The sequence below is a fragment of the Mesorhizobium loti genome (genome assembly GCF_013170705.1).
In the GTDB taxonomy this organism is placed as follows: domain Bacteria; phylum Pseudomonadota; class Alphaproteobacteria; order Rhizobiales; family Rhizobiaceae; genus Mesorhizobium; species Mesorhizobium loti_D.
This window is the reverse complement of the sequence record NZ_CP033334.1, coordinates 1,139,375-1,194,306: the sequence shown is the minus strand read 5'-3', so window position 1 is coordinate 1,194,306 and position 54,932 is coordinate 1,139,375. Positions and strand designations below refer to the sequence as shown.

At 63.8% G+C, this 54,932-nt stretch carries 59 protein-coding genes (2 of these 59 running past the window's edge); 13 read left to right on the top strand and 46 right to left on the bottom strand.

All coding sequences use genetic code 11. From position 1 onward, the window contains the following. On the top strand, positions 1-132 hold the end of the coding sequence (locus tag EB815_RS05745) for a cyclic nucleotide-binding domain-containing protein (RefSeq protein WP_056574730.1). 324 nt of this gene lie to the left of the window's left edge; the window shows 132 of its 456 coding nt (coding positions 325-456); the start codon falls outside the window, past its left edge; its stop codon occupies positions 130-132. 2 nt (positions 133-134) lie between these two features. On the opposite strand, the gene EB815_RS05740 is transcribed toward EB815_RS05745, so the two are convergent. The 8 genes from EB815_RS05740 to tesB all read right to left on the bottom strand — a co-directional run bounded on the left by EB815_RS05740 (position 135) and on the right by tesB (position 9,037). After that, positions 135-752 carry a GNAT family N-acetyltransferase gene (locus EB815_RS05740; protein WP_056574728.1) on the bottom strand — a complete coding sequence of 206 codons (618 nt, stop codon included), beginning with the start codon at positions 750-752 and terminating at the stop codon, positions 135-137. Positions 753-776: 24 nt separating this feature from the next. Continuing rightward, positions 777-1,583: an exodeoxyribonuclease III gene (locus tag EB815_RS05735; RefSeq protein WP_056574724.1), complete on the bottom strand. Its 807-nt coding sequence runs from the start codon at positions 1,581-1,583 to the stop codon at positions 777-779. A gap of 264 nt (positions 1,584-1,847) precedes the next feature. After that, complete coding sequence (locus EB815_RS05730) at positions 1,848-2,528, bottom strand: outer-membrane lipoprotein carrier protein LolA (RefSeq protein WP_056574722.1); 681 nt, start codon at positions 2,526-2,528, stop codon at positions 1,848-1,850. Positions 2,529-2,658: 130 nt separating this feature from the next. After that, positions 2,659-5,307 (bottom strand): DNA translocase FtsK, encoded by a 2,649-nt coding sequence (locus EB815_RS05725; RefSeq protein WP_056574719.1) that lies wholly within the window; start codon positions 5,305-5,307, stop codon positions 2,659-2,661. A 208-nt stretch (positions 5,308-5,515) separates the two neighbouring features. Then, positions 5,516-5,791 carry a hypothetical protein gene (locus EB815_RS05720; RefSeq protein WP_056574716.1) on the bottom strand — a complete coding sequence of 92 codons (276 nt, stop codon included), beginning with the start codon at positions 5,789-5,791 and terminating at the stop codon, positions 5,516-5,518. 337 nt (positions 5,792-6,128) lie between these two features. Further along, positions 6,129-7,484, bottom strand: coding sequence for an ammonium transporter (locus EB815_RS05715; RefSeq protein ID WP_056574714.1), 1,356 nt, complete (start codon positions 7,482-7,484; stop codon positions 6,129-6,131). A gap of 31 nt (positions 7,485-7,515) precedes the next feature. Next, entirely contained in the window at positions 7,516-7,854 is a 339-nt protein-coding gene (locus EB815_RS05710; protein WP_056574711.1) for a P-II family nitrogen regulator, read from the bottom strand. A 322-nt stretch (positions 7,855-8,176) separates the two neighbouring features. Then, on the bottom strand, positions 8,177-9,037 hold the full coding sequence (gene tesB / locus EB815_RS05705) for an acyl-CoA thioesterase II (protein WP_056574708.1): 861 nt from the start codon (positions 9,035-9,037) through the stop codon (positions 8,177-8,179). A gap of 98 nt (positions 9,038-9,135) precedes the next feature. Between tesB and EB815_RS05700 the strand changes: the two genes are divergently transcribed. Next, positions 9,136-10,395 carry a ubiquinone biosynthesis hydroxylase gene (locus EB815_RS05700; protein ID WP_056574705.1) on the top strand — a complete coding sequence of 420 codons (1,260 nt, stop codon included), beginning with the start codon at positions 9,136-9,138 and terminating at the stop codon, positions 10,393-10,395. A gap of 157 nt (positions 10,396-10,552) precedes the next feature. On the opposite strand, the gene EB815_RS05695 is transcribed toward EB815_RS05700, so the two are convergent. The 3 genes from EB815_RS05695 to EB815_RS05685 all read right to left on the bottom strand — a co-directional run bounded on the left by EB815_RS05695 (position 10,553) and on the right by EB815_RS05685 (position 11,819). Continuing rightward, entirely contained in the window at positions 10,553-11,080 is a 528-nt protein-coding gene (locus EB815_RS05695; RefSeq protein ID WP_056574702.1) for a hypothetical protein, read from the bottom strand. A gap of 158 nt (positions 11,081-11,238) precedes the next feature. Beyond that, positions 11,239-11,595 carry a YciI family protein gene (locus tag EB815_RS05690; protein ID WP_056574699.1) on the bottom strand — a complete coding sequence of 119 codons (357 nt, stop codon included), beginning with the start codon at positions 11,593-11,595 and terminating at the stop codon, positions 11,239-11,241. After that, positions 11,592-11,819 carry a hypothetical protein gene (locus EB815_RS05685; RefSeq protein WP_056574696.1) on the bottom strand — a complete coding sequence of 76 codons (228 nt, stop codon included), beginning with the start codon at positions 11,817-11,819 and terminating at the stop codon, positions 11,592-11,594. Before EB815_RS05685 ends, EB815_RS05690 begins: the two co-directional genes overlap by 4 nt. A gap of 220 nt (positions 11,820-12,039) precedes the next feature. Here EB815_RS05685 and EB815_RS05680 point away from each other — a divergent pair, with 220 nt between their 5' ends. Further along, on the top strand, positions 12,040-12,465 hold the full coding sequence (locus tag EB815_RS05680; protein WP_010912297.1) for an OsmC family protein: 426 nt from the start codon (positions 12,040-12,042) through the stop codon (positions 12,463-12,465). 141 nt (positions 12,466-12,606) lie between these two features. On the opposite strand, the gene EB815_RS05675 is transcribed toward EB815_RS05680, so the two are convergent. Next, complete coding sequence (locus EB815_RS05675; protein WP_056574693.1) at positions 12,607-13,578, bottom strand: helix-turn-helix transcriptional regulator; 972 nt, start codon at positions 13,576-13,578, stop codon at positions 12,607-12,609. Between the two features lie 173 nt (positions 13,579-13,751). On the opposite strand from EB815_RS05675, the gene EB815_RS05670 reads away from it, so the two are divergent. Further along, entirely contained in the window at positions 13,752-13,904 is a 153-nt protein-coding gene (locus EB815_RS05670) for a hypothetical protein (protein ID WP_081295004.1), read from the top strand. Then, positions 13,901-14,134 carry a hypothetical protein gene (locus EB815_RS05665; protein ID WP_056574690.1) on the top strand — a complete coding sequence of 78 codons (234 nt, stop codon included), beginning with the start codon at positions 13,901-13,903 and terminating at the stop codon, positions 14,132-14,134. The genes EB815_RS05670 and EB815_RS05665 overlap by 4 nt, the downstream gene beginning before the upstream one ends. 57 nt (positions 14,135-14,191) lie before the next feature. On the opposite strand, the gene EB815_RS05660 is transcribed toward EB815_RS05665, so the two are convergent. The 10 genes from EB815_RS05660 to EB815_RS05615 form a co-directional block, all read right to left on the bottom strand. Next, a complete protein-coding gene (locus EB815_RS05660; protein WP_056574687.1) occupies positions 14,192-14,821 on the bottom strand; it encodes a YceH family protein in 630 nt (209 codons plus the stop codon). A 249-nt stretch (positions 14,822-15,070) separates the two neighbouring features. Then, entirely contained in the window at positions 15,071-16,714 is a 1,644-nt protein-coding gene (locus tag EB815_RS05655) for an LTA synthase family protein (protein ID WP_056574681.1), read from the bottom strand. A 409-nt stretch (positions 16,715-17,123) separates the two neighbouring features. Next, positions 17,124-17,570 (bottom strand): DUF983 domain-containing protein, encoded by a 447-nt coding sequence (locus EB815_RS05650; protein WP_081295003.1) that lies wholly within the window; start codon positions 17,568-17,570, stop codon positions 17,124-17,126. Positions 17,571-17,724: 154 nt separating this feature from the next. Then, entirely contained in the window at positions 17,725-19,116 is a 1,392-nt protein-coding gene (locus EB815_RS05645; protein ID WP_056574679.1) for a PLP-dependent aminotransferase family protein, read from the bottom strand. Between the two features lie 159 nt (positions 19,117-19,275). Continuing rightward, positions 19,276-20,055, bottom strand: coding sequence for a succinate dehydrogenase iron-sulfur subunit (locus EB815_RS05640; RefSeq protein ID WP_010912301.1), 780 nt, complete (start codon positions 20,053-20,055; stop codon positions 19,276-19,278). Next, the gene (locus tag EB815_RS05635) at positions 20,055-20,492 is read right to left on the bottom strand and encodes a DUF3052 family protein (RefSeq protein ID WP_056574676.1); all 438 of its coding nucleotides are present in this window, start codon (positions 20,490-20,492) and stop codon (positions 20,055-20,057) included. The genes EB815_RS05640 and EB815_RS05635 overlap by 1 nt, the downstream gene beginning before the upstream one ends. 2 nt (positions 20,493-20,494) lie before the next feature. After that, positions 20,495-22,330, bottom strand: a complete 1,836-nt coding sequence (gene sdhA / locus EB815_RS05630; protein WP_056574672.1) for a succinate dehydrogenase flavoprotein subunit — start codon at positions 22,328-22,330, stop codon at positions 20,495-20,497. A gap of 1 nt (position 22,331) precedes the next feature. Beyond that, a complete protein-coding gene (sdhD, locus tag EB815_RS05625) occupies positions 22,332-22,727 on the bottom strand; it encodes a succinate dehydrogenase, hydrophobic membrane anchor protein (RefSeq protein ID WP_056574669.1) in 396 nt (131 codons plus the stop codon). A 2-nt stretch (positions 22,728-22,729) separates the two neighbouring features. After that, the gene (gene sdhC, locus EB815_RS05620; protein WP_056574665.1) at positions 22,730-23,149 is read right to left on the bottom strand and encodes a succinate dehydrogenase, cytochrome b556 subunit; all 420 of its coding nucleotides are present in this window, start codon (positions 23,147-23,149) and stop codon (positions 22,730-22,732) included. A 232-nt stretch (positions 23,150-23,381) separates the two neighbouring features. Next, a complete protein-coding gene (locus tag EB815_RS05615; RefSeq protein ID WP_056574661.1) occupies positions 23,382-23,807 on the bottom strand; it encodes a hypothetical protein in 426 nt (141 codons plus the stop codon). Between the two features lie 315 nt (positions 23,808-24,122). Here EB815_RS05615 and EB815_RS05610 point away from each other — a divergent pair, with 315 nt between their 5' ends. Further along, positions 24,123-24,485, top strand: coding sequence for a hypothetical protein (locus tag EB815_RS05610; RefSeq protein ID WP_056574659.1), 363 nt, complete (start codon positions 24,123-24,125; stop codon positions 24,483-24,485). On the opposite strand, the gene EB815_RS05605 is transcribed toward EB815_RS05610, so the two are convergent. The 9 genes from EB815_RS05605 to rplS form a co-directional block, all read right to left on the bottom strand. Further along, positions 24,469-25,683, bottom strand: a complete 1,215-nt coding sequence (locus tag EB815_RS05605; RefSeq protein WP_056576408.1) for a GGDEF domain-containing protein — start codon at positions 25,681-25,683, stop codon at positions 24,469-24,471. The genes EB815_RS05610 and EB815_RS05605 overlap by 17 nt on opposite strands. Positions 25,684-25,788: 105 nt before the next feature. Then, positions 25,789-26,985, bottom strand: coding sequence for a GGDEF domain-containing protein (locus EB815_RS05600; RefSeq protein ID WP_056574657.1), 1,197 nt, complete (start codon positions 26,983-26,985; stop codon positions 25,789-25,791). 277 nt (positions 26,986-27,262) lie between these two features. Next, on the bottom strand, positions 27,263-28,672 hold the full coding sequence (gene leuC, locus EB815_RS05595; protein WP_056574655.1) for a 3-isopropylmalate dehydratase large subunit: 1,410 nt from the start codon (positions 28,670-28,672) through the stop codon (positions 27,263-27,265). A 379-nt stretch (positions 28,673-29,051) separates the two neighbouring features. Beyond that, positions 29,052-29,687: a class I SAM-dependent DNA methyltransferase gene (locus EB815_RS05590; RefSeq protein ID WP_056574652.1), complete on the bottom strand. Its 636-nt coding sequence runs from the start codon at positions 29,685-29,687 to the stop codon at positions 29,052-29,054. Between the two features lie 55 nt (positions 29,688-29,742). Next, complete coding sequence (locus tag EB815_RS05585) at positions 29,743-30,555, bottom strand: amino acid ABC transporter permease (protein WP_056574650.1); 813 nt, start codon at positions 30,553-30,555, stop codon at positions 29,743-29,745. A gap of 84 nt (positions 30,556-30,639) precedes the next feature. After that, positions 30,640-31,437: a transporter substrate-binding domain-containing protein gene (locus EB815_RS05580; protein WP_056574648.1), complete on the bottom strand. Its 798-nt coding sequence runs from the start codon at positions 31,435-31,437 to the stop codon at positions 30,640-30,642. A 157-nt stretch (positions 31,438-31,594) separates the two neighbouring features. Then, on the bottom strand, positions 31,595-32,131 hold the full coding sequence (locus EB815_RS05575; protein WP_081295002.1) for a MarR family winged helix-turn-helix transcriptional regulator: 537 nt from the start codon (positions 32,129-32,131) through the stop codon (positions 31,595-31,597). Then, entirely contained in the window at positions 32,128-32,541 is a 414-nt protein-coding gene (locus tag EB815_RS05570; RefSeq protein WP_056574646.1) for an organic hydroperoxide resistance protein, read from the bottom strand. The genes EB815_RS05575 and EB815_RS05570 overlap by 4 nt, the downstream gene beginning before the upstream one ends. 155 nt (positions 32,542-32,696) lie before the next feature. Continuing rightward, entirely contained in the window at positions 32,697-33,242 is a 546-nt protein-coding gene (gene rplS, locus EB815_RS05565; protein WP_027042867.1) for a 50S ribosomal protein L19, read from the bottom strand. A 328-nt stretch (positions 33,243-33,570) separates the two neighbouring features. Between rplS and EB815_RS05560 the strand changes: the two genes are divergently transcribed. After that, entirely contained in the window at positions 33,571-34,323 is a 753-nt protein-coding gene (locus EB815_RS05560; RefSeq protein ID WP_056574644.1) for a sulfite exporter TauE/SafE family protein, read from the top strand. Here the strand turns inward: EB815_RS05560 and trmD are convergent. Further along, positions 34,305-35,003 (bottom strand): tRNA (guanosine(37)-N1)-methyltransferase TrmD, encoded by a 699-nt coding sequence (gene trmD, locus EB815_RS05555; protein ID WP_056574642.1) that lies wholly within the window; start codon positions 35,001-35,003, stop codon positions 34,305-34,307. The genes EB815_RS05560 and trmD overlap by 19 nt on opposite strands. Beyond that, a complete protein-coding gene (gene rimM, locus EB815_RS05550; protein ID WP_056574639.1) occupies positions 35,000-35,599 on the bottom strand; it encodes a ribosome maturation factor RimM in 600 nt (199 codons plus the stop codon). Before rimM ends, trmD begins: the two co-directional genes overlap by 4 nt. Before the next feature lie 147 nt (positions 35,600-35,746). Between rimM and EB815_RS05545 the strand changes: the two genes are divergently transcribed. Beyond that, positions 35,747-36,685 (top strand): tyrosine recombinase XerC, encoded by a 939-nt coding sequence (locus tag EB815_RS05545; RefSeq protein ID WP_056574636.1) that lies wholly within the window; start codon positions 35,747-35,749, stop codon positions 36,683-36,685. Positions 36,686-36,985: 300 nt separating this feature from the next. Further along, a complete protein-coding gene (locus EB815_RS05540; protein ID WP_056574634.1) occupies positions 36,986-38,053 on the top strand; it encodes a TraB/GumN family protein in 1,068 nt (355 codons plus the stop codon). Positions 38,054-38,256: 203 nt separating this feature from the next. Here EB815_RS05540 and EB815_RS05535 read toward each other — a convergent pair whose 3' ends face one another. The 13 genes from EB815_RS05535 to EB815_RS05475 form a co-directional block, all read right to left on the bottom strand. Beyond that, a complete protein-coding gene (locus tag EB815_RS05535; RefSeq protein ID WP_171883265.1) occupies positions 38,257-38,568 on the bottom strand; it encodes a hypothetical protein in 312 nt (103 codons plus the stop codon). A 164-nt stretch (positions 38,569-38,732) separates the two neighbouring features. Continuing rightward, positions 38,733-40,139 carry a dihydrolipoyl dehydrogenase gene (gene lpdA, locus EB815_RS05530; RefSeq protein ID WP_056574629.1) on the bottom strand — a complete coding sequence of 469 codons (1,407 nt, stop codon included), beginning with the start codon at positions 40,137-40,139 and terminating at the stop codon, positions 38,733-38,735. Between the two features lie 85 nt (positions 40,140-40,224). Continuing rightward, complete coding sequence (locus EB815_RS05525) at positions 40,225-40,980, bottom strand: SDR family oxidoreductase (RefSeq protein ID WP_056574627.1); 756 nt, start codon at positions 40,978-40,980, stop codon at positions 40,225-40,227. After that, entirely contained in the window at positions 40,977-41,495 is a 519-nt protein-coding gene (locus tag EB815_RS05520; RefSeq protein WP_056574624.1) for a hypothetical protein, read from the bottom strand. Before EB815_RS05520 ends, EB815_RS05525 begins: the two co-directional genes overlap by 4 nt. A 58-nt stretch (positions 41,496-41,553) precedes the next feature. Continuing rightward, positions 41,554-42,834, bottom strand: a complete 1,281-nt coding sequence (gene odhB, locus EB815_RS05515; protein ID WP_056574621.1) for a 2-oxoglutarate dehydrogenase complex dihydrolipoyllysine-residue succinyltransferase — start codon at positions 42,832-42,834, stop codon at positions 41,554-41,556. A 42-nt stretch (positions 42,835-42,876) separates the two neighbouring features. Continuing rightward, positions 42,877-45,864, bottom strand: coding sequence for a 2-oxoglutarate dehydrogenase E1 component (locus EB815_RS05510; RefSeq protein ID WP_056574618.1), 2,988 nt, complete (start codon positions 45,862-45,864; stop codon positions 42,877-42,879). Positions 45,865-45,999: 135 nt separating this feature from the next. Next, entirely contained in the window at positions 46,000-46,902 is a 903-nt protein-coding gene (gene sucD / locus EB815_RS05505; RefSeq protein ID WP_056574616.1) for a succinate--CoA ligase subunit alpha, read from the bottom strand. A gap of 12 nt (positions 46,903-46,914) precedes the next feature. Then, on the bottom strand, positions 46,915-47,412 hold the full coding sequence (locus tag EB815_RS05500; protein ID WP_056574613.1) for a DUF1579 family protein: 498 nt from the start codon (positions 47,410-47,412) through the stop codon (positions 46,915-46,917). A 3-nt stretch (positions 47,413-47,415) separates the two neighbouring features. Then, complete coding sequence (locus EB815_RS05495; protein WP_056574609.1) at positions 47,416-47,787, bottom strand: cupin domain-containing protein; 372 nt, start codon at positions 47,785-47,787, stop codon at positions 47,416-47,418. A gap of 4 nt (positions 47,788-47,791) precedes the next feature. Beyond that, entirely contained in the window at positions 47,792-48,985 is a 1,194-nt protein-coding gene (gene sucC / locus EB815_RS05490) for an ADP-forming succinate--CoA ligase subunit beta (RefSeq protein ID WP_056574606.1), read from the bottom strand. 45 nt (positions 48,986-49,030) lie between these two features. Then, complete coding sequence (gene mdh, locus EB815_RS05485; RefSeq protein WP_056574603.1) at positions 49,031-49,999, bottom strand: malate dehydrogenase; 969 nt, start codon at positions 49,997-49,999, stop codon at positions 49,031-49,033. A gap of 365 nt (positions 50,000-50,364) precedes the next feature. Beyond that, complete coding sequence (zapE, locus tag EB815_RS05480) at positions 50,365-51,564, bottom strand: cell division protein ZapE (protein ID WP_056574601.1); 1,200 nt, start codon at positions 51,562-51,564, stop codon at positions 50,365-50,367. Between the two features lie 137 nt (positions 51,565-51,701). After that, positions 51,702-52,241 carry a protease inhibitor Inh/omp19 family protein gene (locus EB815_RS05475; protein ID WP_056574595.1) on the bottom strand — a complete coding sequence of 180 codons (540 nt, stop codon included), beginning with the start codon at positions 52,239-52,241 and terminating at the stop codon, positions 51,702-51,704. A gap of 270 nt (positions 52,242-52,511) precedes the next feature. Between EB815_RS05475 and EB815_RS05470 the strand changes: the two genes are divergently transcribed. The 4 genes from EB815_RS05470 to EB815_RS05455 form a co-directional block, all read left to right on the top strand. After that, positions 52,512-53,516 (top strand): MBL fold metallo-hydrolase, encoded by a 1,005-nt coding sequence (locus EB815_RS05470; protein WP_056574592.1) that lies wholly within the window; start codon positions 52,512-52,514, stop codon positions 53,514-53,516. Positions 53,517-53,586: 70 nt separating this feature from the next. After that, positions 53,587-54,153 (top strand): hypothetical protein, encoded by a 567-nt coding sequence (locus EB815_RS05465; protein WP_056574589.1) that lies wholly within the window; start codon positions 53,587-53,589, stop codon positions 54,151-54,153. A gap of 198 nt (positions 54,154-54,351) precedes the next feature. Continuing rightward, the gene (locus EB815_RS05460) at positions 54,352-54,513 is read left to right on the top strand and encodes a DUF1328 family protein (protein ID WP_032932257.1); all 162 of its coding nucleotides are present in this window, start codon (positions 54,352-54,354) and stop codon (positions 54,511-54,513) included. A 123-nt stretch (positions 54,514-54,636) separates the two neighbouring features. Further along, on the top strand, positions 54,637-54,932 hold the 5' portion of the coding sequence (locus EB815_RS05455) for a VOC family protein (protein ID WP_056576401.1). The gene runs 142 nt beyond the window's last position; only the first 296 of its 438 coding nucleotides appear in the window; it begins with the start codon at positions 54,637-54,639; the stop codon falls past the right edge of the window.

Here is a 54,932-nt window from a genome sequence, read left to right as displayed (position 1 = left end):
AGCCGCAAGATGTTCCGCCGCATCCTGGAGGAGTATCCCGAGGTGGCGGTGAAACTGCACCAGCGCATCCTCGACGATTTCCAAGCCTTGATCGCCCGCATCGAGGAGCTGGGGCCGCGGTTTGACGGGTAGGTCTAATTGCCGTCTCGAACGGCTTTTGGCCGGAACAGGCACCAGAATGGCTTCCCGGGCCCAAGTTCACCTTGGCCGAGGAGTTGAAACCCGCAACGTTCATAGAAAGCCAAATTCCTGCGTCGTGCGGTTTCGAGAAACGTCCCTGCCGAGACAGGATCTCTTTCGGCAAGATCGCAATAAGCCTTGATGAGCGCGCCGCCAGCCCCCTTTCCCTGCATTGAGGGGTGAACGCCAAGGACGCCAAGGTAGAAATGCGGTTTCCGCGGCTTGTATTCTTCACTGATGGCGTCAGCCCTCTCGAAGCGCGAAGCCATCGATTCCTGCCTTTGCTGAAGCAGAGCCCATCTCTGTTGGTGAGCTGGAAGCCATTCAGGCCGCCGCGTATCATAGCCCATCACCGCACCAAGGATGCGACCCTCGCTCTTTAACAGCAGCACAGGCATTCCAAGCGCCAGGCGCGCCGCCATCAGGATCGAGAAGAACTCCGTCACCAGCGCCTGACGCTGCGCAGGATCGCCCAAGAAGAAAAAAGCCATCTGCGGATCATCGGCAAAGGCAGCCGCCAGGCAGTCGGCCGCCGATGTCACATCCGGCTCTCGTGCTGCCACTATCTCCATTCAACGACCCCTTTGGCCTCCGGTCTAATCCAGGTCGAACCGTGCAATGACAGGCACATGGTCCGAGGGGCGGTCCCAGCCGCGTGCCGCCCTCAGGATTTCGTAACCGGCGAAATCCGGCACCAGGTTGGGCGACGACCAGACATGGTCGAGCCGCCGGCCCCGGTTCGACGCTTCCCAGTCCTGAGCGCGATAACTCCACCAGGTGTAGAGCTTCTGGTCCGATGGCACGTTGAGCCGCATCAGGTCGACCCAGTTGCCGGCCAGCCGCATCGCCTCGAAGTTTTCGGTCTCGACCGGCGTATGGCTGACCACATTGAGCAATTGCTTGTGCGACCAGACGTCGTGCTCGAGCGGCGCGATGTTGAGGTCGCCGACCAGCACCGAAGCGGACACCTCGTTGTGCTCGGCGCGGATGGCGTTCATCTCCGCGACGAAATCGAGCTTGTGCTTGAATTTCTTGTTGATTTCGGGATCCGGTTCGTCGCCGCCCGCCGGGACGTAGAAATTGTGCAGCAGGATCGTCTTGCCGCCGGCGCGCACAGTCACCGACAAATGCCGGCTATCCTCGATCTCGCAGAAACGGCGCTTTTCGACCACCTCGATCGGCCGCCGCGCCACGGTGGCGACGCCGTGATAGCCCTTCTGTCCATGGAAGGCGATGTGCCCGTAGCCGAGCTTGCGGAATGCCTTTTCCGGGAACAGTTCGTCCGGAACCTTGGTCTCTTGCAGGCACAGCACATCGGGGGCGTACTCATCGAGCAGGCGTTCGACGATCGGCATGCGCAGGCGCACGGAGTTGATGTTCCAGGTGGCGATGGAAAAGGGCATTTGGCAATCCGGGACAGCGTACTTCCAGCCAGGACCGATGAATCCTGACGGAGAAGACGCCTTTTGAGGGAGTCAGCCCCGAAACTGCCAGCCGGGCGCCACAAAGACAAGCCGGGCCATGTTGCATACCCTTCGAGATCGGCCAAAGCCTTCCCAACTTCGTCATCTTGGGGCGAAGCAGGCGCGCAGCGCCGTCGCGGAGACCCTGGGATCCATTCCGTAACGTCCGCCCAAAAACGCAACGGCGCAGAATAGAGTTGGCGATCAGCGCGTCTTGGTGTTCAGCTCGCGGTTGGCCGTATAGTCGATGGCAAAGGTGTCGGCGGCGAAGCTGACGCCTTCCTTGGTGTTGAAGATCATCACCGTGGTGTCCTTGCCTTGCGCGTCGGTGATCGTCCACTGGCGCAGATCATAGGTTTTCGGATCGAACATCATGGTGATCATCGCATTGCCGAATACCGACTTGTCGGCGAGCTTGATGGTGGTGAGGTCGTCCTCTTCCTTGACGCTCTTGACGCGATCGCCGGAGAGGTCGATGCGGTCGTCGAGCAGCAGCTTCAGCGGCGTCTTGGATAGCGGATAGAGATCCGACGTGTTCAGCTTCTTGTTGAGGATGACCACCGACTTGCCGTCGGAAATCACCCGGAAATTCGACGCTCCGTCATAGTTGAAGCGGATCTTGCCCGGCCGTTCCAGGAAGAACTTGCCGCCGGTCTGCTCGCCCTTGGGGCCGAACTGGACGAATTCGCCGCTCATCGATTTGACCGAGGAAAAATGGTCGGCGATCTTCTGCGCGGCTGCGGGCACGGCGGCCTGCGCCGAGGCCAGCAATTCGAAGCCAGGTATCACATTGAGGGCGGCTGCACCCGCAGCGACAAGGCCGAGGCCAAGCAGCTGGCGGCGGGTCGGGGCGAAATTTCCGAGTGCTGAAAGATCGTTTTTCATGGCGGTCACTCTCGTGGTGATTCCTGTATCTGTCGTTGTCCTGAGCCCCCAGTTTGGCTGAAGTTTGGCGGACGGACGGTGCTGCTCGTTTCAACGCGCCGCAAGGTTCAAGGTTGCGGCCGGCTTCTCATCAGAACTTGTCGTCTTCGGTTGGCACCAGGATTTCGCGTTTTCCCGCATGGTTGGCCGGGCCAACAATGCCTTCCTTTTCCATCTTCTCGATAATCGAGGCGGCGCGGTTGTAGCCGATGCCGAGACGGCGCTGGATGTAGCTGGTCGATGCCTTGCCGTCGCGCAGCACCACGGCGACCGCCTGGTCGTAAGGGTCGTCGGAATCCTCGAAATTGCCGCTGCCGCCGCCGGAACCGCCCTTGCCGGATGGCTCGTCGTCGTCCTCGTCGTCATCCTCGGTGATGGCGTCGAGATATTCGGGCACGCCCTGCAGCTTCAGGTGCCCGACGATCTTCTCCACCTCGTCGTCGGAGACGAAAGGACCGTGCACGCGCTGGATGCGGCCGCCGCCGGCCATGTAGAGCATGTCTCCCATGCCGAGCAGCTGCTCGGCGCCCTGCTCGCCCAGGATGGTGCGGCTGTCGATCTTCGACGTGACCTGGAAGGAGATGCGGGTCGGGAAGTTGGCCTTGATCGTGCCGGTGATGACGTCGACCGAGGGACGTTGCGTCGCCATGATGACATGGATGCCGGCGGCACGCGCCATCTGCGCCAGGCGCTGCACGGCACCTTCGATGTCCTTGCCGGCGACCATCATCAGGTCGGCCATCTCGTCGATGATGACGACGATGTAGGGCATCGGCTCGAGGTCGAGATTCTCGGTCTCGTAGATCGCCTCGCCGGTCTGGCGGTCGAAGCCGGTCTGCACCGTGCGCGATATCTTCTCGCCTTTTTTCTCGGCCTGCTGAACGCGGGCGTTGAAACCGTCGATGTTGCGCACGCCGACCTTGGACATCTTGCGGTAGCGGTCCTCCATCTCCCGCACGGTCCATTTCAGCGCCACCACCGCCTTTTTCGGATCGGTGACGACGGGCGTCAAAAGATGCGGGATGCCGTCATAGACGGAGAGTTCGAGCATCTTCGGGTCGATCATGATCAGCCGGCATTCCTGCGGCGTGAGCCGGTAGAGCAGCGACAGGATCATGGTGTTGATGGCGACCGACTTGCCCGAGCCGGTGGTGCCGGCGACCAGCACGTGCGGCATCTTGGCGATGTCGACGATGACGGCCTCGCCATTGATGGTCTTGCCCAGCGCCAGCGCCAGCTTGGCCTTGGTTGTCTCGAAGTCGCGGCTGGCCATGATCTCGCGCAGGTACACGGTCTCGCGCTTGGCATTCGGCAGTTCGATGCCGATTGCGTTGCGGCCGGGCACCACGGCGACGCGGCAGGCGATCGCGCTCATCGAGCGGGCAATGTCGTCGGAAAGGCCGATGACGCGAGACGATTTGATGCCGGGCGCCGGTTCCAGCTCATAGAGGGTGACCACGGGACCGGGGCGTACGGCGATGATCTCGCCCTTGACTCCGAAATCTTCCAGCACGCCTTCGAGCAGGCGCGCGTTCTGCTCCAGCGCGTCCTTCGACAGGCTCGGGTCCTTCGCCACGTTCTTCGGTTCGGACAGGAAATGCAGCGACGGCATCTCGAACTTGTCCGAGCCGATCAGCGAGGTCTGCGCCTCACGCTGGACGCGCGCGCCGGGAGCCGGGCGTGGTGCCGGCGCCTCGACGCGGGTGGCGGCGTCGGAGCGGAACTGCTGCACCTTGGCGGTGGAGCCAGCGCGACGCTGGACGACAGGCCCCTCGTCGTCCATGTCGTCGTCGCGGTCGAAGATATCGTCATCATCCGGATCGACGGAAACGCTGCGGTCATTGACCATGGCGGCGAAGAATTCCGGCTCGACGCGGGCGCGCCCATCCTGGCTCATGCGCTGCTCGGCGAACTCGGCCGACTCGACCCGTTCGGCGGCGCGGCGCCAGGCGCTGGCGCGCGGCTCCAGCTCCGGCTCGTATTCGTCCCGCTCCTGCCTGCGGCGCACCGCGCGCCGATGCATCCACGCGCGCAACGACAGCCACCAATGGGTAATGGCACCGAGCGCCAATATGCCCTCGTCGCCCTCATCCTCGTCATTGTCGAACAGAAGATCGTCCTCGCGCGGGTCCGCGACCGGTTCCTCCATCACGGCGAAGCCGTTCTTGCGCCCGATCAGCGCCGAGCCATAGGCGAACAGCCAGAGCGCGGGTGCCGCCAGCAGAACGGCGAGCACGCTGGCGATCAGTCCGGTCGGATAGCCGCCGATGAGGACGCCGGGAATCTTGAGCACCATGTCGCCGAACACGCCGCCGAGGCCGGTGGGCAGCGGCCAGGTCTTGGGCGGAACGATGCAACCGGCGATGGCGGCGGCGAGCAGCGCGAAGCCGAACCAGAACAGCCCGCGCTTGGGCAGCCTGTCGACACCACGCGCCGAAAACAGGAGGTAACCCCAGATCACGGCCGGAACCAGCGCGGCAACCGCGGCAAGGCCGAAGAACTGCATGGCAAGATCGGAGAACACAGCGCCGGCATAGCCCATGGCGTTGGTGACGGTGTTGTTGGTGGCGTGCGAGAAGCTTGGATCGGCAACGTTCCAGGTGGCGAGGCTGGCAACCCCGAAGGCCACCGCCAGGAACATGCCGGCACCGACCAGACGGCCGACCTGGCGCCGCGCGAAAGCCTGGATGCCGTGCCCCGTATCGGCCAGCGCGAGCGGTGCTGAAGCCCCTGAACGCATGCTCTTCCCCGTCAGATTGCCTGGCCAGAGCGCATGACGCACTCCGGCAGATTCGGAAGTCAGACTAGCTGTGGGAAGGTTAAGGCCGCATTAACCATGGCTTTTTACCGATGCCGTCCCGCGGACGAGAGTGGCGGGCCGCGAAGCCCGCCATTCTTGTCTTCAAACGCCGATGCGATCAGGGCCCTCCGGACCCGATCCCGCGCGATCATTTGTGACCGGCGTACATCATCAGGTTGGCGCAGAATTCGGCATGAGGCTTGCTCATCGCCGCGTCCTGGCACTCCTTCATCATCGCATCCTGCTTGTCCTTGGCCGTCGCGGCCCAGGCCGCCTTGAAGTCCGCTTCCGACTTCATCGTCTTCATGCCGGAATCGGTGAAGAACGGCGCCATGTTGTCGGGCTCGTCGAGCGCGCCAGCAAGTGCAACACCGCTGAGCATCGACAGAGCCAGCGCTCCCAGGAACATGTTCTTAATGTTCATCAGTTGGTTCCTTCCCTGTTGGTAGCGAGCGTCGGAACGGCGCTCGCTACCCCAGTACGGAGCCGGAAGGCCCTATGTTTCTTCCCTTTGGCCGATCACGCGAACGTGATCCTTCCGAAAAACGATTCCTCATTCATCTTTTCGAAGCGTACGATTTTCCAAAAAAAGAGGCCCGAATTGCTTCGGGCCTCAATGCGTGAGCCTCTTTCGAGAACGTCACGACGGGATCTCTGGAGCAACTCCGGTGAAAACCGAACCGCGGTCTTCAGTTGGAAAGTTGCGTGAAAATATGGGGCCGGCGGGAGGAGGATCCGCCGGCCCCTTGGCGAGGCTGGCCTTACGGCACCACTTCGCCATGCTGGGAGATGTCGAGGCCTTCGACCTCTTCCTGGGTCGTCGGACGCAGGCCGACCAGCGCCTTGACGATGTAGAGGATCACGAAGGTGGCGATCGCCGTCCACAGGATGGTGAAGACGATGCCGTAGAGCTGCTTGCCGACGGAGGCGCCCGACGACAGGCTGTTGATCGCCGGGTCGGCGAGCAGGCCGGTCAGCAACGCACCAACCACGCCGCCGACGCCATGGACGCCGAAGGCATCGAGCGAGTCGTCATAGCCGAACATGTGCTTCACCTTGACCGCCGAGATGTAGCAGACCACGCCAGCGACGATGCCGACGATGAAGGCGCCGGTCGGGTTGACGAAGCCGGAAGCCGGCGTCACCGCGACCAGGCCGGCAACGGCACCCGAGATGATGCCGAGCACCGAAGGCTTCTTGGCGACGATCCATTCGGCGAACATCCAGGCAAGGGCCGCCGCGGCGGTGGCGACCTGGGTGTTGAGCATGGCGGCACCGGCAAGGCCGTCGGCCGCCAGTTCCGAACCGGCGTTGAAGCCGAACCAGCCGACCCACAGCAGCGAAGCGCCGATCACCGAATAGACCAGGTTATGCGGCGCCATGTTGGTGGTGCCATAGCCTTCGCGCTTGCCCAGAACCAGGGCGCAGACGAGACCGGCGACACCGGCATTGATGTGGACGACCGTGCCGCCGGCGAAGTCGAGCACGCCGGCCGCGCCAAGGAAGCCGCCGCCCCAGACCCAATGCGCGATCGGCGCATAGACGACCAGCAGCCACAGCGCCATGAAGATCAGCAGCGCCGAGAATTTCATGCGCTCGGCGAAGGCACCGGCGATGAGGGCAGGCGTGATGATGGCGAAGGTCATCTGGAACATCGAGAAGACGAATTCAGGAATGTTCGCGACCCCGGGCGCCCACAGCGTCGAGGTGGTGATGCCGTGATGGAAGAATTTCGAGAAGCCGCCGAGATAGGCATTCATGCCGCCGCCGTCGGAGAAGGCCAGCGAATAGCCGAACATGAACCACAGGATCGTCACCAGGCAGGTGATGGCGAAGCTCTGCATGATGGTGGCGAGCACGTTCTTCTTGCGCACCATGCCGCCGTAGAACAGCGCCAGGCCGGGGATGGTCATCATCAGCACCAACGCCGTCGAGGTCAGCATCCAGGCGGTATTGCCGGTATCGAGCACCGGTGTCGGGGCGGCGGCCGGTGCGGCGGCGGCAGCGGCCGGAGCTGCTTCCTGCGCGAAGGCGGCGACGCTGCCCAATGCTGCGAGAGCAAGCGAGCCCAGAAGGGCCGCCCGTCCCGTCGTCTTCAAGGTGGAAGAAATATTCATTGAACTCTCCATTGGAATACGTGTTCGCCGCTTAGAGCGCGTCGGTGTCTGTTTCGCCGGTGCGGATACGCACCGCCTGGTCGATGCCGAAAACGAAGATCTTGCCGTCGCCGATCTGGCCGGTCTTGGCCGCGGCGGTGATGGCTTCGACGGCCTTGTCGACCGTGTCGCCACTGACCGCGACCTCGATCTTGATCTTCGGCAGGAAACTGACCGCGTATTCCGCCCCGCGATAGATTTCCGTATGCCCCTTCTGACGCCCGTAGCCTTTGACTTCGGTGACGGTCAGGCCCTGGATGCCGACGGCGGTAAGCGCTTCGCGCACCTCGTCCAGCTTGAACGGCTTGATGATTGCCATCACGATTTTCATAAGGTTTCACCCTTTGCTGTTGCGGTCCCCCGCGTTTGCACGACTTCACCGATCCCAAGGAGCCGGAGAGTGCCCCCAAGGATTCAAGCTCCGTGCCAAGTGCCAAAGCAGCGTGTTAACCTGTTGTAAACAAAGGGAATGGAGTGACCGAAGTCAGCAGGCGCAGATCCCTGCGGCGTGCTGCATGCTTAAAATTTATGCAATTTTTCCATTTTGCCTATTTTGCCGGCTTTGGGCATGGCGCCGAAAAGGAGGAGCCGGTTTTCTCGGACAAACGGTTTTCGTTTGTCCGGTCATCCTGCTCAAACAAGACTCGCAATGCTCAACGCTTGAGCCGGATCAAGCCTTCCTGGGCCATCGAGGCGATCAGCGTGCCGTCACGGGCATAGAGGGTGCCACGGCTGAAGCCGCGCGATCCCGAACTCGAAGGGCTGTCCTGCGCATAGAGCAGCCAGCCGTCAAGCGAATGCGGCCGGTGGAACCACATGGAATGGTCGAGACTCGCCGCCTGGATATCGGGATCGAACAGGCCGCGCCCATGCGCGAAGGTCGAGGTGTCGAGCAGTGTCATGTCCGAGAGATAGGCGAGCAGCACCGATTGCAGCGCGCGGTCGTCGGGAACCGGCCCGGCAAGACGGATCCAGACATTCTGCCGGGGCGGCAGCTTGTCGCGGCTCTCATAGTGCTGGAGATTGACCGGCCTGAGCTCCAGCGGCCGCTCACGCGCCCAGAAACGGCGCACCGCTTCCGGTACACGTTCGGCCTTCTCGAGCAGCTGCCGCTGGGTCTGCAGGCCCTCCGGAGGCGGCACGTCGTCGGGCAGCGCGAATTGATGCTCGAGCCCCTTTTCATCGACCTGGAACGAGGCTTCCAGCGAAAAGATCGCCTGTCCGTGCTGGATTGCCAGCACGCGTCGGGTGGTGAAGGAGCCGCCGTCGCGGATGCGGTCGACCTCGTAGACGATCGGCACCTTGATATCGCCCGGCCGCATGAAATAGCCGTGCAGCGAATGCACGAAGCGGTCCGGCTCGACCGTGCGCTGCGCCGCCACCAGCGCCTGGGCGATGGTCTGGCCGCCGAACACGCGCTGCCACTCCACCTGGGGGCTGCGACCACGATACAGATTGTGTTCGAGCCTCTCGAGGTCGAGAATGCGCAGAAGCTCGTCCATGGCCGCCGTCATGTTTTGTGACCTTACCGCAAAATTGCTATGGCGGTTTCCGACAGGAAGGACGAGCCGTCAAGGGCGCAAGCCCGGTCGGTGCGCAAGGAGCCAGGACAATGGAACGCAAGGCGGACGCCAAGACCAGACCCGGGCTCGATGTCCTCGTTGCCGGCGCCGGCTATGTCGGGCTGGCCGCCGCCGTCTCGCTGAAGCAGGCGCGGCCGGGTCTTGCCGTGGCGTTGGTCGATGCCGCGCCGGCCGGCGTCTGGCAACGCGATGGCCGCGCCTCGGCCATTGCCGCCGCCGCCTGCCGCATGCTCGACCAGCTCGGCGTCTGGGCCGAGATCGCGCCGCAGGCGCAGGCCATCACCGAAATGATCATCACCGATTCGCGCAGCTCCGATCCGGTGCGCCCCGTCTTCCTGACCTTCGGCGGGGAAGTGGCGCCGGGCGAGCCCTTCGCGCACATGGTCGCCAACAAGGCGTTGAACGGCGCCTTGCGCGGCAGGGCCGAGAAGCTCGGCATCGACATCATCGAAGGCGTCGCGGTGCAGGGTTTTGAGACCGGCGGTGCCGGCATATCGGTGCACCTGGCCGACGGAGCCGCGCTGACGGCGCGGCTGCTGGTCGCCGCGGACGGCGTCAATTCGAAGCTGCGCGACATGGCCGGCATCAAGACGGTGAAATGGGAATACGGCCAGTCCGGCATCGTCTGCACGGTGGCGCATGAGCGGCCTCACAATGGCCGCGCCGAAGAGCATTTCCTGCCCGCCGGACCCTTTGCCACGCTGCCGCTGAAACCCGACGAGGACGGCACCAACCGTTCGTCGATCGTCTGGGTCGAACGCACGGAGGATGCCAAGGCGCTCGTGGAAGGCGACGATCTCGTCTTCGAACATGAGCTCGAACAGCGCTTTGGCCTGAAGCTCGGCGAGATCCGTGTCGCCGACAAGCCGCGCGCCTGGCCGCTCGGCCTCACCATTGCACGCGCCTTCGTCGCGCCGCGTGTGGCCCTTGCCGGCGACGCCGCCCACGGCATCCATCCGATCGCCGGACAGGGCCTCAACCTCGGCTTCAAGGATGTGGCGGCACTTGCCGAGGTGATCGTCGAGGCGGACCGGCTCGGCCAGGACATCGGCGCGCTCGACGTGCTCGAGCGCTACCAGCAATGGCGCCGTTTCGACACGGTGCAGATGGGCGTCACCACGGATGTGCTGAACCGGCTGTTTTCAAACGACATCACCCCACTGCGCACCGTTCGCGACATCGGCCTCGGCCTCGTCGAGCGCATGCCGCGCCTGAAGGAATTCTTTATCCGGCAGGCGTCAGGGCTGTCCGCCGGTACGCCGAGGCTTTTGAAGGGCGAAGCAATCTAGTCGTCTTGGTGGCGCCGGGGTGTGTTGAGATTCAGGTCAGGCCGAGTCGAGAACGGTAGCTTTCGAGAACCGGAGCGGAGCGTACTTAAGTACGTGAGCACCGGAAGCGCAGAAAGCTGCCGTTCGCAGACCGGCCTCACCTGAATATCAGCACACCCTAGTTCACCTCGAAACCCAGCTTCTGCCGCAGCCTCAGCATGCGCTGGTCGGCGATTTCGAGCCGCTTCTCGCCGCCTTGGGCCGCACGGTTCACCATCTGCAGCAGATCGTTTCGTTCCGATACGTCAAGGCGCTCGCGCAGGAACGGCGCCAGCTTGTCGATGACGACAGTGGTGTCGTCGATCTGTGAGGCCGCCCACTTGGCGTAGATGATCGCCTCGTCGGTCTTCTTCTTGTCGGCGATCTCGGAGATCACCGCGCGGATGACGGCTTCTCGCCGCGGCAGGATAGGCCCGTTCTCGGAGACCATCGATGTGATCAGCGTCGCGGCGGCCACCACCGGATCGTCGATCGCCGTCAGCGGCGACAGGGCCGCCTGGTTGCGCAGCTTCTTGCGCCTGATGTTGCCTCGCACTCGCCCGACGACATCGGCGACCTCGCGCGCGGCGTCGTTCATGGCCTTCATCCGGTACCACCAGAGCGCCGCCGCCCCGAGCACGCCAAGGACAGCAATCAGGAAAGGCATGTCGAAATCCCCAGGAGCCGAGGGACGATAGGAGAACTGCCGCGTTGCTTCAACACGCAAGAATTGCCGCCGGCGAAGAAAAAGCAATTTGCGGCTGGTATAGCCTGGGCGACTGGATAAGCCGATTTGCAGGCCCAACCGCCAAAGCCAGGCGCCGCCTATGACCCGGGTATGTCATAGATCGCCCTGACCTCGATCGTACCGAGTTCGGCCAGCGGAATGTCGGCGGCGATGTCCAGCGCTTCCTCGAGAGTGTCCGCCTCGACCATGACGAAGCCAAGCAACTGCTCCTTGGTTTCGGCGAAAGGGCCGTCGGTGACAAGGCGCTTGCCCCTGCGCCGTCGCACCGACTTCGAGGTCTTCACCGACTGCAGCGCCTGCGCGATGATCAGCTTGCCCTGTTGGTCCAAGGACCTGTCATAGGCCAGCGAATCGGCGTCGAGCTTGGCCCCACGCTCCACGGTCAATGCATGGAGGTCTTTTTCCTCACCATAGACCAGGCAGACATATTTCATTGCGCGCTCCCGTGCCGCGATGAACCATAGGATGCGGCGATGGGCGTGTCAGCCTTGCCGTCGACCGCGGCCGTGCGGTCGAGAAGGCATGCCGCGGCGCCGATGATGGCAACAGCCGCCAGCAGCCTGCCGAGGCCGGGCGCGGGCGGATCGCGCCAGAAGTCTTCCTGTCGCACGGCCTTTTGGCCTGGCCGCGCCCATAGCGCGAAAAACAGATTGTCCATGTGAACCTCCATCCGGCCACAAATCCCATGGCCGCCCCCAGGACGGCCGGGCCGGATGGAAGTCGACATTTTCGCACGCGCTTTTTTCAGAAAAAATTTCGGCGCGACACCAATGTCGCGGTTTCCGCGGCCATCGCGCGGTGGCCTTCGCCGGCGCCCGCGCTATAGTTGGCAGGAACGCTGGCGCCGGGCCGGCGCAATCGAGGCCAAGGAGGACTTCATGGACCGCACCGCCACCGCCGTCTGGAAAGGCAATCTGAAAGAAGGCAAGGGCACGCTCGACAGCCAGAGCGGAACCTTGAAAGGCACGCCCTATTCGTTCAAGGCGCGCTTCGAGGATGAAAGCGGCAAATCCGGCACCAATCCGGAAGAGCTGATCGCGGCCGCCCATGCCGGTTGCTACGCCATGCAGCTTTCGCATTTCCTGGCCGAGAACGGCACGCCCGCCGCCGAACTCGACGCCAAGGCCGTGGTGACGCTGGTCCCGGGCACCGGCATCACCGGCAGCGCGATCACGCTGGTCGGCAAGGTGCCCGGCATCGATGCGGCGAAATTCAAGGAATTGGCCGAGAAGGCCAAGGCCGAATGCCCGGTCTCCAAGGCTCTTGGCGCCATAAAAGTGTCGCTCGACGCCAGGCTTGGCTAGACCAATTCCTGGATAAATATGAAACGGTTTTCCCGGGAAAGCGCGTAGCGCTTTCCCTTGGGGATGCGTCAGGACAAGAGTCGGAGCAACACGACCTTGATTGCGGGCGCCAGCTTCCCGGCTGGCGTTCGCGGTTGAGAATCAACTCTTCGACGCCCCCGCCCGCACATCGGACGGCGTTGCATCGTAGCGGCGCCGGAACGCCCGGTTGAAATAGGACAGGTCGTTGAAGCCGGCCTCGAAGGCGATCGCGGTGATGCTGCGGCCTGAGTGGCGCGGATCTGAAAGCATGCGATGCGCACGCAGCAGGCGCTGGCCGAGCATGAAGTCCGATAGCGACGTCCCCTCACCCTCGAACAGCTTCCGGATATAACGGGCCGAAAGGCGGTGACGACGGGCGATGTCCTCGGCCGACAGGCCGCCGTGCCCGCCATGGGTCGCAATATCGGCCTTGATGGCACGCAGCCGCGCCACGCGCACGCCGCGCCCGCGCGCGATTTCGGCCGCCTCCCGGGTCGCCCCCATGGCCAGCGCCACGAGATCGAACATATGCGCCGTCGCCAGACGCCAGGTCTCCGGCGTCAGCGCGTCGCCGGAATCCTGGAGCGACTGGACATAGTCGAGCAGCAACCGCATCGGCCCGCTGCCGGTCGCCAGGGGCTGCATCAGGGCCCGGGCCGGATCGCCGATCAGCGGTGAAAGCTCTCTAAGCGAAAAGCTCATATTGACGAAGCGAAAGCCGCCGGGCTGGATGACGTTGAGGCCGACCTCTTCTCCGCTCATCATCAGCGCTTGGCCGTTGCCGACCGCCTCTTCGCGACCGCGATGCTTCATGACGCTCGCGCCGTCGAGAGCCGCCAGTAGGATGAGATCGTCGCTTTCGATCAGCGATGTCGAGTGATGGACGCGGAATTCCGAGGAGGTGCCGGTGGCGATGCCAAGACCCGGCAGCGCGCGCACCTTCATGTCGACCTGGGTGGGACCGAGCGGATCGAGGTCGACCTTGAGCACCGTGCGGCCATAGACCTCGCGCATGACCTCGATACGGTCCCGCTCGGGAACCATGTCGGTAATCAGTCGAAACGAGGCGGTTGGCCCCATCGTCGCCGTCATCGGCCCCCCCATGCCAGAGCGCGCATATGCGCTGTGACCCCGAAAACGTCAATACAGGGCCGTTTGGGCCGTTTTTAGGGCCGCTGCGTCCAAGCTGGCCTCATTCCCCGGACCTAGTTTGCGGCGCGCTTCCGACCCGGAGCCGCAAGCCGAAACAACCATAAGGGGGTTCGATGTATCATTTGCAACTGTTCAAGACCCTGTCGGGTCTCGCGTCGGCGGGCTTCAATCCACGCGTCTATCTGCTGTCCATCGCTCTCGGTGGAACCGTTGCCGACCACCGCGACCTGAAGCGGCCGCCGCGCCCTGGGGAGCGTCAGCCATGAGGCTTACCCTGAAGACCGGCAAGACCGTGGTACGGGGTTCGACCCTGGTCTTCACGCCAACGGCTGGAAGCTACAAATCCGTCAATGGCTGCCTGCCCGATTTGACAGGCCTGTGGAAATTCAAGCCGGGCGATTTGAAGCCGGTTTCGCTGCGCTGGCGACTGGAGGGCGGGCAGCTGCGGCTGATCGCCCCTGACGGGGAAATGAGCGGCGTTTATGGCAGGAAGTGAGGCGCCTGGCCGGCTCCGCCGGTCAGCGGCTCGATGCCGGCACGCAGCCTCGCGGCTTCAACCGCCCAGCGCGTCAAGCCGGGCGCGGAGTGCGGCGACTTCCTGCTCCAGCGCCTCCAGCCTCGCTTCCAGGTCGGAATGAGGCTGGGCCGGCGCATTGCGCTGCGCCGATAGCACCGCGACGTCCACCGGGCCGGCGAGAAGATGCACGTAACGGTCCTCGCGCTGTCCCGGCCCCCGCGGTATTTCCTGGACCAGCGGCGGCCGGCGGCCGATTAGCATGTCGAGTTCGCCGCGCAGGTCTTCGATCGACGCAAACCGCGCCATGCGCTCGGCTCGCGCCAGGAGCTCATGCGCCGTCTGCGGTCCGCGCAGCAACAGCAGGCCAAGCAACGCGCTCTGCGGCGTGGTCAGCGAGAAGCGCTGCGCCATCTGATGTTCGTAGCGCTCGACGCGCGAGCCGAACATCTGCCGCACCAGCCCCTTCTGCTCGAGCAGCTTCAGTGCCCGGTGCACCTCTGTCTGCTCCAGCGCCATCACCGGCTCGCGCGCCGTCTTCTGGTTGGCGGCGGCAAGTGCACTGTTGAGCGTCAGCGGGTAGACATCAGGCGTGAGTTCCTTCTTCTCGATCAGGCAACCGAGCACGCGCGCTTCGACGGGATTGAGGATGGGAAGGTCTTCGCTCATGAAAGTTGTTCAGCCTCCCGGCGGTAAAATTCGGTTGCAACGGCATATTTGCGCGCTTGGCGGGCCTCATCCCTGACCGTGGCGGCAAGGTTCATTTCGTGGTGACCATAGCGTGCTTCGAAATAGTGCGCGATTGCGGGCGATGAGACCGGACCCCATCTCCCGCGCCCGGCTTTCCGCTCGACCAGGCGGCGGACTTCAAGGCGCGATTTGGCGTCCAACACATATGCACGTAGCGCGCCTTGGCATCTAGTCCAACTCGACTTCGGACGCCACGTCAGCCCGTGACGGTTTCAACTGCCAGAACGATCTGACGAGCACATCCTCGGCATAGATCGCATCGTCGAACTGGGCTTGTCCAAACACCTGGGTCAGCGTCGGTCGGTCCCCGAGCAGCGAAACGCCAAAGCCAGCCTGGTCATTCGTCAGCGGCACCTCCAGTGCATCCAGAATGGTCGGAAATATGTCGATCGTGCCCGAAAGCCCAGCATACACTTTGGCAGGAATGCCTGTGCCCGAGAGAGAGAAAAAGTTGCGCCGTTCATATTTGTTCAAACGATCCGTCACAGTGCTTGGAGCACTAAGATGGTCGCTTTGCAGCACCAGAACGGTGTTTGCCATCAGGCCTTCGGCCTCGGCTTTATGGATGAAGTCCGCGATAAGCATGTTCGTGCATTTCACGGCATGGAGAATGTTGGGGGCCTGCGAGGAAAGTCCCGTCTTGCCGATACATTTGTCGGTCAGATAGCCATCCATCGCATGGCCGCCGCTGACGGCGATCGTCAGCGAGAACGGTTTGCCGCCTTGCTGCGCGCGCCGCAAGACGTCGAGGCTCATATCCAGAACCTGGGCGTCGTCGGCGCCGAATGAGCTGCCAGGCCCGCCGACGGCGGCCACCACATCGGCTCCCCCGAGAAGCGAAGAGTAGCCATGGGAAGCGTAGAATGCCCCCTGACCGGTAAAGCCGAGCGGCCAACCGGAAATGAAGTTCTGCCGATAGCCTCGTGCCCTTAGAACATCGCCCAGGCATGTCAGGCCCGGCAGGAATTGCGAATTCTCCTCCAGATATTGGCGCGTTGTGAAATAGGTCATCAGTAACGGCGTTCCGCAGTTCGCTGCCACCATTCCGGCCATGGAGTTGTTGGTGTAGGCGAGTTGCACCATGTTCGTCGCCGAAAGACCGCGCTTGTCGAATTCGAGCAACGGATCCATGACGTCTCCGAACTCCGCCTTGTTCACGTAAGTGCGCTCGGCGCTCTCGATGAAGATGTGGACCAGGTTCCTTGGCGCGGCCGCCACGGACGCCATGCCTGATTCTGGCTCTGTCAACGAAGTGATGTCTACGAACCGCGTGATCAGAAAATCATGCAACGGATTGGGATGGATCGCCGCCGAGATCGGACGCATCAGCATCGGGTTCGCCGCCAGGAAGAACGCCATCAGGGCAACGTCCAATCCTCTTGTCAGCGTGCCACGCGCCTTCAATGCGCCAAGGCCGAAGAGAACGACTGCAATGACCAGTATCGTACTGCCGGTATGCATCAGATATTCAAAGACGACACCGGGCGTGAGGATACCCGCATCGACATGCATCAACATCGCACCCCAATCAAAATAGCCGAAGGCGCTTTCGAGATAGATATAGACAAGGAATAGAAAGCCGGGGAAAAGCGCGAAATAGAGCCTGAACCACCCGGTTTTCTTCTGGCCTGCCTTTTTGTCCCGGAATCTTTCCATCGAAACAAGCGCGATTAAGATCCCTAGGCCGGCAGCAGCAAGCAGCCCCTTCTCCTGAAGATAGATCAGCGAGACAAGCCAAGTGAGCGATCCCACTGTTGCTGCGCTTATCAACGGCCCGGATACTGAGTACCGATTCAAGATGAAGCCGCGCATAACTTTGCTCTCGATCGACGATGCCAAAAATGGATATCGCGAACCGCTTAAAACTATACTAAGTCGATGCTGCAAGGCTCCGCGCATCAAGAGTCAATTACTTGCGTCACTTCTAATATAAGTTCGCCAAAAAACCTTGCCTTGGCGGGGAGCGTGCCTGGAAACAACGATCAGGCGCGGTCGGCCACTCATCAAGCAGGAGCAGCCCAGACAGGCGGGCCGCTGCGCAATCAGCCAGAACCGCCGAGCCATCTGAACTGACAGCGTTCGACACGCGAGCCGAACAAAGGCTACAACAGCCTTCTACTCAAGCCCTGGGTGAAAAATCCGCGGGCAGCGGCCATTTGATCCAATGCCTATAGCCGCCACCGATCGCGCCGTTCAACCGTCATTTTCGCGGTTGCTGTCGTCACCGCCTGTCGTCGCCAGGCAAGGTCGCGGACGAACCAGCCCCCACGGCGGACGCCGGCGGGATCAGCGGCGTCACCATCCGGCCCTCCTCCGCCTTGTAGAAATACTGGCTGGCCACCAGCCATCCCTTCAGCGGTCGCAGCGGCGGGATGCAGGTCAGGAGCATGAACGGCAAGGTGGTGAAGAGATGCACCCAGTAGGGCGCTTCGAAGCGCACCTCGATCCAGAGCGCCAGCACTACGCTCGGCACGCATGCGAAGCAGATCACGAAGAAAGCCGGGCCATCGGCGGGGTCGGCGAACGAATAGTCGAGCCCGCAGACCTCGCAGCCTTTGCGCAGCTTCAGGAAGCCCTCGAACAGATGTCCCTCGCCACAGCGCGGACACCGCCCCCTTATGCCCGTCTCAATCGGTGAGAGGGGAGGCCATTCGCGATCCTGAACCATTTGTTTTGCCCTTGTCTGCGGCGCGTGGAAACCCTGCCCTTTCGCGGTCACTCGCCCGCGTGCGGCGGCAGAACTTGCTGGTCCCCATGGCGTCATTGATTGCACAATGTATGTGGTATGTATGCATACATTGTCAAGAGCAATCCCTACAAGATCAAACCACCATCGACGACATGGCCGGCGACTGCGACAGAAGGTCCGCAACGATCCGCAGGCTGTCACGCAGATCGTCTTCATTGGCGGCCGCGCCAAGCCCAAGGCGGACAGCCTCGGGCGGCGAGGCGATGGCGAAGGCGTCGCTCGCCACCACGCCGATGCCGGCCGAGCGCAGGCGCGCGGTGAACTCGCCCCGCGTCCAGGGACCGGCCAGCCGCAGCCATGCGTGGAAACCCTGCGGGTCGGCCTGTCCGAAGCCGGGCGGCAGGATGGCGGCGGCGATCGCCTGCCGGCGACGCGACTCCTCGCGGATCGCGGCAAGGACCGCGTCGGCGGTGCCCTCCTCGATCCAGCGGGTCGCGATCGCGGCCGTCAGGGGAGAGGCCATGGAGGCGGTCGCCCTTATGGCGCTCGCCACCCTGGCGGCGGAGCGGCCATCCGGCGGCACGAGATAGGCGATCCGCAAGGCTGGGGACAGGCATTTCGCCAGGCCCGCGACATGATAGACGAGATCCGGCGCGAGCGCGGCCAGCGGCGGCACGGCGTCGGCCGGCAAGGCACCGTAGGCATCGTCCTCGATGATGGGCACCTGATGGCGGCGGGCAATCTCGATCAGGGCCTCGCGACGGCCGAGAGGCAGGGTCGCGGTCGTCGGATTGTGCAGGGTCGGCGTGCAGTAGAGTGCTTTTGGCCGATGTTCCGCGCACACGGCCTCGAATGCTTCGGGAATTAGTCCATGCTCGTCGATCGTCACGCCGACGAGATTGATCCTGAGATGCGCGGCAAGCGACCGGAAGCCGGGATAGGTCAGGGCCTCGACGCAGATCGTCTCCCCGGGTCCGGCGAGCACGCCGGCCAGCGCCAGCAGCGCGCCCTGTGCTCCGGGGCAGACCAGAAGCCGCTCCGCGGGAATGGCGCCGAGCCTCGGTGAAAGCCAGCGCGCGCCCGCGGCGCGGTCGCGCGCGGTTCCCCCGGCCTCCTGGTAGCGCAGAAGCAGGCCCAGCCCGTCATCCGCCCGCAGATCGGCAATTCGATCCCACATTCGCGCGACCAGCCCGGCATCCTCGAACCGGGGTGGCAGGTTCATGCTCATGTCGACAAGGCCGGTCGAGACACCTCGTCCCTCGCTCGGTCGCCGAGCCCGGACATAGGTGCCCTGCCCGACCCGCCCGTCGATCAGGCCCCGCTTGCGCGCCTCGGCATAGGCGCGGCTGACCGTGGTGAAATCGATGCCGAGCGCATCCGCCAGCGCGCGCTGCGGCGGCAGCCTGAAACCGCCGGCCAGCCGGCCCGAGACGATATCAGCCGACAGGGCATCGGCAATGGCGAGGTAGACCGGCCCGTCGCCCTTGCGGATGACCGGCGTCCATGAAGCCTGATTGTCGTCCATTGCCTTCGCCTCGCGATCCAGATGTATGGATATTGTATGTCACGGCAGGCGAATGCAAGGCCCCGACAACTGGCTGGCGAAGGGAACACTGCCGGCGACCGGACGATCCGACCTTGCCGACACCACAGCCCGCCCCAAGGGCGGGCAAGATAGTCGGCGTCAGACGCGCCGTTCGACCATCATCTTCTTGATCTCGGCGATCGCCTTGGCCGGGTTGAGGCCCTTGGGGCAGGTCTGCGCGCAGTTCATGATGGTATGGCAGCGGTAGAGCCGGAACGGGTCTTCGAGATTGTCGAGCCGCTCGCCCTTGGCCTCGTCGCGGCTGTCGATCAGCCAGCGATAGGCCTGCAGCAACGTCGCCGGGCCGAGATAGCGATCGCCGTTCCACCAGTAGCTCGGGCACGAGGTCGAGCAGCAGGCGCACAGGATGCATTCGTAGAGCCCGTCGAGCTTCTCGCGGTCCTCATGGCTCTGCAGCCATTCCTTGGCCGGCTGCGGCGACACCGTCTTCAGCCACGGCTCGATCGAGGCGTGCTGGGCGTAGAAATTGGTGAGATCGGGCACCAGGTCCTTGACCACCTGCATATGCGGCAGCGGATAGACTTTCACGGCGCCGGAAATGTCGTCGCAGCCCTTGGTGCAGGCCAGCGTGTTGGAGCCGTCGATGTTCATGGCGCAGGAGCCGCAAATGCCTTCGCGGCAGGAGCGGCGCAAGGTCAGCGTCGGGTCGATCTTGTTCTTGATCCAGAGCAGCGCGTCGAGCACCATCGGCCCGCAATCGTCCATGTCGACGAAATAGGTGTCGATGCGCGGATTCTCGTCATCGTCCGGCGACCAGCGGTAGATGCGGTATTCCCGCAGATTGGTGGCGCCCTCCGGCTTCGGCCAGGTCTTGCCCTGCTGGATCTTCGAGTTCTTGGGAAGCGTGAGTTCGACCATTACCTCAGGTCCTTTCGGATGACGAGCTTCAGCCCGGACCAGATTTCATTCACTGCGGCGACCTTGACGTCGACAAGGTCGCGCTTCAGCGCTTCAGTGCGCACGACCCCTTCGGTGACATCGGTCGGCACTTTCGATGCCTTTTTCGGCCAGGACACCCAGACCATGCCATCGCGCTTGATCGCCGCCTCGACATCGCCCAAGCGATTCTCGATCTCGGCGCGCTGCCTGGTGAAGGCGTGGACAGCGTCGTATTTGAGAGCAACACCGGAAATGCCGGACCAATCGGCCAGCCGGTCGACTTCGGCAAAGGCGACGGCGTCCGTCAGGCCGTCGAGTTCCGGCGGCAGCGCGATAAAGGCCGCGGTCATGCCGTCCTTCAGGCCGAGCTTGGCCGGAAGAGGCGTGCCGGAATATCCCGTCGCCGCCAGCGCCATCGTCAGTACACCCTGGCCTTGGGCGCGATCTTGGCGAGGCTGATGCCGCCGTCCTTTTCGGCCAGCAGCGGCTCGGTGTGCACCGGCCGGTAGCTGAGCGTCACCTTGCCGTCCTCACTCACCCTCGCCAGCGTGTGCTTGCGCCAGGCGGCATCGTCGCGCGCGGAAAAGTCTTCCCGCGCATGCGCGCCGCGGCTCTCCTTGCGCGCCTCGGCGCTGTAGACCGTGGTGATGGCATTGGCCATCAGGTTCTCCAGTTCCAGTGTCTCGACCAGGTCGGAATTCCAGATCATCGAGCGGTCGAAGACCTTGATGTCCTTGAGCTCGCCCCAGATTTCCGAAATGCGCTTGCAGCCGTTCTCCAGCGAGTCCTGCGTGCGGAACACGGCGGCGTCTTCCTGCATCGCCTTCTGCATCTTCTCGCGCAGCACCGCCGTCGGCGTCGAGCCATTGGCGTGGCGCAGCCCGTCGAAGCGATCCATGATCTTCTCGACCGAGGCTTCGTTGGGCGAAGGGATCGCCGCCTTGCGGTCGATGACCTGGCCGGCGCGGATCGCCGCGGCGCGGCCGAACACCACCAGATCGATCAGCGAGTTCGAGCCCAGCCGGTTGGCGCCGTGCACCGAGGCACAGCCGGCCTCGCCGACCGCCATCAGCCCGGGCGACACCCGGTCCGGGTTCTCCGCGGTTGGGTTCAGCACCTCGCCCCAGTAATTGGTTGGCACGCCGCCCATATTGTAGTGCACCGTCGGCAGAACCGGGATCGGCTCCTTGGTCAGGTCGACGCCGGCGAAGATCTTTGCCGATTCCGAGATGCCGGGCAGCCGCTCATGCAGCACGGCCGGATCGAGATGGTCGAGATGCAGGAAGATGTGATCCTTCTTCTTGCCGACGCCACGGCCCTCGCGGATCTCCAGCGTCATGCAGCGTGAGACGACGTCGCGCGAGGCAAGGTCCTTGGCCGACGGCGCGTAGCGCTCCATGAAGCGCTCGCCTTCGGAATTGACGAGGTAGCCGCCCTCGCCGCGCGCGCCTTCGGTGATCAGGCAGCCGGCGCCATAGATGCCGGTCGGGTGGAACTGCACGAACTCCATGTCCTGCAGCGGGAAGCCGGCCCGCGATGCCATGCCGCCGCCGTCGCCCGTGCAGGTGTGGGCCGAGGTGGCCGAGAAATAGGCGCGGCCGTAGCCGCCGGTCGCCAGCACCACCATCTTGGCCGAGAAGCGGTGGATGGTGCCGTCATCGAGATTCCAGGCGACGACGCCGGTGCAGGTGCCGTCCGGCTCCATGATCAGGTCGAGCGCGAAATACTCGATGAAGAACTGCGCGTTGTTCTTCAGCGACTGGCCGTAAAGCGTGTGCAGGATGGCGTGGCCGGTGCGGTCGGCGGCGGCGCAGGTGCGCTGCACCGGCGGGCCTTCACCGTAGTTCATCATGTGGCCGCCGAACGGCCGCTGGTAGATCTTGCCCTCTTCGGTGCGCGAGAACGGCACGCCATAGTGCTCGAGTTCGTAGACCGCCGCCGGTGCCTCGCGCACCAGATATTCCATGGCGTCGACATCGCCGAGCCAGTCCGACCCCTTGACGGTGTCGTACATGTGCCATTGCCAGGAATCCGGGCCCATATTGGACAGCGAGGCGGCAATGCCGCCTTGCGCCGCCACCGTGTGCGAGCGGGTTGGGAACACCTTGGTTATGCAGGCGGTGCGCAGGCCCTGCTCGGCCATGCCGAGCGTGGCGCGCAGGCCGGCACCGCCGGCCCCGACCACCACCACGTCGAACTTGTGATCGACAAAGGTGTAGCCTGCCGTGTTGGCTGATTTCGCGTCCTTGGCCAACTCAGCCTCCGAATGCCAGTTTGAGCAGGGCGAAGATCGAGGCGACGCCAACCGCTACAGTGAAAAATGTATTGAGCGCGATGAGCGCCAGCTTCATGCCTTCGCCATGCACGTAGTCCTCGATGATCACCTGCATGCCGAGCCGCATATGGATAAGGCCGGAGACCAGCACCAGGGCCAGCACAAGGGCGACGAACGGATTGGCAAGTGCCGCGCGCACCTCCGCATAGCCGGCGCCGTTGAGCGCGATGAGGAACCCGACGAAGAACAGTGTCAGCGGGATGTTGGCGATGGCCGTGAGACGCTGGCGCCAGAAGTGGCCGGTGCCCTCACGGGCGGAGCCGAGGCCGCGGACTTTCGCCAGCGGCGTGCGCATGTCGGTCTTGCCAGTACTCATGGTCAGGCTCCTCGCGCCATATAGCCGGCGACCCAGATCAGCAATGTGAGCAGGATCGAGCCCGCGAGCGTTGCCCAGGCGATCCTGGAGGCCGTGTGCTTTTCGAGGCCGGTGCCGGTATCCCAGACCAGGTGGCGCACGCCGCCCAGCATGTGATGCATCAGCGCCCAGGTGTAGCCGAACAGGATGAGCCGGCCGAGCCATGTGCCGAAGGCCCAGTTGACCCAGTCGAAAACCGGTTGCGAGCTTGCCGCCGCCATCAGCCAGGCCGCGACCAGCAGCGTGCCGAAATAAAGCGCGCCACCGGTGATGCGATGGATGATCGACATCGTCATGGTGATCGGCGGCCGGTACACGCTCAGGTGCGGCGAAAGTGGCCGTTCACGCCGGGCGAATTCGCGGGTGGCTGGTGATTTGCTCATGGCTCCCCCAGTTCGGCGTCTCTGGAGCCCCAGGTGGAAATGCGGCATTGCCGCTTTCGGTTGCGACTTCGGACAGCCGGTTTCTAATGCTCTTTTTGCACCGCGTCAAAGCCAGAAAATCGTTTTGGAAACGTCATTTAGTCTGACAAACCGGCGGCCGTTCGCCTCAATCGATTAGAAGCCGGCACAGCGTTCGCTGCAGTGCGATAGGCCGCCGCGGTTTACGCAGGCCTTATCGCCTGCAGGTCTGTGGCGTCGAGCCCCTCTTCATCACCAGCGCCTCGCGCCCGTCGATCACGATTGCGTCATGCGTCGCTGCCTCCTGGTAGCGGCTGGACTGATTGGCGGGCGACGCCGCGAACTCCTCGGTCGCGCCATCGGGTCCGACCACATGCAATGACGAGCCGAGATTCTGGATGGTGATCATGCCGTTGTTGCCGCATCTGTAGGTGGCCGTGCCGATGCCGGATCGCGGCGCGGTCAGGTCGGTGGTGATCTTGGTCGCCGGTGCCGAGGGCGGCGGGGCCGCGACGGACTGCAGAGCCGGCGGGGGCGGGACGGTGTTGGCCGCCTTCGGCGCGCCATCCTGAGGCACGCACGCGGCAACGATGGCGAGCAACGGGAAAACGGACACCCAAACCGTCCCGCGTAACGCCATATGCTGTCCTCCCGCGCGGCAGACTAGCCACGATGCCGCGCCAAGATCAAGGTTGCCCCAGCGTTACCCTCGGATCGCTTCGATGCCGGCCGCGATGGTGCGGCCAAGCATGGCCGAATGATGGCCGCCCGGTTTTTGTCCAGACGGATATTAACCATGTTTGTCGAGACATCGCCGACAAACGCGCTGGCCTCTTAACAAAGGTTAAGAAAAGGTTAATTTCTGATTCGAGGAGGCTGTGCATGTCGCTCCAAAGTGCGTCGGCGGTTTGGGCAACGACATGCATCCCATCAAACCTCGAACACGGAGGACGCCATGCGTTCGAACTCTGGCAGATCGCGCCTTGCGGCGATCATCATGGCGGCTTCGGTTGCCGGCCTGGCTGTGCCGGCGCTCGCCGGGACCCGTCATCAGGACCGCGTCTACGCCGATTCCTTCGGCAATCTCGTCATCGACAGCGCCGCCGGCTACAAGCGCATCCTCGTCGGTGAGGGCAGACTGGCCAAGCAACTGTCCGACTACACCAGTGCCGGCCAGCCCAAGGTGATCTACCAGAACGAATCCGACGAGATATCGGGCTACAGCGATTGCTACCGGCCGCCGGTCTTCATCAAAGGCCGCAGCTACATGTACGGACTGTCCGACGGCGAAATGCCCGAACTCAGCCCCTGCCGCTAGCGCTGGCTTCCGACCCGGCCGACACCTGGACATCCGCCGGCCCGGCGGAGATGCGTACGCAGTCGCGGCCGGCATTCTTCGCCTGATAGAGCGCCTCATCGGCGCGCCGCATGAGATCGGCAATCTCCTCGCCCGGATGAAGTTCGGCGACCCCGAAACTCGCCGTGCAGCGATTGTCCACGGGCAGCCCGTCGATGGGCAGCGCGCCGAAAGCGCTGCGCGTGCCTTCGGCGAACAACCGGCCGGCGGCGAGGTTGGTCCCGGGCAGGATGATTGCGAACTCCTCGCCGCCGAGGCGGCCCGCGACATGGTGGCCGGCGGCGGCTTCGCGCAGGAAACCGGCAAAGGTCTCGATCACGCGGTCGCCGGAGGCATGGCCGAAACTGTCGTTGATGCCCTTGAAATGATCGAGATCGGCGATGACCAGGGCGACCGGCACGCCTTGCCGCAGGGCGCCAAGCAGCGCGAGCTCGGCCTGTCGCGTGAAGGCACCACGATTGAGCAATCCCGAGAGCGTGTCCGTCTCCGACTTGGACGTCACTTCGGCAAGCACGTCACGAACCAGGATGGCCAACATCAGCAGCGCCAGTGCCAGGGCAAAGACAGTGCCGAGCGATTGTGAAACCAGCGCGTAGTTGCTTTGCAGATAGGCCTGCGGATTGGCCCCCCAGCCGCCAAGCGCATGCGCGATGAACGGCTTTGAGGCGAATTGGAGCCCGCTGGCGGCCAGCACGGCCATCAGGATGCGATCGAGTCGGCCATGCCTTTGCCTCGACGACCAGACGATGGCCAGCCCGACGAATTGCATCACGGCATAGGGAAGCTGGTAGGCCATCATGCGCGCCAGCGACTGGCGCGGCAGGTCCTGGACGAGATAGACCGCGATGGTGGCGGCAAGCAGGAAGAACAGCATCGCCGGCCACGGCGGCGCGACGCCGTATTTGCGGGCCAGTCCGGCATTGAAGGCAATTGTGGCGCCGAGGAAAACCGCGAAGGCGGTCACCACCGGCAGCCGGGCATCGGTGAAGGCGGGAATGCTGAATTCGATGGCCGAGTAGGCCATGCCCAGGACATAGCCCGATGCAAACCATCGTGCCGGGACGCGGCCGGCATCATGGAACGCGACCGCCATGAAGGATGCCGCCAGCAGGCCGGCAACCGACAGATTGATCAGCAGGATGAAGTTGGCGCCGCTCATCTTTTTTCGCATTCCCCGAAAAGTGTGAAGCGGTTCTCGGACGACATCATGCTCTATCTCTTTTGATTGGGACGGATTCAGATTTCAGGTCGATTCGCCCTGAAATCATCCGGCTCTGGACGGCTCCGGCACGAACACCGCCTCCGGCCGTTCAAAGGAAAGGCGCACACTGTCGCGGCCGTTCTTCTTGGCCTTGTAGAGCGCTTCGTCGGCACGTCGCATCAAGGGTTCCAGCGCTTCCTCGCCGCTGCGGGCCGCCACGCCGAAGCTGGCGGTGACCTTGGTGCCGGCGGGGAGCCCGTCGATGCCGCCTGCCGAATAGAGCGTGCGCACGGCCTCGGCGAACAGCCGCGCGGCGGCGAGATCGCTCAACGGCAAGAGCACGGCGAATTCCTCGCCGCCGATGCGCCCGGCGGCACCCCGCGCGCCGGTGGCGGACCGGAGCTTGGCGGCGAAATCGGCGATCACCCGATCGCCGGCGGCATGACCGTGCACATCGTTGAGCGCCTTGAAATGGTCGAGGTCGGCCAGCACCAGCGCGACCGGAAACTTCGCCGCCGCGCAACGCTGCAACAGGAACTCGGCGCGCTCCTCGAAGCCGCGCCGATTGAGCAGGCCCGACAGCGGGTCGGTATGCGTCTCGGCCTTGAGCGCCTTCATCACGTCGAGTGCGGCGGCGGTGAACAGACAAAGCGCGATCAGCAGCGACAAGAGCGCATGCGACAGCAACGCCGTCGTCCAGTAGGACGAACCGTAGAAACCGTCATAGCTGGTGAACGGCCCATGCGCGATGACGACGACAAGGGTGCGCACGAAGAAATTCAGGCCCGACAGCAGGGACAGTAGGAACAGGATCTTCTCGGTTGGGCCATTGTTGCGCACCGGCCGCAATTCGGCGGCGACCAGCAGGCTGATGCCACCGAAGGCGAAATTCATCGCCAGGATGCGCCAGGTGAGATCCGGCTCGACGAACAGGAACCAGCAAAATGACGCCAGGCCGCCGCCTGCCAGCACGCCGATGCCCACATGGGGTACCTTGCGGCCGTAGCGGGCGACGATGGCCCCCGACAGGCAGCAGCCGGCGATGGTGAAGCAGATGTTGGACACCAGCTTGGTCAGCGCCATGCCGATGGGCAAGGTGAAATACTGGAACAGGAAGCCGGGTGCCGAAACACAGTAGCTGAACGCCAGCACGGCCAGATAGGGGCGGTGGCGCTGATAGGTCCATAGCACGAGGAAGGCCGCGCCGAGGGCCAGCGCGATCGTTGGATTGAGCAGCGCTATGAACAGGCCGGTGTCCAAAGGACCGTGACTTCCCCTCGTTTGACGTCGCGTAAGAGTGTAGAGGGCAAGCCCAAACAAGCGGTTAAGCCCAGAGCATGATGCCGAAGAGTGTGAAGCGGTTTTCGGACGACATCATGCTCTATCTCTTTGATTTAGAGACGGATTCAGATTTCAGGTCGATTCGACCTGAAATCATCCGGCTCTAGGCGAATATGCGGGCCGCTCGAATGAAAATGACCCCGGAGCCGCGATGCGGCCCGGGGTCTTTCATACGTGGAAACGTGTGGACCGGCTGTTATTTCCAGTCGCGGATGTCGACGAAGTGGCCGGCGATCGCCGCCGCCGCCGCCATTGCCGGCGAGACCAGATGGGTGCGGCCCTTGAAGCCTTGCCGGCCCTCGAAATTGCGGTTCGAGGTCGAGGCGCAGCGTTCATGCGGCTTCAGCCGGTCGTCATTCATGGCGAGACACATCGAGCAGCCCGGCTCGCGCCAGTCGAAACCGGCGGCCAGGAAGATCTTGTCGAGGCCCTCGGCTTCCGCCTGTTCCTTGACCAGGCCCGACCCCGGCACGATCATGGCGTTGACGCGCGGATTGACGGTCTTGCCCTCGATCACCTTGGCGGCGGCGCGCAGATCCTCGATGCGGCCATTGGTGCAGGAGCCGATAAAGACGCGGTCGAGCGCGATGTCCGTGATCTTTGTCCCCGGCGTCAGGCCCATATAGTCGAGCGCGCGCTGCTTGGAGGTGCGCTTGTTTTCGTCGGTGATATCGTCCGGGTTCGGCACGATGCCTTGCACGGAGACGACATCCTCGGGCGACGAGCCCCAGGAGACGATCGGCGGCAGCTTGGCCGCGTCGAGCACGATCACCTTGTCGAAATGGGCGCCCTCGTCGGACTGCAGCGTCTTCCAATAGGCGAGCGCGGCATCCCAGGCGGCGCCCTTCGGCGCACGTGGCTTGTCCTTGACATAGGCGAAGGTGGTCTCGTCGGCCGCGATCAGGCCGGCGCGCGCGCCGCCCTCGATCGACATGTTGCAGATCGTCATGCGGCCTTCCATCGACAGCGAGCGGATCGCCTCGCCGGCATACTCGATGACATAGCCGGTGCCGCCGGCGGTGCCGATCTCGCCGATGATGGCCAGGATGATGTCCTTGGCGGTGACGCCTTCCGGCAGTTGGCCGTCGACGCGCACCAGCATGTTCTTGGCCTTGCGCTGGATCAGCGTCTGCGTCGCCAGCACATGCTCGACTTCCGACGTGCCGATGCCGTGCGCCAGCGCGCCGAACGCGCCATGCGTCGAGGTGTGGCTGTCGCCGCAGACGATGGTCATGCCGGGCAAGGTAAAGCCCTGCTCCGGGCCGATGATGTGGACGATGCCCTGGCGGATATCGTTCTCGGAATAATATTCGACGCCGAAATCCTTGGCGTTCTTGGCCAGCGCCTCGACCTGGATGCGGCTTTCCTCATTCTTGATGCCGAACTTGCGTTCGGGCGAGGTCGAGACATTGTGATCGACCACGGCCAGCGTCTTTTCCGGATGCCGGACCTTGCGGCCGCTCAGGCGCAGGCCTTCGAAAGCCTGCGGGCTGGTCACTTCATGGACGAGGTGGCGGTCGATGTAGAGCAGGCAGGTGCCGTCGTCCTGGCGGTCGACGACATGGTCGTCGAAAATCTTGTCGTAGAGGGTGCGCGGTGCGCTCATGTGCGTAAATCCGTCGATATGAGAATGGGAAAGAGCAGACGCCGGGCAATTCCCGGCGCGACGACCTGAACAGGTTGGCCTAGGTAAGTCGGCTGGTCAGCGCGCCGGACACGCGCGCGGAGAAGCGCGACGGCAGGCGTTTTCTGTCCTGCAGCACGAACCCCTTGTAGGCCGGATCGCCAAAAAGCTCTTCCATGGCGTGGCTCATACCAATGTTTTGGCTTTTCGGCAATTGCGGCGTGGCGGCGCGACTTCGGTCTGTCGCCCACGCTTCCACACCTTCAGGGGAGAGGAAGGGCACCAAGCGCGGCGAACGCGCGCCCTTCCTTCCCCCGTCGATCGGGGGAGAGGAAGGAGCCAAGGTTGGGGAACGCACCGCTCACAAAACCTCGAACACGAACGTCTTCACCAATGCATCGGGCTCGGCGATCGCGTAGCAGCGGAACCACGGGCTCTGTTCGACGAGCTGCCATTTGTTCGCTGTCGTGAGTTCGTCGAAGACTGCCTGGAAGCCGCCGCTTTCAAAGACCTGGTCGCGTACGGTGAAGATGGCGTGGCCACCCTTTTTGGTGATGCGCACCAGATCGTGCAGGCCGGATGCCGGAGCGTGGCTGATGGTGAACACACCCGTCGAGAAGAAGGCCCGGAAATAACCGTCCGGCCATGGCAGCGGCCCACCCAGCATCGCCTGTTTCAGCTCGCCATAGGCGTTGCGGCTGCCGGCGATCTTGAGCATGTCATCCGACAGGTCGAGCCCGGCAATGTCACGATAGCCAAGCGCCTTCAGCGACGGCCCGGACAGGCCGGTGCCGCAGCCGGCGTCTAGCAGCGGCCCTTCACCGGCCGGAACATAGCGCGCCACCCAGGCGGTGATGAGGAAGGGAAGCAGATAACCGAGCGAGGCGGTCTCGCTGTCATAGGTCGCGGCCCATGCGGCGTAGGCTTGCGCCAGCGATTCCGGCGTGTCGGCGCCATAGACGGAATCCAGCGCCGCATTGGCTTTGTCGACGATCATGAGACCTCCCCACACCTGTATGCCGACAGGATCGTAACCTGTCCGCGTCCAAAGACTATTCCTGGTGCTGGCGGCGCAAGCGCCGCTCCAGCGCCCTCAGCGCCAGCGACAGGCCGACGGTCAGGATGAGATAGATATAGGCTGTTATCGAATAGGTCTCGAAGAAGCGGAACGAGCCGGCGGCATAGACCTTGCCCATCTGGGTGATGTCGGCGACGCCGAGCACCGAGACCAGCGAGGAATCCTTGACCAGGGCGACGAAGTCATTGCCGAGCGGCGGCAATATGGTGCGGATCGCCTGCGGAAACACGATCAGCCGGAAGCGTTGCGCGCGGCTCAAGCCGAGCGCCTTGGCCGCCTCGATCTGGCCTTTCTCGACCGACTGGATGCCGGCCCGGAAAACCTCAGAGATGAAGGCCGAGTAGCCGATGGTCAACGCCATGATGGCGCGCCACAGCAGCGACACGTCGCGCACAAGAAGTTCGCCGAGATAGCCGGCGCTCTGCAGCGGCGCGGTCAGCGCGTTCCAGGCCGCGACGAAGCCCGGTGCGCCGGCAAACGCGATCCAGAACAGCAGCACCAGGATCGGCACGCCACGGATGATCTCGACATAGAAGCGGGCGATCTGGCGCAGCCAGGGCGACGCGGACAGGCCCATCAAGGCGATGCCGAGGCCGATGATCGACGCCAGGGCGAAAGCGACCACAGTGACGAAGACCGTGACGCCGATGCCCTTGGCGACGGTGGCAAAGACCTGGGCATAGAGATCGCTGGCCGCGATGAACAAAGCCGCCGCCAGGGCAAGGGCGGCGGCAACGGCAAGCCACCAGGGGAATTCGGCTTTGGTGGACGAGGACGAAGGCGCCATCAGGCGCGGCCGCCAAGGCAGCGTGCCAAGCCGGCCGGACCTGGCGCGAGTTCTACGTCACCCCACGAACGCGCCAAGACGAGTTCACTGCCCCATCTTGTAGTCGAGAAACCACTTCTTGTTCAGTGCGTCGAACGTCCCGTCCGCCTTGAGCGCGGCGATCGCGGCGTTGACCGGTTTCACCAGATCGGATCCCTTCGGGAAGATGAAGCCGAAATCCTCGGTGCCGAGCGGTCCGCCGATCAGCTTCAGCTTGCCGCCCGACGCATCGACATAGCCCTTGCCGGCGGTGCCGTCGGTCAGCACGACATCGACGTCGCCCGACTTCAGTGCCTGCACCGTGGCGCCGAACGTCTCGAACAGTTTGATGCGCGGGTTCTGCTCATTGCCGTCGAGCACGCTGTAGACGGCGGTGTAGAAGGGTGTGGTGCCGGCCTGCGCGCCGATCAGCCCGTCCTTGAAGGCCCCGAAGGTCTTGGCGTCGGTGAAGCGGCTTTCGTCGCCGCGCACCAGCATGAACTGCTCCGAGCGCATATAGGGATCGGAGAAATCGACCTTCGCCTTGCGGTCGTCCTTGATGGTGATGCCGGTCATGCCGATGTTGTACTGGTTGTCGGAAACGGCCTGGATCATCGCGTCCCAGGAGGTGTTCTGGTACTCGACCTTGAAGTTGAGCCGCTTGGCGATCTCGTTCATCGCGTCATACTCCCAGCCGATCTGCTTGCCGGTCTTGGCGTCGATGAACTGCAGCGGCGGATAGGCGTTTTCGGTCACCACCACCACCTTTTTGCCGCCGAGATCGGGCAGCGCCTGGGCGAAAGCGGCAATAGGCGCCAGGACGAGGGCAAGCAGGACGGCCAGCAGCAGTTTCGACTTGGTCATGAAACACTCCCGAAAATTGAAGGCGCCCGGATGGGCTCACAGGAAATCCGGCGCCGACTTTAGCTTTCCGCAAACGCCATGCAAGACGGTCCGCTGCGTCAGCGTGCGTGAAAGGGGATTCCGATGCCCTCAATTCAGGGATTTCGGGATGATCTGCTTATCTCGAGCCAGGGACCGGCGCTTGCGCATCCGCTGATCGATCATCGGTCGCGGCTTTGCGCAGACCGGCGACAAGATGGGTGAGTGTTGCGTGCAGGGCTTTCGCTTCGCCAGCCCCCAGTGGCACGCTGCAGGCGAGTGCGGCGGACACATCCTTCATGTGAGCACGCAGCGTCTGGCCCTTGGCCGTCGGCTCGACGAGCACCCGGCGCTCGTCGGCGGCATCGCGCCGGCGCGTGACGAGACCACTTGCCTCCATCCGCTTGAGCAGCGGCGTCAGCGTCGCGGAATCCAGGCCCAGCGCCTCGCCAAGCGCGCCAATGGTGCTCGGGGCGTGCTCCCACAGCGCCAGCATCACCAGATATTGCGGATAAGTGAGACCAAGCGGCTCGAGCAGCGGGCGATAAACCTTGGTCATCAGCCCGCTCGCCGAATAGAGCGCGAAACACAGCTGCTGATCGAGCCGCGGCACGTGAAATGTCCCGACCGCCTCCGCCGGGACATCCTTGGCTCTCGTTTCGACTTTTGTCGTCATGCCGCCTTTACCGAAAGCGCTACGTCGACATTGCCCCTGATGGCATTCGAATAGGGGCAAATCTTGTGTGCCTCCGATACAAGCGCCTCAGCGGCCGCCTGATCAAGACCTTTCGTCTCCGCCGCGAGCGCGACGCCGAGCTTGAAGCCCTCGCCATTGGGAAGCAGGTTGACGGTGGCGGTTATCGCGGCATCCTCGAGCGGCAGCTTCTGTTTGCGCGCGACGAAGCGGATGGCGCTCTCGAAGCAGGCAGCGTAGCCGATGGCGAAAAGCTGCTCGGGATTGGTGGCGCCGCCCGGCCCACCAAGCTCCTTGGGCATCGCCAGATCGACCTTGAGCAGGCCATCGCTGGTCTCGCCATGGCCGGCGCGGCCACCGGTGACGTGAGCCTGTGCGGTATAAAGTGCCATATCATGCCTCCAATTATCTTGTGCACGATTAGTTATCGTACAAGATAATATGCCGTCAATACCCGGATCCAATTTCCCAGGCCCGAGGCGCTCACAGTCCGGTGAAACGAAAAAAGGCGGCCGAAGCCGCCTTTTGAATAGGATTGCCGAAAATCTTATTCGGCCGGGGTCGCTTCAGCGGCCTTGGCGGCCTCAGCCTCGGCGGCGGCCTTCTTCTCGGCGGCTTCCTTGGCGGCGGTCTCGGCGGCCAGCGCCTGGGCTGCGGCGACCTTCTCGGCCTCGATGCGGGCCTTCTCGGCGTTCAGCGCGTCGCGCTCCTCGTCGTTGAGCTTGCGGGCGCGCACGCCGGTGTTTTCCGAAATACGGGCCGACTTGCCGCGACGGTCGCGCAGGTAATAGAGCTTGGCGCGACGCACCTTGCCGCGACGCACGATCTCGACGCCCTCGACCATCGGCGAGTAGACCGGGAACACGCGCTCGACGCCTTCGCCGTAGGAGATCTTGCGGACGGTGAAATTTTCCTGGAAGCCGGAACCGGCGCGGGCGATGACGACGCCCTCATAGGCCTGGACGCGGGTGCGGGTGCCTTCGGTCACGCGGACCTGGACGCGCACGGTGTCGCCGGGCTGGAATTCGGGAAGCTTGCGCTTGGCTTCGATCTTGGCGGCCTGCTCGGCCTCGAGCTGACGGAGAATATCCATCTCAATAGTCCACTTCTTGTTCTTCCGACAGTCAGAGCGCCCTGCGCTCGCCTTGCAGTTCCATTGACCGCTCGGCTATGTCCTTTGTCCCTGAGACATTTTTGTCTCCAAGACATCGGACAGGGGCGACTACACCGTCATTGTTGACGGGCCCGGCAGATTTTTCTTCCGGTTCGGCGCGCACATACAGCTATTTCGGCGCTTTGTCACGCCCGAGCACGACTCTTTTTTGCCTGCATGGCGCCATTGTAATACCGCCCGTGCCGGGTTGCGCCCGCCTGCCAAGCTTCCTAAGCCTGGAATACCACAGTTTCCGCGGCGGCATTCCATGTCTGTCTTCGACGCCATCCTGCTTTTCCTGGCGGGCTTCCTGTCCGGCGCTGCCAACGCGGTCGCCGGCGGCGGCACCTTCATCACCTTCGGCGCCATGACATTGGTCGGCTTGCCGCCGATCGTCGCCAACGCAACCTCCTCGGTCACGCAATTTCCAGGCTACATCACCTCGACGCTCGCCTATTGGACCGACATCCGCCACTTCTGGCGCGGCGCCCTACTGCTCTGTCTCATCTCGGCGATCGGTGCGCTGGCCGGCGCGCTGATCCTGCTGGCGCTCGACAATCCCTCGTTCCGCGCCCTGGTGCCGTGGCTGCTGTTGGCTGCAACGGCGCTGTTTGCCGCCGGACCATGGCTGAAGCCGGCGCCAAAACCAGGCCATGAGGCATCGGTTGGCTCGCTCGCCGGCTCGCTGGCGCAATTCACCACCGCCATCTATGGCGGCTTCTTCGGCGCCGGCATGGGCGTGATGATGCTGGCAACGCTCGGCCTGACGCAGTCCGGCGACTACCACCGGCTGAATGCGCTGAAGAACATGCTGGCCGTGGTCATCGCGGCTGTCGCCATCGTCGTCTTCGTCTCGGGTGGCGTCGTCGCCTGGCCGCAGGCAATCGTCATGATCCCGGGCGGTGCGCTGGGCGGCTATGCCGGCGTCTGGATCGCCAAGCGAGTGCCGCAGAACGTGGTGCGCGGCTTCGTCATCGCCGTCGGTCTGTTTCTGGCTTTTTATTATTTCGGCAAGGGCTGACCGCCAAGCAGATCCGGCCGCCGTTCTTTCGTCAGCGCTTCCGACTGCTCACGCCGCCATGCCGCGATCTTCTTGTGATTGCCGGAGATCAGCACTTCGGGAATCTCGCGTCCCTCGAATTCCTGCGGCCTTGTGTAGTGCGGATGTTCGAGCAGGCCGTTCTCGAAACTTTCTTCCTCGCCCGACACCGCATTGCCCATCACGCCGGGCAACAGCCGCACCACAGCGTCGAGCAGAACGAGCGCCGCCGGCTCGCCACCGGAGAGAATGAAATCGCCGATAGACACCTCTTCCAGGCCGCGGGCCTCGATCAGCCGCTGGTCGACGCCCTCGAAGCGGCCGCACAGGATGACGGCGCCCGGCCCGGCGGCAAGCTCACGCACCCTCGCCTGCGTAAGCGGTCCGCCGCGCGGGCTCATCAGCAGGCGCGGGCGTGGATCGCCTCCCGGCGAGGCATGGTCGATCGCCCTGGCCAGCACATCGGCGCGCATCACCATGCCGGCGCCGCCGCCGGCCGGCGTGTCGTCGACGGTGCGGTGCCTGTCGGTGGCGAAGTCGCGGATCTGGATCGCTTCCAGCGACCATGTGCCCGCCTCGAGCGCGCGGCCCGCCAGCGACAGGCCGAGGGCGCCGGGAAACATCTCGGGATAGAGCGTCAGCACCGAAGCCTTGAACGTCACCGGTTGCCCCCGGCGTCGCGCGGTCCGCGCGGCCTGCCCTTGGGGTCGAAGTCTTCCTCGCGTGGCGCTTCGCCATCCTCGTCCTCGACCAGGCCGGCAGCCGCCGGATCGATGCGGACAAAACCCTCGGCGATCGACACCTGCGGCACGGCGGCCTGCGTGAACGGGATCAGCACGCCCTTGCGGCCGGAAAGCGTCACGTCGAGGATGTCCCCGCCACCGAAATTGTGCACCGCGACCACCTTGCCGAGCGCGGCACCCGTATCGTCCCGGACCTCCAGCCCGATCAGGTCGGCATGATAGAACTCGTCCTCCTCGCCATCGTCGGGCAGCATCGAGCGGTCGACGAACAGCTCCGTGCCGGCGAGCGCCTCGGCGGCGTTGCGGTCGCTGATGCCCTTGAAGCGCACCACGACGACGGTGTTGGCCGGCCTTATGTCGGTTATCTGGAAGGCACGGCCATCCCTGGCATAGAGCGGGCCATAATCGGCCAGCGCCATCGGCTCGCCGGTGAAGGTTTTCACCCTGAGCTCGCCCTTGATGCCGTGGGCGGCGCCGATAACGGCCATCTGGACGGGGTTTTGCGGCTTGCTCATCGCGAAATATCCTTTGGCCTGCTCTAGCCCCAGCCCGGCGTCATTTCAATGATCGCCCACTGTCATTTCCCCGCTGTCATTTCCCCGCTGCCATTTCATTGACGGGCTCTTCACCGCTTCCTAACCCGGATACACCAAAATGCCGCCATGCAGGAATTTCTCATCCCGGCCAAACCCGATCTCCAGGCGGCACGCGAAAGCTGGCTGAAGATGCTCGCGCGTGAACGTCGCCTGTCATCCGAGACAGTGGAAGCCTATGAGCGCGACACGCGCCAGTTCCTGCATTTCCTTACCGGCCATTGCGGCGGCTCGCCCGGCATTTCCGATATCGCCAATCTGCGCCCGGCGGATCTGCGCGGCTTCCTCGCCGCCCGCCGCAACGAAGGCGTCGGCGCCCGCACGCTCGGCCGGGGTCTCGCCGGCATCCGTTCGCTGCTGCGTTTCCTGGAACGCCATGGCCTCGCCAACGCCGCGGGTGCCACAGCCCTGCGCGCGCCGCGCCAGCCCAAGTCGCTGCCCAAACCGCTGACTGCAAGCGATGCCAAACAGGTTGTGTCCATGGAAGGTCAACTGGCGGAAGAGCCCTGGATCGCCGCCCGCAATGCAGCCGTGCTGACGCTGCTCTACGGCTCGGGCTTGCGCATCTCGGAAGCGCTCGGCCTCGCCGGCGCCGACCTGGCCTCGGAGGCCGACACCGTGCTGCGCGTCACCGGCAAGGGCGGCAAGACGCGGCTGGTGCCGGTGCTGCCGGTGGCGCTCCGGGCAATCGCCGAATACCGCAGGCTCTGCCCCTATCATCTCGACCCGAAAGGCCTGTTGTTTCGTGGCGCGCGCGGCGGCCCGCTCAATCCGGCCGTCATCCAGCGCGACATGGCGAAACTGCGCTCGGCGCTCAACCTGCCCGACACGGCGACGCCGCACGCGCTGCGCCACTCCTTCGCCACGCATCTGCTCGGCAGGGGCGGCGATCTGCGCACCATCCAGGAGCTGCTCGGCCACGCCAGCCTGTCGACGACGCAGATCTACACCGGCGTCGACACGGCGAGACTGCTCGAAATCTACGAATCGGCGCATCCGAGGGCGTGAAACTGGCTTCGTCATACTAGAGCGAAGCTCCGTCGCGGACACCCTGGTATCCATGCCGTGACCCTCGGGCGTGGAATACTAGCGGAGCAGAATTCTGCACCGCTGCAACGCATTAACGTCACGGCATGGATCCTCGGGTCTGCGCTGCGTCGCTGCGCTCCTTGCTCCGCCCGTGGATGACGACGCGATGAGCGTTTCCGCAAACTACAAAGGGCACTTCATCCGACAGCTCATCGCACTGAGGACAATTTCATAGCGCCAATTAACCGTTTTGCCGCTTTTCATCCTTAGAAAGGTGCCATGAAACGCGTCATTGCCATCGCCGACCGTGCGGCTTCCATCTCGCTGAGGCTGCTTGTCACGCTCAACGTGCTGTTTTTCCTGTCCTTCCTTGCCATGCTGTTGTTCGCGGCGGGCAGGGCGCATGCGGAAATCCCGACCTGCACCGGCGCCGACATGGTGACGGCCCTGCAGAAGAGCAGCCCTGCAACCTACAGCAAGATCGAGGCGGAGGCCGCCGCGACACTCAACGGCAAAGGCCTGTTGTGGAAGCTGGAAAAACCAGGCGAACAGCCATCCTACCTTTTCGGCACCATGCACATGACGGACCCGCGCGTCACCACGCTGCCGCCGGACGCGCAGAAAGCCTTTGACGCCGCCGGCACCCTCATCATCGAAACCACCGACGTGCTCGACAAGCAGAAGATGATGACGGCGATGCTCAAGGAGCCGGACCTGATGATGTTCACCGACTCCACGACGCTGTCGTCCTTGCTGACGCCGGACGAAGCAGCGGCCATGAATGCCGCGCTCGATGCGCGCGGCATTCCGCCGGCAACGGTCGCCAAGATGAAGCCTTGGATGCTTTCGGCCATGATGGCGCTTCCGGCCTGCGAACTCGCCCGCCAGTCCGGTGGCGCCCCTGTGCTCGACGTCAAGCTGGCCGAGGGCGCCAAGGCCGCGGGCAAGCCGGTTGAGGGGTTGGAAACGGCCGAGAGCCAGCTGCGCGCCATGGCCTCGCTGCCGCTCGCCTTTCACATGAAGGGCCTCGTCGACACGCTGAAACTCGGCGACAAGGTCAACGACATCAACGAGACCATGATCCTGCTCTACCAGCGCGGCGAAACCGGCATGTTCTGGCCGCTGTTCCGCGCCGCCATGCCCGAAGAGCAGAACGACGCGACCGGCTATGCGGCCTTCGAGGAAACCATGATCACCAGCCGCAACAAGGTGATGATCGATCACGCCGAGCCGATCCTGGCCAGGGGCAACGCCTTCATGGCGGTCGGCGCGCTGCACCTTCCCGGTCCCGAGGGACTGGTCGAGGATTTTCGCAAAGCCGGCTATACTGTCACCGCCGTCAATTGAGTCGGATGGCAGCGGAGGGTCCCAAACGCCGCGTTTTCGGCGCTTTCCTTCCCTAGCGTGAAACCCATTCAACGGTTGCGCGTTGATGGCTGTTGATTGATTATTTTCATCCACGGAGGACACTTTTATGGCGAATCCATCGAACGACACTCCCAGGCCAAGCGGCAGCGGCGGCAGCCCCTGGCTGATTGCTCTGGTCGTCGTTATCCTGGCGATTGTCGCGTATTACGTTTTCGGCAGAAGCGGCGAGCATCCGGCACCCGCCGAAGCGCCGGCCGCCAGCACACCGGCCCCAGCGCCCGCTCCGGCACCAGAGCCAGCACCGGCTCCGGCCCCAGCACCAGCACCAGCACCAGCACCAGCACCAGCACCAGCGCCTGCTCCGGCTCCAGCGCCCGCTCCCGCTCCGGCGCCTGCACCGGCCAACTGATCGGCTCGATACCAGATACAAACGGCCCGCTGAAAAGCGGGCCGTTTTGTTTTGAGCGATGACCGTCGTTTCGCACGGTCGTCATCCTCGGGCTTGACCCGAGGATCCATGCCGCGGCCTCGACCAAGTCGCCGCGGAGCAGAATTCATGGCCGCTGGGGGCTCTGAAGTCACGGCATGGATCCTATGGTCTACGCCGCGTCGCTCCGCTCCTTACTCCGCCACAGGATGACGAAGCGTTGGGTGCCCCCTAGATATGGATCGGCTTGAAGAAGGTGGCCAACGCCGCTTCCTTCACCGCTTCCGACATCGTCGGATGCGCATGGCAGGTGCGGGCGAGATCCTCCGACGAGCCGCCGAACTCCATCAGCACCGCCGCCTCGTGGATCATTTCGCCGGCACCGAAGCCGACGATATGCACGCCCAGCACGCGGTCGCTGACCTTGTCGGCGAGGATCTTCACGAAACCATCGGTATGCAGCATGGCGCGTGCCCGGCCATTGGCGCTGAACGGGAATTTGCCGACCTTGTAGTCGATGCCGGCCTTCTTCAGTTCTTCCTCGGTCTTGCCGACCGAGGCGATTTCAGGGCTGGTGTAGACGACGCTCGGAATGACCTCGTAGTTCACATGGCCGGCCTGGCCGGCGATGGTTTCGGCCACCGCCACGCCCTCGTCCTCGGCCTTGTGCGCCAGCATCGGCCCGGCGATGACATCGCCGATGGCATAGATGCCGGGCACGTTGGTCTTGAGATGCCCGTCGGTCTTGACCCGGCCACGCTCGTCGACCTCGACGCCCGCTTCCTTCAGGCCGAGACTGCCCGAAAAGGCGCGGCGGCCGGTGGCGATCAGCACGACGTCGGCAGCGATGGTCTCGGCGGCGCCGCCCTTCACCGGCTCGAAGGTGACGGTCGCACCCTTCTTTGCCTTGGCGACGCCGGTGACCTTGGCGCCGAGCTTGAACTCGAAGCCTTGCTTGGAGAGCAGCCGCTGGAACTGCTTGGAGACCTCGCCGTCCATGCCTCCGAGGATGGTGTCGAGGAACTCGACCACGGTGACCTTGGCGCCAAGCCGCGCCCACACCGAACCGAGCTCGAGCCCGATGACGCCGCCGCCGACCACCACCAGATGGCCGGGAACCTTGTCCAGCGACAGCGCGCCGGTCGACGACACGATCACCTTCTCGTCGAAATCGACCTTGACGCCGGGTATGCCGGCGACGTCGGATCCGGTGGCGATGACGATGTTCTTGGTCTCGATCTCCTCGACCTTGCCGTCCTCGCCGGTCACCGACACCTTGCCGGCGGAAAGCACCTTGCCGGTGCCGCGAAACGAGTCGATCTTGTTCTTCTTGAACAGGAAGGCGACGCCGTTGACGTTGGACGACACCGTCGCATCCTTGTGCGCCATCATCTTCGTCAGGTTCAGCTTCGGTGCGGCGATCTCCACACCGAGCGTATCGAAGGAATGTCCGGCCTCGGCGAACATCTCGGAGGCGTAAAGCAGCGCCTTGGACGGGATGCAGCCGATATTGAGGCAGGTGCCGCCGAAGGTTGCGTTCTTCTCGACCACCGCGACCTTCAGCCCGAGCTGCGCCGCCTTGATGGCGCAGACATAGCCGCCGGGTCCCGATCCGATGATAACGACGTCATAAGCCATGATACTGTCCTTCTGTTTTGAGCATGATGCCGAAAAGTGTGACGCGGTTTTCGGATGACATCATGCTCGAACTGCTTGAGAGCGCTCAGCGGCCGCCGCTGACATTCAGGATCGCGCCTGTCGTATAGGACGCGGCATCGGATAGAAGATAGAGAACAGCGGCGGCGACTTCATCGGCGGTGCCGGCTCTTTTCATCGGCAGCGTGTCCTGGATCAGCGCCACCCGGTCCGGCTGTCCGCCGGAGGCGTGGATGTCGGTGTCGATGATGCCCGGCCGCACCGCGTTGACGCGGATGCCTTCCAGCGCCACCTCGCGGGCGAGCCCGACGGTGAACGTGTCGATGGCGCCCTTGGAGGCGGCATAGTCGACGTAATTGTCCGGCGCGCCCAGCACCGCCGCGGCCGACGAGATATTGACGATCGCTCCGCCCTTGCCGCCATGGCGGGTCGACATGCGTTTGACCGCCTCGCGGGCGCAGAGGATGGAACCGACGACATTGATGCGCATCATGCGTTCGAGCCGTGCCACGCTCATCTCGTCGACGCGCGCCTTGGCGTCGACGATGCCGGCATTGTTGACGAAGGCGTCGAGCCTGCCCCAGCTGCGGTCCACCGCGTCGAAGATGGCCAGGATATCGGCCTCGCTGCCAACATCGCCCTTGACCGAAAAAGCGTCGCCGCCGGCGGCCTTGATGTCGCCGACCAGCGCATCGGCGGCAGCCTTGTTCGCAGTGTAGTTAACCACGACGCGATAGCCGGCCTTGGCCCCGAGCCGGCAGACGGCGGCGCCGATGCCGCGGCTGCCGCCGGTGACCAGCAGCACTTTTTGCGCCTCGTTCATTCCTGGCATCCCTTCAGCGTGAAAACATCCGACGGCACTTTCGAAAATCCGCTGCCGCCATAGGCGGCGGATTGATGCAGCATCGGACCGAGGTCCGGCAGGATCAGCGTCTTCGGCGCCTCGACGCCTTCCGCCGGCAAGAGCCCGATGCTGCCCTTGTCGTCAGATGTATAGATGACACCATGCCAGGGGGTACAGGCGGCGAGTTCATCGCCGGTGGTGTCGCCTTCCGGGCATTTGTACATCAGCGCGCCGTTCGGCCTGGAAACACCTTCGTTCCACATGACGATGCCGTTCAGCACCACATTGTTGTCGAGGATCATGCGGAATGTATTGGTGACGGTGGCCGAGGTGCCGGTCGGGGTAAAATCGATCTCGCTGCCGCTTTGCGCGTCGCCATAGACCGCGAGTTCGATCGGGCAGGCGGCATGCGCGTTGGCCGCGGCCAGCACCATGCCGCCCGCGATGGTCGAGATCAGAACGCTCCTTGGAAGGCTAAGGGGACGAGTCGTCATCCTGCTGCGCAGATTCCTTCCTCCGGCTTGCAGTGAAACTCCGGATCAGCACCAACCCCTAGAGATCGAGCACCAGCCGTTCCGGATCCTCCAGGCTTTCCTTGACGCGCACCAGGAAGGTCACCGCTTCCTTGCCGTCGACGATGCGGTGATCGTAGCTCAGCGCCAGATACATCATCGGCCGGATCACGATCTGGCCGCCGACCACGACCGGCCGGTCCTGGATCTTGTGCATGCCCAGAATGCCCGACTGCGGCGCATTGAGGATCGGCGTCGACATCAGCGAGCCGTAGACGCCGCCATTGGAAATCGTGAACGTGCCGCCCTGCATGTCGGCGACCGAGAGCTTGCCGTCGCGCGCGGCGATGCCCAGCCGGCCGATCTCCTTCTCGATCTCGGCGATCGACATCTGGTCGGCATCGCGCACGACGGGCACGACCAGGCCCTTCTCGGTGCCGACGGCGACGCCGACATGGGCAAAGTTCTTGTAGATGATGTCGGTGCCGTCGATCTCGGCATTGACCGCCGGGATTTCCTTCAGCGCGTGGGTGACGGCCTTGGTGAAGAAGCCCATGAAGCCGAGCTTCACGCCGTGCTTCTTCTCGAACACGTCCTTGTACTTGGTCCGCAGCGCCATCACCGCCGACATGTCGACCTCGTTGAAGGTGGTGAGCATGGCGGCGGTCGACTGCGCTTCCTTGAGCCGGCGCGCGATGGTCTGGCGCAGCTTGGTCATGCGCACGCGCTCCTCGCGCGAAGCATCGTCGCCCGAGGACGGCGCACGCACCGCGATCGGCGCCGGGGCCGCCTTCGGCGTCTCGGCCGGCTGCGACGGCGCGCCCTTGGAGATGGCGTCGAGCACGTCGCCCTTCAGCACCTGGCCGCGCTTGCCCGAGCCGGAAAGCTGGTCGACCGACAGATTGTTCTCGGCGATCAGTTTTGCTGCGGCCGGCGCCGGCGGCATCGAGCGCGGCTCGACCGCACCGGCATCGCCGGCGATCTTGGCGGTCTCGGCCGCGGCCTGCTTGGTGGTCGACGCCGCATCCGGGCTCGAAGCCTGCGACACCGCCTGCGGCTTGGTCACGGGTGCGGCGGCTGCGCCGCCGGCCGAAATCGACCCTAGAAGCGCGCCGACGCCAACCGTCTCACCTTCCTTGACCGCGATCTCCGAAAGGATGCCCGCGGCCGCGGCCGGAACCTCCACCGTCACCTTGTCGGTTTCGAGCTCGACCAGCGGCTCGTCGACGGCAATGGCATCGCCGACCTTCTTGAACCACTTGCCGATGGTCGCCTCGGTGACGGATTCGCCGAGAGTGGGAACGCGGATTTCGGTAGCCATTGTGCCTGTCCGTTCTTGTCGGTTCTGTTCTATTCGCCTGCTTTATTCGCCGAGCGCGTCTTCGAGCAAGGCGGCGAGCTGGGCTAGGTGCTTGGACATCAAGCCGGTCGCCGGCGACGCGGCCGCCGGCCGGCCGGTGTAGCGAACCCGCTGATGCTTGGCGTCGATATGCGCCAGCACCCATTCCAGGTACGGGTCGATGAACGACCAGGCGCCCATGTTCTTGGGCTCCTCCTGGCACCACACCATCTCGGCGTTGCGGAAGCGTGACAGTTCGGTGATCAGCGCCTTGGCCGGGAACGGATAGAGCTGTTCGACGCGCAAGAGGTAGATGTCGTTGATGCCGCGCTTCTCGCGCTCCTCGTAGAGGTCGTAATAGACCTTGCCCGAACACAGCACGACGCGGCGGATCTTGGAATCCTTGGTCAGCTTGATCGCCTGGTTGGGCAACAGCTGGGCGTCGTCCCACAACAGCCGGTGGAACGAGCTTTCGCCCGAGATTTCCGGCAGCGTCGACACCGCCCGCTTGTGGCGCAGCAGCGACTTCGGTGTCATCAGGATCAGCGGCTTGCGGAAGTCGCGCTTCAGCTGCCGGCGCAGGATGTGGAAGTAGTTGGCCGGCGTCGTGCAGTTGGCCACTTGCATGTTGTCCTCGGCGCAAAGCTGCAGGAACCGCTCCAGCCTGGCGGACGAATGTTCCGGCCCCTGGCCTTCATAGCCGTGCGGCAGCAGGCAGACGAGGCCGGACATTCTGAGCCACTTGCGCTCGCCAGACGAGATGAACTGGTCGAACACCACCTGGGCGCCGTTGGCGAAGTCGCCGAACTGCGCTTCCCACAAGGTCAGCGCCTTCGGCTCGGCCAGGCTGTAGCCATATTCGAAGCCCAGCACCGCCTCTTCCGACAGCATCGAGTTGATGACTTCGTAGCCGGCCTGCGCCGCCGACAGGTTGTTGAGTGGGATGTAGCGGGTCTCGTCGCGCTGGTCGTAGAGCACGGAATGGCGCTGCGAGAAGGTGCCGCGCTCGGAATCCTGCCCAGACAGGCGGATCGGATTGCCGTCGAGCAGGATGGCGCCGAAAGCCAACGCCTCGGCCGTCGACCAGTCGATGCCTTCGCCGGACTCGATCGCCTCGCGGCGGTTTTCGAGGAAGCGGATGATGGTCTTGTGCGCCTCGAAGCCCTTCGGCACCTCGGTCAGCTTCTTGCCGATTTCCTTCAGCGTCTTGACCGGCACGGCGGTCTTGCCGCGCCTTTGTTCGTCCTGGTTGTCGGCCGTGCGCAGGCCGGACCAGGCGCCATCGAGCCAGTCGGCCTTGTTGGGCTTGTAGTGCTGGCCGACTTCCCATTCGGATTCCAGATGCGCGCGCCAGTCGGCCTTCATCTGGTCGAGCTCGGCCTGGGTGATGTGGCCCTCGGCGATCAGACGATCGCCATAGATCTGCACCGTCGTCTTGTGGGTGCGGATGTTGCGGTACATGATCGGCTGGGTGAAGGCCGGTTCGTCGCCCTCATTGTGACCGAAGCGGCGGTAGCAGAACATGTCCACGACCACCGGCTTGTGGAACTTCATGCGGAATTCGATCGCCACCTTGGTAGCGTGGACCACGGCTTCCGGATCGTCGCCATTGACGTGGAAGATCGGCGCTTCGATCATCTTGGCGACGTCGGACGGATAGGGCGACGAGCGCGAGAAGCGCGGATTGGTGGTGAAGCCGATCTGGTTGTTGATGATGAAATGCAGCGTGCCGGCGACGCGGTGGCCGCGCAGGCCCGACAAGCCGAGGATTTCAGCGATCACGCCCTGGCCGGCGAAGGCGGCGTCGCCATGCAGGAGCAGCGGCAGCACCTTGGCCCGCTCTTCCAGCGGCACGATCTCCTCGCGGCCGCGGCCGAACAGGTAATCCTGCTTGGCGCGCGCCTTGCCCATCACCACCGGATCGACGATTTCCAGGTGGGACGGGTTGGCCGTCAGCGACAAATGCACCTTGTTGCCGTCGAACTCGCGGTCCGACGAAGCGCCGAGATGGTACTTCACGTCGCCCGAGCCTTCGACCTCGTCGGGAGCGGCCGAGCCGCCCTTGAACTCGTGGAAGATCGCGCGATGAGGCTTCGCCATCACCTGGGAGAGCACGTTCAGCCGGCCGCGATGCGCCATGCCGAGCACGATCTCCTTCATGCCGAGCTGGCCGCCGCGCTTGACGATCTGCTCCAGCGCCGGGATCAGCGCTTCGCCGCCGTCGAGGCCGAAGCGCTTGGTGCCCTTGTACTTGACGTCGATGAACTGCTCGAAGCCTTCCGCCTCGACCAGCTTCTGCAGGATCGCCTTCTTGCCGGTGGTGGTGAAGGAGATCTCCTTGTCGGCGCCCTCGATACGTGCCTGGATCCAGGCCTTCTCCTCGGGATCGGAGATGTGCATGAATTCGACGCCGAGCGTCGAGCAATAGGTGCGGGTCAGGATCTCCAGCATCTGCCGGATGGTGCCGAATTCGAGCCCCAGCACATTGTCGAGGAAGATCGGCCGGTCGTAGTCGGCTTCGACGAAGCCGTAATTCTCGGGCGACAGTTCATTGTAGTCCTCGAGCGGCTTGGCGATGCCGAGCGGATCGAGATTGGCGTGCAGATGGCCGCGCATGCGATAGGCGCGGATCATCATGATGGCGCGCACCGAATCGCGCGTCGCCTGGTGCACGTCGGCGTCGGAAAGAACAACACCGTTGGTGACCGCCTTATCCTTGACCTTCTTTTCCAGATGCTTCTCGACAATGCCCCAATTGCCGTCGAGCGCCGACACCAGCTCGCCATTGGCCTGCAGCGGCCAGGAGGGCTTGGCCCAGGAGGCGCCCTTGGCATTCCTGCGCACATCGCCGGCATCGTCCTTCAGGCCAGCGAAGAACTCCTGCCATTCGGGATTGACCGAGGCGGGGTCATCTTCATAGGCGGCATAGAGCGCGTCGATATAATCGGCGTTGCCGCCATAGAGGAATGAGGTGAGCGAAAATTGGTCGTTGGCCTGATCTTGTCTTGCCATGTCGTTTCAGCGGAGCAGCGCTCCGTCTCCTTACGTTTGCGGCAGGGCCGCGATAGTGGGCGGTTCACCCGCCCTTCTTGTCCCCTCAAAGCCAACGAACCGTCGTTGGCCCTCATTCCATAACCGGCGCCAGATTCAGCCCTTGATGGCTTCAACCAGCGTCGTGCCAAGCCGCGCCGGTGACGGCGAGACCTTGATACCGGCCGATTCCATTGCCGCGATCTTGTCCTCGGCGCCGCCCTTGCCGCCGGAGATGACCGCGCCAGCATGGCCCATGGTGCGGCCTGCCGGCGCCGTGCGTCCGGCGATGAAGCCGGCCATCGGCTTCTTGCGGCCACGCCTGGCTTCGTCCTTGAGAAACTGCGCGGCGTCTTCCTCGGCCGAGCCGCCGATCTCGCCGATCATGATGATCGACTTGGTCTCGTCGTCGGCGAGGAACATCTCGAGCACGTCGATGAACTCGGTGCCCTTGACGGGATCGCCGCCAATGCCGACGGCGGTGGTCTGGCCGAGGCCGACATTGGTGGTCTGGAACACGGCCTCATAGGTAAGTGTTCCCGAGCGCGAAACAACGCCGACCGAGCCTTTGCGGAAGATGTTTCCGGGCATGATGCCGATCTTGCATTCGTCAGGGGTGAGCACGCCCGGGCAGTTCGGTCCGATCAGACGCGAGGTCGAGCGGTCGAGCCGCGCCTTGACCTTGACCATGTCCATCACCGGAATGCCCTCGGTGATGCAGATGATCAGCGGGATTTCCGCCTCGATCGCCTCCAGGATCGCTTCGCCGGCGCCCGCCGGCGGCACATAGATGACCGAAGCGTTGGCCCCGGTCCTTTCCTTGCCCTCGGCAACGGTGGCGAAGATCGGCAGGCTTTCGCCCTTCGACCCGGTCCAGGTCTCGCCGCCCTTCTTGGGGTGGATGCCACCCACCATCTTGGTGCCGTGATAGGCCAGCGCCTGTTCGGTGTGGAACGTGCCGGTCTTGCCGGTCAGGCCCTGCACCAGCACCTTGGTGTTCTTGTCGACGAGAATGGACATCGGAGCCCTTTTCTAAAAACCGTTGATCGAGGAAGGCGAGACGCGCCTGTAGACGCCGCTCACCATGTCTTGCCATGCATCGCTGCCGGCGGGTTTGAAATGCAATCGCATGCGGTAGGTGTCGGCATCGTCAAAAATATACGTCACGCGCGCCGAACCGCGCGGTGATGACCGCTCCAGATTGAGTTCGCCGCCGTTCCACGTGCCCGTGGCCGGAGAGGCCGGCACAAAGCCCATCGAATCGAACTGATGCATGGTGACGACGCTGTTCTGCTGGTCGAAGCCGAACACGTTGTGCGAACCGAAGGAAATCGTGCCGTCGCGGCGCTGGCGATAGCGCTGCACCACGAACAGGCCGCCGAACTGAGCCTCCGCCAGCATTTCCGATGTCGCCGTGCCGCCATCGGCCCATTGTGTGTCCGCCACCTCTTCCTGGCCACGCCACGTGCCGACCAGCGCCTGCAGGCGCTGGTGATCGGCCGAGAGCGAGGAGAAGGAAGCCGCGCTCATCGGTCAGAGCCGCTTCAGGTCGGTGACGGTAAGATCGCTCTTGGCATTGCCGGTGTTGAGCGTCGTCGACGGCTCGAACATCAGCACCACGGGCTCCTGGGTCAGCGAACGCGGCCGGTGCTCGACGCCACGCGGCACGACCATGAAATCGCCCTCGCCAAGCTCGACCGGACCGTCGCGGAAATCGATGGCAATGCGCCCGCGCAGTACGAGGAAGGCTTCGTCCTCGTGCTCATGCGCGTGCCAGTCGAAGGCCTCGCCGAACTTGGCGACCTTCGCCTGGCTGTCGTTGACGTCGCCGGCGATATGCGGATCGAAGACCTTGCTGATCTTTTGATCCGCCGCCTCGACCAGATTTATCTTGCGCGGAGGCATCCGCTCAGCCCTTCACCGCCGCCACGATCTTCTTGGCCGCGTCATCGAGATCATCGGCCGACACCACGTTGAGGCCGCTGTCATTGATGATCTTCTTGCCGAGCTCGGCATTGGTGCCTTCCAGGCGCACCACCAGCGGAACCTTGAGGCCGACTTCCTTGACCGCGGCGATCACGCCCTCGGCGATGATGTCGCACTTCATGATGCCGCCGAAGATGTTGATCAGTATGCCTTTGACCGCCGGGTCCTTGGTGATGATCTTGAACGCAGCCGTCACCTTCTCCTTGGACGCGCCGCCGCCGACATCGAGGAAGTTGGCGGGTTCGGCGCCATAGAGCTTGATGATGTCCATCGTCGCCATGGCAAGGCCGGCGCCGTTGACCATGCAGCCGATATTGCCGTCGAGCGCGACATAGGCGAGGTCGTATTTCGACGCCTCGATTTCCTTCTCGTCCTCTTCGGTGGTGTCGCGCAGTGCGAGCACGTCCGGGTGGCGGAACAGCGCATTGTTGTCGAACGACACCTTGGCGTCGAGCACGCGCAGCCGGCCATTCTTCATGACGATCAGCGGGTTGACCTCGAGCAGGCTCATGTCCTTCTCGACAAAGGCCTTGTAGAGGATCGGGAACAGCATATCGCCGTCCTTGGCCGCGTCGCCGTCGAGCTTGAGGGCCGCGTTGAGCTTCTTCACATCATCGGCCGTGACGCCCTTTTCCGGGTCGATGGCAACGGTGATGATCTTTTCCGGAGTGTCATGGGCGACCGCCTCGATGTCCATGCCGCCTTCGGTCGAGACGACGAAGGCGATGCGGCCGACCGAACGGTCGACCAGGATCGACAGATAAAGCTCGCGCTCGATGTCGGCGCCGTCCTCGATATAGAGGCGGTTGACCTGCTTGCCGGCCGGACCGGTCTGCTTGGTCACCAGCGTGTGGCCGAGCATCTCGTTGGCGTTGGCGACGACATCGGCGACCGACTTCGCCAGCCGCACGCCGCCCTTGGCGTCGGGCGACAGTTCCTTGAACTTGCCCTTGCCGCGGCCGCCGGCATGGATCTGGCTCTTCACCACATAGAGCGGACCGGGAAGCGCTTGTGCCGCGGCTTCCGCCTCGCTTGCCTTGAACACCGGCACGCCTTCGGCCACCGGCGCGCCAAAGCTCTTCAGCAGCGCCTTGCCCTGATATTCATGGATGTTCATGGGGAACGATCTCCAGGTCTTTGCCGGGGTTGTTTTTGGCGGGGTTCACTTCGAGGCGAGCTGCGGCGCGATCTTGACGCAGGCCTCGGTCAGGCCCTGCACCGTCGCCACCGAGCTTTCGAACATCTTCTGCTCGGCCTTGTTGAGGTCGATCTCGATGATGCGCTCGACGCCGCCGGCGCCGATCACCACGGGCACGCCGACATAGGTGCCCTTGACGCCATACTGGCCGGAGAGGTGCGCCGCGCAAGGCAGCACGCGCTTCTTGTCCTTGAGATAGGCCTCGGCCATCTGGATCGCCGAGGCGGCCGGCGCGTAATAGGCCGAGCCGGTCTTGAGCAGGCCGACGATCTCGGCGCCGCCGTCACGGGTGCGCTGCACGATCTGGTCGAGCTTCTCCTTCGAGGTCCAGCCCATCTTGACGAGGTCGGGCAGCGGAATGCCCGAGACCGTCGAATAGCGGATCATCGGCACCATGGAATCGCCGTGGCCGCCGAGCACGAAAGCGGTGACGTCCTCGACCGAGACCTTGAACTCCTCGGCCAGGAAGTAGCGGAAGCGCGCGCTGTCGAGCACGCCGGCCATGCCCACGACATGGGTCTTGGGCAGGCCCGAAAACTTCTGCAGCGCCCACACCATGGCATCGAGCGGGTTGGTGATGCAGATGACGAAGGCCTTCGGCGCGTATTTCTTGAGACCGGCGCCGACCTGTTCCATGACCTTGAGGTTGATGCCCAGCAGGTCGTCGCGACTCATGCCCGGCTTGCGCGGCACGCCCGCGGTGACGATGCAGACATCCGCGCCCTCGATGCCGGCATAATCGTTGACGCCGGTCAGCCGGGAGTCAAAACCATCGACCGGCGACGACTGCGCGATATCGAGCCCCTTGCCTTGCGGGATGCCCTCGGCAATATCGAACAGCACCACGTCTCCGAGGTCCTTGAGGCCGATCATGTGGGCGAGCGTGCCGCCGATCATGCCCGAGCCGATAAGCGCTATCTTGTTGCGTGCCATGTGAGGATGTTTTCCCTTTGTCTGTGACTGCGCCGAAATCTTTGACGACTTGATGACGGTGCCGAGGAAGAGGCCGGAATGCCGAGGAAACCCGCGAGATTTCGCCGCACCCAATAGCCCCGGTGCAAGATAAATTCAATCGATTATTTTGGAGTGAGCGTTTTCAATCGGTTAGATGGTTTGGGATTTACGTAAGCGTCAAAGTTTGTAAGCCGACCTGCCTGAGATTACACAATTAGGATGACAATCAGAAGGCTTGAAGAGGCGATGACGCCCTTGTGATGCTGGCCGCCGGGGATGTGAGTTTCAAACCTCCGAGGGACAAAGGGCGCGCGAAGGATCGCGGCCTTCCGGAAACTGTCCCCTCACGCCTGCGCGCGCGACGCTTCCGGGGCAGCCTTCTCTTTGCGCCGCTCCGCCCAGTCTTCCAGCCAGTCGCGACTCTGCATCTCGATCAGGCGTGACGCGGTGCGCTCGAACTCGAACACCTCGACGCCGCGCTTGGCCACATAGAGCTCTTGCGGCGGCGCCTCGGCGCTCACCACCAGGCGCACATGGTGGTCGTAGAGCGTGTCGATCAACAGGATGAAGCGCTTGGCCTCGTTGCGCTTGCCCTCGCCCAGAACCGGAACGTGATCGATGAAGACCGTCGAGAAGCGTCCTGCGATCGCCAGGAAATCGCGCGCGCCGAGGGGTTTCTCGCAGAGATCGGCGAAGGCAAACCGCGCCGCGTCGCCGGCAGCGGCCGGCACCACGACCTGCCGGCCCTTCAGCGTCAGCGAAGTCGCGGCTGTCGGCGCGCCGCGCGTCATCGTCCGCCAGGCCTCGTCGAGCGCGCGGTCGGCTTCCGCGTCGGCCGGCGTGACATAGACCGGCGTCCGGGCGAGCTTTTCCAGCCGGTAATCCTTGTCGCTGTCGAGCGACAGCACCTGCGCGTGCCGTTCCAGTATGCCGATGAACGGCAGGAACAGCTGGCGGTTGAGCCCGTCGCGGTAAAGATCCTCCGGCGCCACGTTCGAGGTGGCGATCAGCACCACGCCATTGGCGAACAGCGCCGAAAACAGCCTGGACAGGATCATCGCATCGGCGATGTCGGTGACCGAAAACTCGTCGAAGCACAGCACCCAGGCCTGCTCGGCCAGGGCTTTTGCCACGGGTGGGATCGGATCGTCTTCCTTGACGTCGCCATTCTTGCGCGCCTGCCGGTGCCTCTGGATGCGGTCCTGCACGTCGGCCATGAAGTCGTTGAAGTGGACGCGGCGCTTGCGCCGGACCGGCAGCAGCTCGAAGAACATGTCCATCAGCATCGTCTTGCCGCGGCCGACACCGCCATGGATGTAGAGGCCCTTGACGATTTCCCGCGTCTCGCGCTTGCGGGCAAACAGCCAGCCCAGCGCACTGGATTTGTGCGCCAGCCGTTTTGCCGAGATTTCCGATGTCAGCCGGTCGAGCGCGGCGGCGATGCGCTCCTGCGCCGGATCGCTCTCGATCGCGCCGGTTTCCACCAGATGGTGGTAGCGCTGCCTGACGGTCGCATGGGTCTGGAGGCCGTCACGCAGATGCATCGGTCACGTCGTTGTTCAGAGCAGGATGCTCCGGGGAGGACTTGGTGTGTTGAGATTCAGGTCAGGCCGAGCCGAGAATGTCGGCTTTCGAGAAGCCGTTCGCAGGCCGGCATCACCTGAATATCGGCATATCCAGCTTATCTTGTAAGCGAAATCGGCTGCCCGCTGGAAGTCTGGCCGTCGAATTTCGAGCCGCCCGAGGAATAGAGCCGCGCCAGCGATCCGCCATTGTCATCATAAAGCGTCAGTTGCTTGCCGGCGACATTCCACGACTTGATGCCATCGATCGGCGCCGGGCAGTGCAGCGGCCCGGCGCGGAAGCCGGCGCCGAACTTGGTCTGCGGCGTCGCGATCTTGCAGCTCTGGCCGGAAACGCTGGCGTTCCAGACGCCGGCGACGCTTGCCGCGCTGAGATCCGAGGCACCGGCGGGTGCCGAGCCGTCCGGCGGCAAGGACGCGACCTGCGTATTCGCCGGAGCGGTCGGGAACCGCGACGGGTCGGTGGCGCCGGGCGAGGCCGGCGGCGGCAGCTGATTGGAGGTCACCTGGCCGGCCGGCGCCGGCTGCAATGGTGCCGGCTGCTGGTCGTCCATCGACGAGAACCGTGAGGTTGAGCAACCACTCGCAACGAGCGCCGCCAGCGATACGGCCACCAGACCGCTTTTCGAAAAATTCATTCCAACCTCCGTCGGATCCGGCTGGGGGAACGCCGTCCGCGCAATCTCTCACCTCCACCAAGATGGAGAAGGTGGCGAAATTTCAACCCGATATGGTTAAAATAGGGTTTGTAGCAAGATTTGTTGCAAATTTATCGCAGTCAGGATGACCGGACGGCTTGCTGCTCGGCCTCCGCGATCCCAGCTTGCAAAGCTTCCGCCTTCGCCATTCTGCGCTTGCGCCGATCGGCGCAGGACCTATGTCTAGGGGCCGAAACGCCGGAGCACACCTTGGCCGCGAGAAAGAAAGCCGCCAACCGCTATTACAGCGGTCCGCCCAGCGACCATTTCGATGGCACCTTGTTCTTCAACCCGGGCGGCCGGATGCCCGGCCGCTTCGTGGATCTGCTGAAATGGCAGTTCAACGGCCAGCGCGCGAAATGGCCCACGACCAGTGCGAGCCCATTTCCACAGGCAAGGCCAGCCGCGAAGGTCGAGGGGGCCGAGCTCACGGTGACCATGGTCGGGCACTCCACCCTGCTGATCCAGACCGCCGGGCTGAACATCCTCACCGATCCGGTCTGGTCGCAACGCACTTCGCCGTTTTCCTTCGCCGGGCCACGACGCGTCAATCCGCCGGGCATCGCCTTCGCCGACTTGCCGCCGATAGACCTCGTCCTGGTCAGCCACAATCACTACGACCATCTCGACCTCGCCACGCTGAAGCAGCTCAAGGCCAGCCATCATCCGCTGGTGGTCACCCCGCTCGGCAACGACGTCCTCATCGGCGAGGCGGTTCCCGGCATGCGTCTTTCGGCATATGACTGGGGTGACAGGGTCGATCTCGGTGACGGCGTCTTCGTCCACATCGAGCCGGCGCATCACTGGTCGGCGCGCGGCGCGCGTGACCGGCGCATGGCATTGTGGGCCGGCTTCGTCATCGAGACGCCAGGCGGCAATATCTACTTCGCCGGCGACACCGGCTTCCACGACGGCATCAACTACCGGCTGATGGCGGCCAAACATGGCGGTTTCCGTTTCGCCATCCTGCCGATCGGCGCCTACGAGCCGCGCTGGTTCATGGCGCCGCAGCACCAGAACCCGGAGGAAGCGGTGCAAGGCATGAAGCTGTGCGATGCCGTCTTCGCCGCCGGTTGCCACTGGGGCACCTTCCAGCTCACCGACGAGCCGATGGACGAGCCGGTCCGCAAACTTGCCGAAGCGCTTGACGCCGAGGACATCCCACGGGAGCGCTTTCGAGCCCTGCGGCCTGGTGAAATCTGGAGAGTGCCTTGAACTCCGGCAAGGTTTGACGTCTACCCCACGGGAGTTTCGCCCACCATCTCAAAGAACGGAGACGCATCCTATGAAATCGATCCTGGCTGCCCTGCTTGCCGCGACAATCTCCACCTCGGCGGCCTATGCCGGGGACATCGCCGACCGCGCCGCCGACGCCGAAAAGGCATTGCAGGCGGGGGACGGAGCCGGCGCGCTGGAGAAATTCCGCGGCGCCGAGGAAGCCTTGTGGCAAGCGATGCCGCTCGCCGTGCAGAATGTCAAACAGGTCGACACGGCCAGCGGCTTCGGCATCTACAGCGAGCGCGCCAATCACATCTACAAGCCCGGCGAGAAGGTCGTGCTCTATATGGAACCGGTCGGCTATGGCTACGGGTCGGACGGCCTCGGCAACAGCCAGATCGCGCTTTCCGTCGACCTCACCGTGCTTTCGGACTCGGGCGAAGCCCTGGGCACCTTCGAGAAAATCGGCAGCGTTCAGGTCGCTTCCCGCTCGCACAACCGCGAACTCTTCTTCAAGCTCGACCTGTCCCTGGATGGACTGCCGGCCGGGAAATACAAGTGCAACTTCCTCATGCATGACCAGAACTCGGCCAAGACCGCGCCCTTCAGCACCGATATCGAGATCGCAAGCTGATGCATGTCGCCCAAAAGCGATCTCGCTTTGGGAGAATGACACGCATAGGAACTAAAGACCTGAAGCGCGCCGCATGATCCGCTTACGCGACGCGCTTAGGTTTTGCCGCTGACACCGCCTCCCGGACCGCGGGAACCCAGGCACGGCAGCCGCGTTCTTCATGCGGTTTCAAAATCTGTCGGTTTGCGAGGCATTCCCATGATCAAATGGATCATCATTCTCCTGATCATCGCCGCGGCGGCGAGCCTGCTCGGCATGCCGGCGCTGGCCGGAGCCGCCGCTACAGGCGCGCGCATCCTCATCGGCATCGTTCTCGTCATCTTCCTGCTGGTGGTGCTTGGCATCTTCGCGGTGACGTAAGTCTGGCGTTTTCGCCGTCGGATGACCGTCTGGAAAATGGTAGCGGTTTGAGGCGGTCCATGATTCAAGCTCCCGATGTGGACGGCAACGAAACGGTCGCATGGCATCTTGGAGATTGCGAACATGGCGCTCAAACGGATGGACAACGTGGGAATCGTCGTCGAAGATCTCGCAGCGACGATCGATTTCTTTCTCGAACTCGGCCTCGAACTCGAAGGGCGGGCCACGATCGAGGGAGAATGGGCCGGACGTGTCACTGGACTGGGCGATCAGCACGTCGAGGTCGCCATGATGCGCACACCGGACGGCCACAGCCGGCTTGAGCTCTCTCGCTTCCTCAGGCCGATTGTCGTCGCGGATCACCGGACAGCGCCAGTCAACGCGCTGGGCTACCTTCGCGCCATGTTCACCGTGGACAA

Bases quoted from the DNA above. Each gene is read 5' to 3' on its own strand.
- EB815_RS05680 (WP_010912297.1), top strand. From the start codon at position 12,040: ATGGACCGCACCGCCACCGCCGTCTGGAAAGGCAATCTGAAAGAAGGC.
- EB815_RS05465 (WP_056574589.1), top strand. From the start codon at position 53,587: ATGAAATCGATCCTGGCTGCCCTGCTTGCCGCGACAATCTCCACCTCG.
- EB815_RS05520 (WP_056574624.1), bottom strand. From the start codon at position 41,495: ATGACGACTCGTCCCCTTAGCCTTCCAAGGAGCGTTCTGATCTCGACC.
- sucC (WP_056574606.1), bottom strand. From the start codon at position 48,985: ATGAACATCCATGAATATCAGGGCAAGGCGCTGCTGAAGAGCTTTGGC.
- sucD (WP_056574616.1), bottom strand. From the start codon at position 46,902: ATGTCCATTCTCGTCGACAAGAACACCAAGGTGCTGGTGCAGGGCCTG.
- mdh (WP_056574603.1), bottom strand. From the start codon at position 49,999: ATGGCACGCAACAAGATAGCGCTTATCGGCTCGGGCATGATCGGCGGC.
- EB815_RS05720 (WP_056574716.1), bottom strand. From the start codon at position 5,791: ATGAACATTAAGAACATGTTCCTGGGAGCGCTGGCTCTGTCGATGCTC.
- EB815_RS05715 (WP_056574714.1), bottom strand. From the start codon at position 7,484: ATGAATATTTCTTCCACCTTGAAGACGACGGGACGGGCGGCCCTTCTG.
- odhB (WP_056574621.1), bottom strand. From the start codon at position 42,834: ATGGCTACCGAAATCCGCGTTCCCACTCTCGGCGAATCCGTCACCGAG.
- EB815_RS05685 (WP_056574696.1), bottom strand. From the start codon at position 11,819: ATGGACAATCTGTTTTTCGCGCTATGGGCGCGGCCAGGCCAAAAGGCC.
- EB815_RS05580 (WP_056574648.1), bottom strand. From the start codon at position 31,437: ATGACCAAGTCGAAACTGCTGCTGGCCGTCCTGCTTGCCCTCGTCCTG.
- EB815_RS05590 (WP_056574652.1), bottom strand. From the start codon at position 29,687: ATGATCGTCGACAAAGCCAATGCGGCGCTGGATTCCGTCTATGGCGCC.
- EB815_RS05735 (WP_056574724.1), bottom strand. From the start codon at position 1,583: ATGCCCTTTTCCATCGCCACCTGGAACATCAACTCCGTGCGCCTGCGC.
- EB815_RS05660 (WP_056574687.1), bottom strand. From the start codon at position 14,821: ATGAGCGAAGACCTTCCCATCCTCAATCCCGTCGAAGCGCGCGTGCTC.
- EB815_RS05635 (WP_056574676.1), bottom strand. From the start codon at position 20,492: ATGGCGCTGGCGGCGACGGGATATTCCGGCACGCCTCTTCCGGCCAAG.
- EB815_RS05585 (WP_056574650.1), bottom strand. From the start codon at position 30,555: ATGGCGCCTTCGTCCTCGTCCACCAAAGCCGAATTCCCCTGGTGGCTT.
- EB815_RS05640 (WP_010912301.1), bottom strand. From the start codon at position 20,055: ATGGTCGAACTCACGCTTCCCAAGAACTCGAAGATCCAGCAGGGCAAG.
- EB815_RS05690 (WP_056574699.1), bottom strand. From the start codon at position 11,595: ATGAAATATGTCTGCCTGGTCTATGGTGAGGAAAAAGACCTCCATGCA.
- EB815_RS05645 (WP_056574679.1), bottom strand. From the start codon at position 19,116: ATGGACGACAATCAGGCTTCATGGACGCCGGTCATCCGCAAGGGCGAC.
- EB815_RS05475 (WP_056574595.1), bottom strand. From the start codon at position 52,241: ATGAATTTTTCGAAAAGCGGTCTGGTGGCCGTATCGCTGGCGGCGCTC.
- EB815_RS05605 (WP_056576408.1), bottom strand. From the start codon at position 25,683: ATGAGCGGCGCCAACTTCATCCTGCTGATCAATCTGTCGGTTGCCGGC.
- EB815_RS05525 (WP_056574627.1), bottom strand. From the start codon at position 40,980: ATGAACGAGGCGCAAAAAGTGCTGCTGGTCACCGGCGGCAGCCGCGGC.
- EB815_RS05545 (WP_056574636.1), top strand. From the start codon at position 35,747: ATGCAGGAATTTCTCATCCCGGCCAAACCCGATCTCCAGGCGGCACGC.
- EB815_RS05650 (WP_081295003.1), bottom strand. From the start codon at position 17,570: ATGGTTCAGGATCGCGAATGGCCTCCCCTCTCACCGATTGAGACGGGC.
- EB815_RS05675 (WP_056574693.1), bottom strand. From the start codon at position 13,578: ATGACGGCGACGATGGGGCCAACCGCCTCGTTTCGACTGATTACCGAC.
- EB815_RS05700 (WP_056574705.1), top strand. From the start codon at position 9,136: ATGGAACGCAAGGCGGACGCCAAGACCAGACCCGGGCTCGATGTCCTC.
- EB815_RS05610 (WP_056574659.1), top strand. From the start codon at position 24,123: ATGCGTTCGAACTCTGGCAGATCGCGCCTTGCGGCGATCATCATGGCG.
- EB815_RS05460 (WP_032932257.1), top strand. From the start codon at position 54,352: ATGATCAAATGGATCATCATTCTCCTGATCATCGCCGCGGCGGCGAGC.
- EB815_RS05655 (WP_056574681.1), bottom strand. From the start codon at position 16,714: ATGCGCGGCTTCATCTTGAATCGGTACTCAGTATCCGGGCCGTTGATA.
- EB815_RS05740 (WP_056574728.1), bottom strand. From the start codon at position 752: ATGGAGATAGTGGCAGCACGAGAGCCGGATGTGACATCGGCGGCCGAC.
- EB815_RS05730 (WP_056574722.1), bottom strand. From the start codon at position 2,528: ATGAAAAACGATCTTTCAGCACTCGGAAATTTCGCCCCGACCCGCCGC.
- EB815_RS05540 (WP_056574634.1), top strand. From the start codon at position 36,986: ATGAAACGCGTCATTGCCATCGCCGACCGTGCGGCTTCCATCTCGCTG.
- EB815_RS05670 (WP_081295004.1), top strand. From the start codon at position 13,752: ATGTATCATTTGCAACTGTTCAAGACCCTGTCGGGTCTCGCGTCGGCG.
- EB815_RS05710 (WP_056574711.1), bottom strand. From the start codon at position 7,854: ATGAAAATCGTGATGGCAATCATCAAGCCGTTCAAGCTGGACGAGGTG.
- rplS (WP_027042867.1), bottom strand. From the start codon at position 33,242: ATGGATATTCTCCGTCAGCTCGAGGCCGAGCAGGCCGCCAAGATCGAA.
- EB815_RS05725 (WP_056574719.1), bottom strand. From the start codon at position 5,307: ATGCGTTCAGGGGCTTCAGCACCGCTCGCGCTGGCCGATACGGGGCAC.
- rimM (WP_056574639.1), bottom strand. From the start codon at position 35,599: ATGAGCAAGCCGCAAAACCCCGTCCAGATGGCCGTTATCGGCGCCGCC.
- EB815_RS05695 (WP_056574702.1), bottom strand. From the start codon at position 11,080: ATGCCTTTCCTGATTGCTGTCCTTGGCGTGCTCGGGGCGGCGGCGCTC.
- sdhD (WP_056574669.1), bottom strand. From the start codon at position 22,727: ATGAGTACTGGCAAGACCGACATGCGCACGCCGCTGGCGAAAGTCCGC.
- zapE (WP_056574601.1), bottom strand. From the start codon at position 51,564: ATGCATCTGCGTGACGGCCTCCAGACCCATGCGACCGTCAGGCAGCGC.
- EB815_RS05500 (WP_056574613.1), bottom strand. From the start codon at position 47,412: ATGAGCGCGGCTTCCTTCTCCTCGCTCTCGGCCGATCACCAGCGCCTG.
- sdhC (WP_056574665.1), bottom strand. From the start codon at position 23,149: ATGAGCAAATCACCAGCCACCCGCGAATTCGCCCGGCGTGAACGGCCA.
- EB815_RS05535 (WP_171883265.1), bottom strand. From the start codon at position 38,568: ATGACGACCGTGCGAAACGACGGTCATCGCTCAAAACAAAACGGCCCG.
- lpdA (WP_056574629.1), bottom strand. From the start codon at position 40,139: ATGGCTTATGACGTCGTTATCATCGGATCGGGACCCGGCGGCTATGTC.
- EB815_RS05615 (WP_056574661.1), bottom strand. From the start codon at position 23,807: ATGGCGTTACGCGGGACGGTTTGGGTGTCCGTTTTCCCGTTGCTCGCC.
- EB815_RS05665 (WP_056574690.1), top strand. From the start codon at position 13,901: ATGAGGCTTACCCTGAAGACCGGCAAGACCGTGGTACGGGGTTCGACC.
- EB815_RS05495 (WP_056574609.1), bottom strand. From the start codon at position 47,787: ATGCCTCCGCGCAAGATAAATCTGGTCGAGGCGGCGGATCAAAAGATC.
- EB815_RS05510 (WP_056574618.1), bottom strand. From the start codon at position 45,864: ATGGCAAGACAAGATCAGGCCAACGACCAATTTTCGCTCACCTCATTC.
- tesB (WP_056574708.1), bottom strand. From the start codon at position 9,037: ATGACGGCGGCCATGGACGAGCTTCTGCGCATTCTCGACCTCGAGAGG.
- EB815_RS05560 (WP_056574644.1), top strand. From the start codon at position 33,571: ATGTCTGTCTTCGACGCCATCCTGCTTTTCCTGGCGGGCTTCCTGTCC.
- leuC (WP_056574655.1), bottom strand. From the start codon at position 28,672: ATGAGCGCACCGCGCACCCTCTACGACAAGATTTTCGACGACCATGTC.
- EB815_RS05570 (WP_056574646.1), bottom strand. From the start codon at position 32,541: ATGGCACTTTATACCGCACAGGCTCACGTCACCGGTGGCCGCGCCGGC.
- EB815_RS05575 (WP_081295002.1), bottom strand. From the start codon at position 32,131: ATGACGACAAAAGTCGAAACGAGAGCCAAGGATGTCCCGGCGGAGGCG.